At 73.8% G+C, this 54,289-nt stretch carries 57 protein-coding genes, 1 tRNA gene and 2 pseudogenes (2 of these 60 cut by a window edge); 27 read left to right on the top strand and 33 right to left on the bottom strand.

Annotated features, from left to right (window positions below; translation table 11 throughout):
* Together ACLQ2W_RS24240 and ACLQ2W_RS24235 are read right to left on the bottom strand one after the other, a co-directional pair.
* Positions 1-786 carry the 5' portion of an ABC transporter permease gene (locus ACLQ2W_RS24240; protein WP_425788873.1) on the bottom strand. Its footprint begins 99 nt before the window's first position, so 786 of the gene's 885 nt are visible here — the first part of the coding sequence; it begins with the start codon at positions 784-786; its stop codon lies off the left edge, out of view.
* Positions 786-3,650, bottom strand: coding sequence for an alpha/beta fold hydrolase (locus ACLQ2W_RS24235; RefSeq protein WP_425788871.1), 2,865 nt, complete (start codon positions 3,648-3,650; stop codon positions 786-788). The genes ACLQ2W_RS24240 and ACLQ2W_RS24235 overlap by 1 nt, the downstream gene beginning before the upstream one ends.
* Positions 3,651-4,024: 374 nt before the next feature.
* Between ACLQ2W_RS24235 and ACLQ2W_RS24230 the strand changes: the two genes are divergently transcribed.
* The 8 genes and pseudogenes from ACLQ2W_RS24230 to ACLQ2W_RS24195 form a co-directional block, all read left to right on the top strand.
* Positions 4,025-5,176, top strand: a complete 1,152-nt coding sequence (locus ACLQ2W_RS24230) for a hypothetical protein (RefSeq protein ID WP_425788869.1) — start codon at positions 4,025-4,027, stop codon at positions 5,174-5,176.
* Positions 5,163-8,096: a nitrate- and nitrite sensing domain-containing protein gene (locus ACLQ2W_RS24225; protein ID WP_425788867.1), complete on the top strand. Its 2,934-nt coding sequence runs from the start codon at positions 5,163-5,165 to the stop codon at positions 8,094-8,096. Before ACLQ2W_RS24230 ends, ACLQ2W_RS24225 begins: the two co-directional genes overlap by 14 nt.
* The gene (locus ACLQ2W_RS24220) at positions 8,093-8,557 is read left to right on the top strand and encodes a roadblock/LC7 domain-containing protein (protein WP_107161362.1); all 465 of its coding nucleotides are present in this window, start codon (positions 8,093-8,095) and stop codon (positions 8,555-8,557) included. The genes ACLQ2W_RS24225 and ACLQ2W_RS24220 overlap by 4 nt, the downstream gene beginning before the upstream one ends.
* Positions 8,554-9,006, top strand: coding sequence for a DUF742 domain-containing protein (locus ACLQ2W_RS24215; RefSeq protein WP_425788866.1), 453 nt, complete (start codon positions 8,554-8,556; stop codon positions 9,004-9,006). The genes ACLQ2W_RS24220 and ACLQ2W_RS24215 overlap by 4 nt, the downstream gene beginning before the upstream one ends.
* The gene (locus ACLQ2W_RS24210; protein ID WP_405091431.1) at positions 8,984-9,745 is read left to right on the top strand and encodes a GTP-binding protein; all 762 of its coding nucleotides are present in this window, start codon (positions 8,984-8,986) and stop codon (positions 9,743-9,745) included. The genes ACLQ2W_RS24215 and ACLQ2W_RS24210 overlap by 23 nt, the downstream gene beginning before the upstream one ends.
* 44 nt (positions 9,746-9,789) lie before the next feature.
* Positions 9,790-10,359, top strand: coding sequence for a hypothetical protein (locus ACLQ2W_RS24205; protein ID WP_425788864.1), 570 nt, complete (start codon positions 9,790-9,792; stop codon positions 10,357-10,359).
* A gap of 38 nt (positions 10,360-10,397) precedes the next feature.
* Positions 10,398-10,991: pseudogene (locus ACLQ2W_RS24200) on the top strand (AAA family ATPase); the annotation flags it as partial.
* A gap of 210 nt (positions 10,992-11,201) precedes the next feature.
* Positions 11,202-12,761 (top strand): annotated as a pseudogene (locus ACLQ2W_RS24195) (AAA family ATPase); the annotation flags it as partial.
* A 2-nt stretch (positions 12,762-12,763) separates the two neighbouring features.
* On the opposite strand, the gene ACLQ2W_RS24190 reads toward ACLQ2W_RS24195, so the two are convergent.
* Entirely contained in the window at positions 12,764-13,057 is a 294-nt protein-coding gene (locus tag ACLQ2W_RS24190; protein ID WP_425788862.1) for a hypothetical protein, read from the bottom strand.
* 88 nt (positions 13,058-13,145) lie between these two features.
* Between ACLQ2W_RS24190 and ACLQ2W_RS24185 the strand changes: the two genes are divergently transcribed.
* Entirely contained in the window at positions 13,146-13,337 is a 192-nt protein-coding gene (locus ACLQ2W_RS24185) for a hypothetical protein (RefSeq protein WP_405091435.1), read from the top strand.
* 240 nt (positions 13,338-13,577) lie between these two features.
* Here the strand turns inward: ACLQ2W_RS24185 and ACLQ2W_RS24180 are convergent, their stop codons facing one another.
* From ACLQ2W_RS24180 to ACLQ2W_RS24125, 12 genes are all read right to left on the bottom strand, one after another.
* Positions 13,578-13,931: a gas vesicle protein K gene (locus ACLQ2W_RS24180; RefSeq protein ID WP_396857121.1), complete on the bottom strand. Its 354-nt coding sequence runs from the start codon at positions 13,929-13,931 to the stop codon at positions 13,578-13,580.
* A gap of 31 nt (positions 13,932-13,962) precedes the next feature.
* Positions 13,963-14,202, bottom strand: coding sequence for a gas vesicle protein (locus ACLQ2W_RS24175; protein ID WP_425788860.1), 240 nt, complete (start codon positions 14,200-14,202; stop codon positions 13,963-13,965).
* Positions 14,193-14,978: a GvpL/GvpF family gas vesicle protein gene (locus ACLQ2W_RS24170; protein ID WP_425788858.1), complete on the bottom strand. Its 786-nt coding sequence runs from the start codon at positions 14,976-14,978 to the stop codon at positions 14,193-14,195. The genes ACLQ2W_RS24175 and ACLQ2W_RS24170 overlap by 10 nt, the downstream gene beginning before the upstream one ends.
* Positions 14,971-15,330 carry a gas vesicle protein GvpJ gene (gvpJ, locus tag ACLQ2W_RS24165; protein WP_425788856.1) on the bottom strand — a complete coding sequence of 120 codons (360 nt, stop codon included), beginning with the start codon at positions 15,328-15,330 and terminating at the stop codon, positions 14,971-14,973. Before gvpJ (ACLQ2W_RS24165) ends, ACLQ2W_RS24170 begins: the two co-directional genes overlap by 8 nt.
* A 1-nt stretch (position 15,331) precedes the next feature.
* On the bottom strand, positions 15,332-15,649 hold the full coding sequence (locus ACLQ2W_RS24160) for a gas vesicle protein (protein ID WP_425788854.1): 318 nt from the start codon (positions 15,647-15,649) through the stop codon (positions 15,332-15,334).
* On the bottom strand, positions 15,646-15,984 hold the full coding sequence (locus tag ACLQ2W_RS24155; RefSeq protein WP_425788852.1) for a gas vesicle protein GvpG: 339 nt from the start codon (positions 15,982-15,984) through the stop codon (positions 15,646-15,648). The genes ACLQ2W_RS24160 and ACLQ2W_RS24155 overlap by 4 nt, the downstream gene beginning before the upstream one ends.
* Positions 15,985-15,987: 3 nt before the next feature.
* Entirely contained in the window at positions 15,988-16,743 is a 756-nt protein-coding gene (locus tag ACLQ2W_RS24150) for a GvpL/GvpF family gas vesicle protein (protein ID WP_425788850.1), read from the bottom strand.
* 1 nt (position 16,744) lies between these two features.
* Complete coding sequence (gene gvpJ, locus ACLQ2W_RS24145; protein ID WP_425788848.1) at positions 16,745-17,158, bottom strand: gas vesicle protein GvpJ; 414 nt, start codon at positions 17,156-17,158, stop codon at positions 16,745-16,747.
* On the bottom strand, positions 17,155-18,294 hold the full coding sequence (locus ACLQ2W_RS24140; RefSeq protein WP_425788846.1) for an SRPBCC family protein: 1,140 nt from the start codon (positions 18,292-18,294) through the stop codon (positions 17,155-17,157). Before ACLQ2W_RS24140 ends, gvpJ (ACLQ2W_RS24145) begins: the two co-directional genes overlap by 4 nt.
* Before the next feature lie 2 nt (positions 18,295-18,296).
* Entirely contained in the window at positions 18,297-18,746 is a 450-nt protein-coding gene (locus tag ACLQ2W_RS24135; RefSeq protein ID WP_425788844.1) for a hypothetical protein, read from the bottom strand.
* Between the two features lie 257 nt (positions 18,747-19,003).
* Positions 19,004-19,513 (bottom strand): GNAT family N-acetyltransferase, encoded by a 510-nt coding sequence (locus ACLQ2W_RS24130; RefSeq protein WP_107161370.1) that lies wholly within the window; start codon positions 19,511-19,513, stop codon positions 19,004-19,006.
* 149 nt (positions 19,514-19,662) lie between these two features.
* The gene (locus ACLQ2W_RS24125) at positions 19,663-20,565 is read right to left on the bottom strand and encodes a hypothetical protein (RefSeq protein WP_425788842.1); all 903 of its coding nucleotides are present in this window, start codon (positions 20,563-20,565) and stop codon (positions 19,663-19,665) included.
* Between the two features lie 143 nt (positions 20,566-20,708).
* On the opposite strand from ACLQ2W_RS24125, the gene ACLQ2W_RS24120 reads away from it, so the two are divergent.
* The gene (locus tag ACLQ2W_RS24120) at positions 20,709-20,921 is read left to right on the top strand and encodes a hypothetical protein (RefSeq protein WP_405091446.1); all 213 of its coding nucleotides are present in this window, start codon (positions 20,709-20,711) and stop codon (positions 20,919-20,921) included.
* A gap of 6 nt (positions 20,922-20,927) precedes the next feature.
* On the opposite strand, the gene ACLQ2W_RS24115 is transcribed toward ACLQ2W_RS24120, so the two are convergent.
* The 4 genes from ACLQ2W_RS24115 to ACLQ2W_RS24100 all read right to left on the bottom strand — a co-directional run bounded on the left by ACLQ2W_RS24115 (position 20,928) and on the right by ACLQ2W_RS24100 (position 24,388).
* Positions 20,928-21,362 (bottom strand): DUF3263 domain-containing protein, encoded by a 435-nt coding sequence (locus tag ACLQ2W_RS24115; RefSeq protein WP_425788840.1) that lies wholly within the window; start codon positions 21,360-21,362, stop codon positions 20,928-20,930.
* A gap of 137 nt (positions 21,363-21,499) precedes the next feature.
* Positions 21,500-22,513: an ABC transporter permease subunit gene (locus tag ACLQ2W_RS24110; protein ID WP_425788838.1), complete on the bottom strand. Its 1,014-nt coding sequence runs from the start codon at positions 22,511-22,513 to the stop codon at positions 21,500-21,502.
* Complete coding sequence (locus tag ACLQ2W_RS24105; protein WP_425788836.1) at positions 22,510-23,508, bottom strand: ATP-binding cassette domain-containing protein; 999 nt, start codon at positions 23,506-23,508, stop codon at positions 22,510-22,512. The genes ACLQ2W_RS24110 and ACLQ2W_RS24105 overlap by 4 nt, the downstream gene beginning before the upstream one ends.
* A 94-nt stretch (positions 23,509-23,602) precedes the next feature.
* Complete coding sequence (locus ACLQ2W_RS24100; protein ID WP_107161380.1) at positions 23,603-24,388, bottom strand: DeoR/GlpR family DNA-binding transcription regulator; 786 nt, start codon at positions 24,386-24,388, stop codon at positions 23,603-23,605.
* Between the two features lie 199 nt (positions 24,389-24,587).
* Between ACLQ2W_RS24100 and ACLQ2W_RS24095 the strand changes: the two genes are divergently transcribed.
* From ACLQ2W_RS24095 to ACLQ2W_RS24075, 5 genes are all read left to right on the top strand, one after another.
* Positions 24,588-25,517, top strand: a complete 930-nt coding sequence (locus ACLQ2W_RS24095; protein WP_425788833.1) for an SIS domain-containing protein — start codon at positions 24,588-24,590, stop codon at positions 25,515-25,517.
* A complete protein-coding gene (locus ACLQ2W_RS24090) occupies positions 25,514-26,446 on the top strand; it encodes an ROK family protein (protein ID WP_425788831.1) in 933 nt (310 codons plus the stop codon). Before ACLQ2W_RS24095 ends, ACLQ2W_RS24090 begins: the two co-directional genes overlap by 4 nt.
* Positions 26,443-27,552, top strand: coding sequence for an N-acetylglucosamine-6-phosphate deacetylase (gene nagA / locus ACLQ2W_RS24085; RefSeq protein ID WP_425788829.1), 1,110 nt, complete (start codon positions 26,443-26,445; stop codon positions 27,550-27,552). Before ACLQ2W_RS24090 ends, nagA begins: the two co-directional genes overlap by 4 nt.
* A gap of 98 nt (positions 27,553-27,650) precedes the next feature.
* Positions 27,651-28,304, top strand: a complete 654-nt coding sequence (locus ACLQ2W_RS24080; RefSeq protein WP_425788827.1) for a hypothetical protein — start codon at positions 27,651-27,653, stop codon at positions 28,302-28,304.
* Positions 28,301-29,545, top strand: coding sequence for a DUF6357 family protein (locus ACLQ2W_RS24075; RefSeq protein WP_425788825.1), 1,245 nt, complete (start codon positions 28,301-28,303; stop codon positions 29,543-29,545). The genes ACLQ2W_RS24080 and ACLQ2W_RS24075 overlap by 4 nt, the downstream gene beginning before the upstream one ends.
* Here the strand turns inward: ACLQ2W_RS24075 and ACLQ2W_RS24070 are convergent, their stop codons facing one another.
* On the bottom strand, positions 29,546-30,814 hold the full coding sequence (locus ACLQ2W_RS24070; protein WP_374709163.1) for a DUF4032 domain-containing protein: 1,269 nt from the start codon (positions 30,812-30,814) through the stop codon (positions 29,546-29,548).
* Between the two features lie 100 nt (positions 30,815-30,914).
* Here ACLQ2W_RS24070 and ACLQ2W_RS24065 point away from each other — a divergent pair, with 100 nt between their 5' ends.
* The 3 genes from ACLQ2W_RS24065 (at position 30,915) to ACLQ2W_RS24055 (ending at position 35,615) form a co-directional block, all read left to right on the top strand.
* Entirely contained in the window at positions 30,915-31,652 is a 738-nt protein-coding gene (locus ACLQ2W_RS24065; protein WP_425789033.1) for a phosphatase PAP2 family protein, read from the top strand.
* A gap of 85 nt (positions 31,653-31,737) precedes the next feature.
* The gene (locus ACLQ2W_RS24060) at positions 31,738-34,302 is read left to right on the top strand and encodes a chitinase C-terminal domain-containing protein (protein ID WP_425788823.1); all 2,565 of its coding nucleotides are present in this window, start codon (positions 31,738-31,740) and stop codon (positions 34,300-34,302) included.
* 74 nt (positions 34,303-34,376) lie between these two features.
* Positions 34,377-35,615, top strand: coding sequence for an APC family permease (locus ACLQ2W_RS24055; protein WP_425788821.1), 1,239 nt, complete (start codon positions 34,377-34,379; stop codon positions 35,613-35,615).
* A 7-nt stretch (positions 35,616-35,622) separates the two neighbouring features.
* On the opposite strand, the gene ACLQ2W_RS24050 is transcribed toward ACLQ2W_RS24055, so the two are convergent.
* Genes ACLQ2W_RS24050 through ACLQ2W_RS24040 form a run of 3 tightly spaced genes read right to left on the bottom strand, consistent with a single transcriptional unit; the run spans position 35,623 to position 38,243 of the window.
* Positions 35,623-35,976: a hypothetical protein gene (locus ACLQ2W_RS24050; protein ID WP_425788819.1), complete on the bottom strand. Its 354-nt coding sequence runs from the start codon at positions 35,974-35,976 to the stop codon at positions 35,623-35,625.
* Positions 35,973-36,446 carry a hypothetical protein gene (locus tag ACLQ2W_RS24045; protein WP_425788817.1) on the bottom strand — a complete coding sequence of 158 codons (474 nt, stop codon included), beginning with the start codon at positions 36,444-36,446 and terminating at the stop codon, positions 35,973-35,975. The genes ACLQ2W_RS24050 and ACLQ2W_RS24045 overlap by 4 nt, the downstream gene beginning before the upstream one ends.
* A gap of 36 nt (positions 36,447-36,482) precedes the next feature.
* Positions 36,483-38,243, bottom strand: a complete 1,761-nt coding sequence (locus ACLQ2W_RS24040; protein WP_425788815.1) for an NAD-binding protein — start codon at positions 38,241-38,243, stop codon at positions 36,483-36,485.
* Between the two features lie 88 nt (positions 38,244-38,331).
* Between ACLQ2W_RS24040 and ACLQ2W_RS24035 the strand changes: the two genes are divergently transcribed.
* The 5 genes from ACLQ2W_RS24035 to ACLQ2W_RS24015 all read left to right on the top strand — a co-directional run bounded on the left by ACLQ2W_RS24035 (position 38,332) and on the right by ACLQ2W_RS24015 (position 42,244).
* Positions 38,332-38,817, top strand: a complete 486-nt coding sequence (locus ACLQ2W_RS24035; RefSeq protein WP_425788813.1) for an MSMEG_6728 family protein — start codon at positions 38,332-38,334, stop codon at positions 38,815-38,817.
* 24 nt (positions 38,818-38,841) lie between these two features.
* The gene (locus ACLQ2W_RS24030) at positions 38,842-39,312 is read left to right on the top strand and encodes a hypothetical protein (protein ID WP_425788811.1); all 471 of its coding nucleotides are present in this window, start codon (positions 38,842-38,844) and stop codon (positions 39,310-39,312) included.
* 115 nt (positions 39,313-39,427) lie between these two features.
* Positions 39,428-40,960: an FAD-dependent oxidoreductase gene (locus ACLQ2W_RS24025; protein WP_425789029.1), complete on the top strand. Its 1,533-nt coding sequence runs from the start codon at positions 39,428-39,430 to the stop codon at positions 40,958-40,960.
* A 299-nt stretch (positions 40,961-41,259) separates the two neighbouring features.
* Positions 41,260-41,592: a hypothetical protein gene (locus ACLQ2W_RS24020; protein WP_425788810.1), complete on the top strand. Its 333-nt coding sequence runs from the start codon at positions 41,260-41,262 to the stop codon at positions 41,590-41,592.
* 211 nt (positions 41,593-41,803) lie between these two features.
* Positions 41,804-42,244 carry an HNH endonuclease gene (locus tag ACLQ2W_RS24015; protein ID WP_425788808.1) on the top strand — a complete coding sequence of 147 codons (441 nt, stop codon included), beginning with the start codon at positions 41,804-41,806 and terminating at the stop codon, positions 42,242-42,244.
* A gap of 128 nt (positions 42,245-42,372) precedes the next feature.
* On the opposite strand, the gene ACLQ2W_RS24010 is transcribed toward ACLQ2W_RS24015, so the two are convergent.
* The 4 genes from ACLQ2W_RS24010 to ACLQ2W_RS23995 form a co-directional block, all read right to left on the bottom strand.
* Positions 42,373-42,684: a hypothetical protein gene (locus tag ACLQ2W_RS24010; RefSeq protein WP_425788806.1), complete on the bottom strand. Its 312-nt coding sequence runs from the start codon at positions 42,682-42,684 to the stop codon at positions 42,373-42,375.
* 170 nt (positions 42,685-42,854) lie between these two features.
* Positions 42,855-43,460 (bottom strand): hypothetical protein, encoded by a 606-nt coding sequence (locus ACLQ2W_RS24005; RefSeq protein ID WP_425788804.1) that lies wholly within the window; start codon positions 43,458-43,460, stop codon positions 42,855-42,857.
* A gap of 55 nt (positions 43,461-43,515) precedes the next feature.
* A complete protein-coding gene (locus tag ACLQ2W_RS24000; protein ID WP_425788802.1) occupies positions 43,516-44,274 on the bottom strand; it encodes an enoyl-CoA hydratase/isomerase family protein in 759 nt (252 codons plus the stop codon).
* Positions 44,275-44,350: 76 nt separating this feature from the next.
* Positions 44,351-46,744: a M4 family metallopeptidase gene (locus tag ACLQ2W_RS23995; RefSeq protein WP_425788800.1), complete on the bottom strand. Its 2,394-nt coding sequence runs from the start codon at positions 46,742-46,744 to the stop codon at positions 44,351-44,353.
* A 169-nt stretch (positions 46,745-46,913) separates the two neighbouring features.
* Between ACLQ2W_RS23995 and ACLQ2W_RS23990 the strand changes: the two genes are divergently transcribed.
* Positions 46,914-47,369, top strand: a complete 456-nt coding sequence (locus ACLQ2W_RS23990; RefSeq protein ID WP_425788798.1) for a hypothetical protein — start codon at positions 46,914-46,916, stop codon at positions 47,367-47,369.
* A gap of 10 nt (positions 47,370-47,379) precedes the next feature.
* Here ACLQ2W_RS23990 and ACLQ2W_RS23985 read toward each other — a convergent pair whose 3' ends face one another.
* Positions 47,380-48,264: a LysR family transcriptional regulator gene (locus ACLQ2W_RS23985; RefSeq protein ID WP_425788796.1), complete on the bottom strand. Its 885-nt coding sequence runs from the start codon at positions 48,262-48,264 to the stop codon at positions 47,380-47,382.
* Positions 48,265-48,336: 72 nt separating this feature from the next.
* Here ACLQ2W_RS23985 and ACLQ2W_RS23980 point away from each other — a divergent pair, with 72 nt between their 5' ends.
* Entirely contained in the window at positions 48,337-48,993 is a 657-nt protein-coding gene (locus tag ACLQ2W_RS23980; protein WP_425788794.1) for a type 1 glutamine amidotransferase domain-containing protein, read from the top strand.
* 139 nt (positions 48,994-49,132) lie between these two features.
* Here the strand turns inward: ACLQ2W_RS23980 and ACLQ2W_RS23975 are convergent, their stop codons facing one another.
* From ACLQ2W_RS23975 to ACLQ2W_RS23965, 3 genes are all read right to left on the bottom strand, one after another.
* Positions 49,133-49,747, bottom strand: a complete 615-nt coding sequence (locus ACLQ2W_RS23975) for a histidine phosphatase family protein (RefSeq protein ID WP_425788792.1) — start codon at positions 49,745-49,747, stop codon at positions 49,133-49,135.
* Positions 49,748-49,813: 66 nt separating this feature from the next.
* Positions 49,814-50,248, bottom strand: a complete 435-nt coding sequence (locus ACLQ2W_RS23970; protein ID WP_425788790.1) for a VOC family protein — start codon at positions 50,246-50,248, stop codon at positions 49,814-49,816.
* Between the two features lie 10 nt (positions 50,249-50,258).
* On the bottom strand, positions 50,259-50,714 hold the full coding sequence (locus tag ACLQ2W_RS23965; protein WP_425788788.1) for a helix-turn-helix domain-containing protein: 456 nt from the start codon (positions 50,712-50,714) through the stop codon (positions 50,259-50,261).
* 197 nt (positions 50,715-50,911) lie between these two features.
* Here ACLQ2W_RS23965 and ACLQ2W_RS23960 point away from each other — a divergent pair, with 197 nt between their 5' ends.
* The gene (locus ACLQ2W_RS23960) at positions 50,912-51,592 is read left to right on the top strand and encodes a DUF4386 domain-containing protein (RefSeq protein ID WP_425788786.1); all 681 of its coding nucleotides are present in this window, start codon (positions 50,912-50,914) and stop codon (positions 51,590-51,592) included.
* 42 nt (positions 51,593-51,634) lie between these two features.
* Here ACLQ2W_RS23960 and ACLQ2W_RS23955 read toward each other — a convergent pair.
* Positions 51,635-51,711 (bottom strand) — tRNA-Thr (locus ACLQ2W_RS23955).
* A gap of 364 nt (positions 51,712-52,075) precedes the next feature.
* Between ACLQ2W_RS23955 and ACLQ2W_RS23950 the strand changes: the two genes are divergently transcribed.
* The gene (locus ACLQ2W_RS23950; protein ID WP_281934499.1) at positions 52,076-53,167 is read left to right on the top strand and encodes an ABC transporter ATP-binding protein; all 1,092 of its coding nucleotides are present in this window, start codon (positions 52,076-52,078) and stop codon (positions 53,165-53,167) included.
* A gap of 61 nt (positions 53,168-53,228) precedes the next feature.
* On the opposite strand, the gene rlmB is transcribed toward ACLQ2W_RS23950, so the two are convergent.
* Positions 53,229-54,289: the 3' portion of a 23S rRNA (guanosine(2251)-2'-O)-methyltransferase RlmB gene (gene rlmB, locus ACLQ2W_RS23945; RefSeq protein WP_425788784.1), read on the bottom strand. The gene runs 64 nt beyond the window's last position; 1,061 of the gene's 1,125 nt are visible here — the last part of the coding sequence; its start codon lies beyond the right edge, outside the window — the gene reads right to left on this strand; its stop codon occupies positions 53,229-53,231.

The raw sequence follows: 54,289 nt of genomic DNA, 5'->3' as shown, positions 1-54,289 counted from the left end.
GGTCTGCATCGGCGACGACAGCAGCCCCAGCCAGGCGCTGCTGTAGTGGGTCGGCAGCAGGTTGCGCAGCCCGCCCAGCGCGGTGATCTGGTCGAGGATGCTGGACAGGATCCAGAGCAGCACCGCCCCGCCGACCGCGCCGAGCGCCGCGTCCGTGGTCACCGAGAGCAGGAACGCCAGGCCGGCCACCACCAGCAGCACCACCGCCAGGTAGCCGAGCACGCCGACCAGCCGCAGCAGCCCGTCGGCCGGGGCCAGCTCCGCGGAGACCTGGCTGCTCAGCGGCTTCCAGCCGTAGCGCAGCGTGCCGGCGAGCAGCGCGGTGCCGGCCAACAACACCAACGCCAACCCGGAGTACGCGAGCGCGACCACCAGCTTCACCGCCAGCAGCCGGGCCCGGGGCACCGGCACGGCCAGCAGGTAGCGCAGGCTCCCCCAGCTCGCCTCGCTGGCCACCGTGTCCCCGCAGAACAGCGCCACCACCACGACCAGCAGGAACGACGCCGACACCAGGATCGAGAACAGGGTGAAGTTGAGCCCGCCCGAGGTGGCCAGGTCGGCCAGGCTGGCGAACTCGCCGCGCCCGCCGCCGTCGTCGTTCCCGGAGTCGAACTGGAACGCCACCAGGATGATCAGCGGCAGCAGCACCATGAACCCCAGCGCCAACTGGGTACGCCGCCGCGACGCCTGCCGCCGGAACTCCGCCCCGAACGGCATCGTGGCCGACGGCCGGTAGCCGCCCGCCGCGCCGCCACTGCCCTTCGACGCCACCGAAGAGTCCACCATCACCGGTCACCGCTTCCCCGAGAGTTCTCGCCGACCAGGGCGAGGAACGCGTCCTCCAGGCGGCGCCGGGGCACCACCCGGTCCACCCCGATGCCGGCCCGGACCAGTTCGGCCACCACCTCGCGGCGGGCGGTGCCGTTGGTGTCCACCACCAGCCCGCCGTCGTCGTCCGGCAGCACCCGTACGCCGTCCAGCCGCTCCAGCACGGTCCGCGCCGCGTCCGGGTCGCTCACCTCGAACAGCACGCTCGGCGACTCGCCGACGATGTCCTCGACCGGGCCGGACGCCACGATCCGGCCCTTGTTCACCACCACCGCGTGCGTGCAGGTCTGCTCCACCTCGGCCAGCAGGTGACTGGAGACCAGCACCGCCCGGCCGTCGGTGGCGTAGCGCTGGAGCACCCGGCGCATCTCGGCGATCTGCGGCGGGTCCAGCCCGTCCGTCGGCTCGTCGAGCACCAGCAGTTCGGGCAGGCCGAGCATGGCCTGCGCGATGGCGAGCCGCTGCCGCATGCCGTGGCTGTACTTCTTCGTCCGCCGGTGCACCGACGCGCCCAGGCCGGCGATCTCCAACGCCTCGTCGAAGTGCGCGTCCGCCCAGGGCCGTCCGGTGGCCCGCCAGTACGCCTTGAGGTTGTCCAGCCCGGACAGGTGCGGCAGGAAGCCCGGCCCCTCGACCAGCGCGCCGATCCGGGAGAGCACCGGCGAGCCTGGCACCAGCCGGTGCCCGAACACGTAGATCTCGCCGGCGGTGGGCTGGGTCAGCCCCATCAGCACCCGCAGCGTGGTGGTCTTGCCGGCGCCGTTCGGCCCGAGCAGGCCGACCACCTGCCCGGGGTGCACCTCGAAGTCCACGTCGGAGACGGCGACGAAGCCGTCCGCGTACTCCTTGCGCAGGTTGCGCACGGCGAGCGGGACGCCCGCGTACTCCGGGTGGATGGAGCGGTCCTGGCGGCGGTGCCGGCGGCGGGCGAGCAGCACGACCACGACGAGCCCGACCGCGATCGCGGCGAGCAGGCCGGCCAACACCCAGCGCCAGATCGCGGCCGAGGTGGGGATCGGCGTGGCGTCGACGGTGGGCAGCACCAGCGGGCCGTCGCCGAGCGCCACGGTGTGCACCGCCGGCTCGGCCGGCGTGGCGTACGCCTGGTCCGACGTCGCCACCACGAGCCGCAGCCGGTGCCCGGCCTCGATCCGCCGGACGATCGCCGGCAGCGTGACGGTGACCGGCGCGGCGGCGTCGAGCGTGGCCGGCAGGCCGGTCAGCCGCACCGGCGCGACCAAGCCGTCCGGCAGCGTCGACGCGCCCTGCGGGTCGACGTCGTAGAGCTTGACGAAGAGCACCGCCTCGCCGGTCCGCGAGGCGACCCGGATCCGCACGTTCGGCGCGCCCACCACGTCGACCGGGTCGTCCAGCGGCGCGGACTCGAAGCGGGCATGCTGGCCGGGGATGTCGCCGGCCACGCCGTCCAGCAGCGAGCCGAGCGCGCCGGCGAACGGCACCGCGGAGATCGCCGCCGGGTTGCCGTTCGGCGGTACGGCGACCGGCTGGGCCGGCCCGGTCAGCGTCACCTCGCGACGCTCCTGCCCTCTCACGCCCGGGTAGTCGTCGGTGCGGTAGCCGGTGGCCACCAGGCCCCGGTCCAGCGCGTCGAAGCCGGCGATCCGGGAGAACGTGAACGTGTCGCCGGGTGCCGCCCCCTCGCCCTTGACGTAGTGGTCGAGCCACTGCGCGGTCAGGAACTTCACCCGGTCGGAGTCGGACGTCGGGCCGGCGCCGCCGTCGTGGCCGCCGGTGAACCAGGCGACCCGCACCGGCGTGCCGGCGGCGGCGATGCCGCGCGCGTTGGCGTCCGCCTCGGTGAGCGGGAACAACGTGTCCGCCTCGCCCTGCACCAGCAGCGTGGGCGCCTTGATCCGGTCCAGCACGCCGGCCGGCGAGGAGCGGCGCAGCAGTTCCACCGCGGCGTCGTCGGCCCGGCCGGTGGTGGCGATCCGCAGGTACGCGGCGCAGACGTCCTCGGCGAACCGGCCGCAGGACGGGTCGGCCGCGCCGCCCGGCGCCCGGCCGGAACCGCTGCCCGGCCCCGCGCCCGGCTGGGGACTCGCCGGCCCGGCCGAGGCGGGCGCGCCCTCCGGCACGGCGGCGGTCGCGCCGGACAGCCCGGCCGGCCCGGAGCCGGCGTTGCCGCCGCCGCCGAAGAAGATGCCGGCCCAGCCCTTCTTGAACACGCCCTCGGTGGGCGGCTTGCCGGTGCTCTCCGGCAGGAACGCCCGGGACAGGTCGTTCCAGGTGATCATCGGGACGATCGCGTCGACCCGCTTGTCCTGCGCGGCCAGCAGCAGCGCCAGGCCGCCGCCGTACGAGCCGCCGACCACGCCGACGCGCGGGTCACCGGCCGCGTCGAGGCGGACCTCGGGGCGGCCGGCGAGCCAGTTCAGCAGGCGCTGCGCGTCGCGTATCTCGTAGTCGGGGCTGTCCAGGTGGATCTGGCCGCCGGAGCGGCCGAAGCCGCGGGCGGTCCAGGTGAGCACCGCGTAGCCCCGGGCGACCAGGTCCTCCGCGTCCGGGCGGACCGACTCCTTGGTGCCGCCGAAGCCGTGCGCCAGCAGCACCGCCGGCACCCGGTTGGCGTCGGAGGCGTCGTCCGGCAGGTAGAGCGTGGTGTCCAGGTCGACCGGCTCGGTCCCGTCCGGCCCGGACCGCACGGTCAGCAGCGCCGACTCGGTCCGGAAGTCCGTACCCTGCGGGCGGACCGCCCAGACCAGCGCGGCGGCGACCAGGGCGACCACCAGCACGGCGGCGACGATCCGGCGCGGACGGCCGGCCAGAGCGCGCCGGACCCGCGCGACGGGTGATCTCATGCGGCACACGGTACGGCCCGCCGGCTGAGCGTTCCCTGAGATCCGCCGTACGTTCGTCCGGTTGCGCCGTTCGGCGCGTGCCGCCCGTCGTCCGCAGAAGGTCCAGAGCATCCCAGCGGGATGTATTCGGATCACGTGAATTTACATCTACAGCCGCAAATCAGTGCTCAAGTCGCGACTCGACGACCCGATCGGACGCTGCGTGGCGAACAACTCGACGTTCGGTCACCCCGGACGAACTGACGTGAAACCGACTGCGCGCCCCCGGTTCGCACCGCGCCCGGTTCGACTAATTTTCCGGTCCGGTGCACGGGACTGCTTGCGGCGACCTCCCGGGGCATCGACCGCCCCGCCGTCGCCGGAGGAGACAGACCATGACAGTTCCCGCGCCGCGGGTGCGTCGGCGGCCCTCCATGTCGGGCCGTGTCCTGCCCCTGCTGCTGGCGCTGGCGCTGGTCGCCCCGCTCGGGCTGCTCTTCGCGCTCGTCGACGGCACCACCACGGACGACCACGACCTGGCGTCCCGGGAACGGCTGGGGGTCCGTTACCTGCGCGCCCTCGGGCCGGTCACCGACGCGCTGGTGGAGGCCCAGTCCACCGCCGTGGCCGGCGCGCCGGTCTCCCGTGCCTCGCTCAACGCCGCGATCGAGCAGGTGGCCGCCGTGGACACCGCCGTCGGCGACGAGCTGCGCAGCCACGAACGCTGGGCCGGGCTGCGGGCGAAGCTCGAAGGGCTGCCGGACCGGGGGCTCGCCGACCCCGAGGCCGCCTACCAGGCGTACGGCGAAGCCAACGACCTGCTGCTCGCGCTCTACCGGAAGGTACGGGAAAGCTCCGGCCTGATCCGCGACCCCCGGTCCGACACGTTCTTCCTCCAGGACGGCATCGGCGGCGACCTGCCCACCGCGACGGTGTTGGCCGGCCGGCTCGCCGACCTGGTCCGGCTGGCCGCCGCGCGTCCCGCCGCCGAACGCGCGAAGACCGGCATCGAGCTGGCCGAACTGCGGTCGTCCGCGTTCGGTCCGGCCAACGACCTGGTCGCCGACCTGCGCGCGGCGGTGGACAGCTCGGAGAGCACCGACCTGGGCGCCAACGTGCTCACCCCGCTGGACGCCTACCAGCGGTCGCTGGAGGCGTTCACCGCCGCGGGCGGCGGCCGGGCCGCGCCGAACCCCGCCCAGCTCACCGCCGCCGGGATCGCCGCCCAGTCCGCCGCCAAGCAGCTCCGCACCGTCATCCTCGACCAGCTCGACACGTTGCTGGAGGAACGGGTGGACGCGCTCGACCGGGACCGGCTGCTGGCCCGGATCGCGGCCGGCGTGACGGTGGCGTTGCTGGTCGGGCTGGCCGTGACGCTGCTCCGGCGGCCCGCCGCCGAGGCACGCCCGACGCCCGCCGACGCCGCGCTGCCCCCGGCGGTCCGACCCGACCCGACGGCCGCCGGCCGGAGCGCCGACCGCCAGCCCGTCGCGGTGGGTCGGGGCGTCGAGGCCGAGCGGTGGAGGCCGTTCGATGCTGCTCGCTAGGTTGCGGATCCGGGGCAAGCTCGCCCTGCTGGTGATCATCCCGCTGCTCAGCATGGTCGGGCTGGCCGTGCCGGTGGTCATCGACCGGGTGGCCGCCGCGGCCCGCGCCGCCGACACCGTGGAGACCGTCCGCGTCGCCAGCCGGATCGGCAGCCTGGTGCAGGACCTCCAGCAGGAACGTCTGCTCTCGATCGGGTTGCTGCTCGGCCGGGTGACCCGCACCGAGCTGATCCAGAAGTCGGCCACCGTCGACGACCGGGTCGCCGACCTGCGCGCCGAGTCGCTGCCGACGCCGGTCCACGAGTCCCTCGACGGGGTACGCCGGCTGGAGGACGTCCGGACCGCGACGCTCGGCGGCCGGGCCACGCCGGAACAGATCCTGAACACCTTCGCCCGGGTCGACCTGGCGCTGATCGAGGCGCTGCGGCTGCCGTTCCGGGTGGACACCGACACCTCGGCCGGGCGGCAGGTGCTCGCGCTGGACGCGCTGCTGCGTACCGACGAGGCGCTGAGTTCGTGCGCCACCCAGATCGTGCTGGTCCGCGCGTCAGGTGATCCGCGGGTGGCCGCCTCGTACATCGCCTGCATGGCGGCGCTCGACGTGGACAACGACCGGTTCCGCAGGCTGATCACGCCGGAGCAGTTGAAGCTGGCGCTGCTGGACGACGCGGCGGTGGCGGCCCGAACCAGCCAGACGTTCCTGCGCGACAGCGTCCGGGACCCGGTCGCGGCGATCGCCCCGCTGCCGCTGGAAGCGCTCTTCCCCTCGGTCCGCTCGATGATCACGCTGGGCCAGTTCGTGGAGAAGAAGGTCGTCGCGGACGTCATCGCGGAGACGCGTACCGAGGAGCGGAACGCGCTGACCACGGCCTGGCTGGTCGCCGTGGCGGCGGCCACCATCCTGCTCCTGGTGGTGCTGCTGAGCATGACGGTGGCCCGTACGGTGTCCCGGCCGCTGAGCCGGCTCACCAGGTCGGCCGAACGCGTCGCCCGGGTCGCCGAGGCGGAGCTGACCCGGGTGGCCGACGACGAGACCGAGTCGGTGCCGCCGGTACGCCTCGACCCGGTCGACGTCCGCGCCCGGGACGAACTCGGCGACCTGGCCCGCGCGTTCGAGCGGGTGCAGCACACCGCCGCCCGGCTGGTCGAGCGGCAGGTGGCCGGCCGGCGCAACGTGGCGCAGATGTTCGGCCACGTCGGCCGCCGTACGCAGAACCTGGTCGGCCGCCAGATCGCGCTCATCGACCGGCTGGAACGGCAGGAGGTCGACCCGGGCCGGCTGGAGCATCTCTACCGGCTGGACCACATCTCCAGCCGGCTGCGCCGCAACGCCGGCAGCCTGGTGGTGCTCTCCGGGGCCACCGGCTCGGACGGCCACGTGGCCCCGGTCCCGCTGGCCGACGTGGTCCGGCTCGCGCTCGGCGAGATCGAGGACTACACCCGGGTCGACGTGCAGGTCCCGCCCGGCGTCTCGGCGGCGCCCGCGATCGCCGGCGACCTGGTGCTGGCGCTGGCCGAGCTGATGGAGAACGCGACCGCCTTCTCGCCGCCGCACACCCGGGTCGTGGTGGCCGGCGAGCTGACCGACGGGGGCGCCCGGCTCACCGTGGTGGACCACGGCATCGGCCTCACCGAGGAGCGGCTCGCCGAGGAGAACGCCCGGCTCACCCGCCGGGAGCGGCTCGACCTCGCGCCGACCGAGGTGCTCGGGCTCTTCGTGGTGGGCCGGCTGGCCCGCCGGCACGGCTGGGCGGTACGGCTGGTGGCGACCGCGGGCGGCGGGATCACCGCCGGCCTGGAGATCCCGGCCGCCTCGCTGGTGATCCGCCGGCCGGAGCCGGCCGGAACCGCCGTGGCGCGGGCCGCCGCGCCGACCGTGGAACGGCCTCCGGACCCCACGCCGGTGAGCCGCCCGACCCGGCCGGCCGCCGGCGAGCCGGCCGGCTTCGACGCGGCGCTGCTGAGCCGGGCCACCCGCAGCATCTCCAGCGGCGACTCCTGGAACGCCTTCGGCCACCTGGGCGACGACGCCGAGGTGCCCGACGCGCCGGCCCCGACCGCTCCGACCGTCCCGACGGCACCGGCCGCCCGCCGGGAGGCCCCGGACCCGGCCCTGGACCGCCCGGCAGCCGTCGACGGGACGACGGACCGGGACCGCGCGGCGAACGCCGGGAGGCCGGTCGCGACGTCGGCCGTCACCGGGCCGCCGGTCGAGGACTTCCGCTTCCCCACCGGCGGTCCGCCGCCCGCCTGGCCGCCGGCCACCGCACGGTCCACCACGCGGCCCACCGGCCCGGCGACACACCCCGCCGGCACCACCCCGCCGACACCGGTCGTCGGCCCGGCACCGGCCGCTCCCCCGGCCGCCGGACCGACGACCGGCCCCACCCGCACCCCGCCGCCGCGCGGGCCACTGCCCGCCGCGCCAGGTCCGGTCGGACCGACGACCGGCCCCGCCTACACCCCGCCGCCGCGCGGGCCACTGCCCGCCGCACCAGGTCCGGTCGGCCGGCCGGCCGGACCGCCCGGGAACCGGCCGATCCGGAAACGGGTGCCCGGCGCCAACCTGCCGCCCGGTCCGATCACCGGACCGGCCGGACCGGTGATCGGGCCGCCGATCGGTGTTCCGGACGACCCGGCCGCCGTCCGCGCCCTGGTGGAGGCGTTCCAGGACGGGGTACGCCGGGCCGAGGACGACGTCAACCCGGCCGACCCGGCACCCGCGCGGCCCCGGCTCAGCCGACGCGTCCCGGGGGCGAACCTGGCCGTCTCCGCGGTGCCGCCCGCGCCCCCGGCCAGCTCCGACCCCGGCGACCCGGTCGAGGTCCGCGACCGCATCACGGAATTCGAGGCGGGCGTCGCCCGTGCTCTGCGCGAAGTCAGTACCGACCACCGCTATGAAGAGGATCCCTCACGGTGACCAGCCCGTACCTGCACGACAACGTCGAACAGAGCGCGACCGGCGACCTCAGCCCCGAGGCGCGCACCTTCAACTGGCTGCTCGACTCGTTCACCTCCAGCACGGCCGGGGTGATGGAGGCGATCGCGGTCTCCTCGGACGGGCTGCTGATGGCCATGTCCGCGATCAAGGACCGGTCCAACGCGGAACGGCTCGCCGCCGTGGTCTCCGGCATGACCAGCCTGGCCGGTGGCGCCGCGAGCTGGTACGCGCTGGGCGGGCTCAACCGGGTCATCGTCGACATGGCCGAGGGCTACCTGCTGATCAGCGCGATCAGCAGCGGCTCGGTCCTCGGCGTGGTCGCCGACCGCTCGGCCAACCTGGGCACCGTGGCGTACGAGATGACGCTCTTCGCCGGCCGCGCCGGCGGCGCCCTGAGCCCCCGCCTGATCGCCGAGCTGAAGAACGCCGTCCAGCAATGATCCCGGGGGTCGGCGGCGAGGACCCGGAGCCGGAACCCGGCGTCCGGATCCGCCCCTTCCTGCGCGCGTCCGCCCCGGGTCCGGGACCGGACGCGGGCGACGGGGAGCAGCCGACCGGCCCGCGTCCGTTCGTGCTCACCTCGGGACGGGTGGACGGCGACCCGGCGATCAGCCTGGAGACCCAGGTGACCGCGCGGCCGGGCAGCGGCTCGTGGGCGGTGACCGCCCGGCTGGCCCCGGAACTCGCGGCGATCGTCGCGATCTGTGTCGAGCCGGTGTCGGTCGCCGAGATCTCCGCCCGGACCCGGATGCAGTTCGGCGTGACCCGGGTGCTGGTCGGCGACCTGCGCGCCGCCGGTCACCTCGACGTGCACGTCGCGGACGTCGACGACGCCCTCGATCCCGATCTCATCCTGCGAGTGATTGATGGACTTCGTGCGATCTCCTGAATGGCGGGCGTCCGCCCCGGGCGGGCCGGCCGCGAACAGCGTCCCCACCCGCTACGGCAACCCGGCCCCGCTGATCGGCCGCGCCACCCCACCGCCACCGACCGGGCCGCCGCTGCCGTACCGACCGCCCGGCGCACCCGGCGAGCCGGCCCCGATCGTCAGCCGGGTGCCCGCGCCACGCCCGCCGATCCCGGTGAAGATCCTGATCGCCGGCGGCTTCGGCGTCGGCAAGACCACCACGGTGGGTGCGATCTCCGAGATCGCGCCACTGACCACCGAGGCGGAGATGACCACCGCCGGGATCGGCGTCGACGACCCCGACGGGGTGCCCGGGAAGACCACCACCACGGTGGCGATGGACTTCGGCTGCGTGACCATCGACCGCAGCCTGAAGCTCTACCTCTTCGGTACGCCCGGCCAGGCCCGGTTCGGCTTCATGTGGGACGACCTGGCCCGGGGCGCGCTCGGCGCGCTTGTGGTGGTGGACAGCGCCCGGCTCGACGACTGCTACCCGGCGATCGACTTCTTCGAGCGGGCCGGGCTGCCGTTCGCCGTGGGCGTCAACGCCTTCGACGGGCGGCTGGCGCTGGACCTGCCGTCGATCCGCTGGGCGCTGGCGATCGCCGAGCACGTGCCGCTGGTGCAGTTCGACGCCCGGGACCGGCTCTCCGTACGGGACGCCCTGCTCGTCGTCCTGGACCGGGCGCTGGATCGGGCGACCCGGTCCCGGGAACGCTGAACCGCCAGCCGGTTCGGCCCGTGCGCTGCTAAGGGGTGGACGCGATGAGGGGTGATCTGGACGAGACACTGGCCCGGCTGGCGCGACGCGAGGAGGCGCAGCGCCGACGCGTGCCGCTGCCCGGCGAGCCGGTCGAGCACGCCGACACGGGCACGCCCGCCGAGCCCGCCGACGCGGACAGGCCCGCCAAGCACGCCGACACGGGCAGGCCCGCCAAGCACGCCGAGCCGGGCGCACCCGCCCGGGTCGAGCCGCTGGAGGACCGGGCGGGGCACGGCGCGTACCGGCTGCGGGGCGGCCACGCGTCGCCGCGGCGGGACCCGGTGGAGGAGGTCGCCGAGGCGGTCCGGCGGGTGGTCGCCGCGCATCGCGGGCTCGCCGTGACGCTGCGGGTGGAGCTGGGCGATCAGGCGTACCCGATGCGGGTCTCCTGGGCCGGGCCGGAGGTGACGGTGGGCCCGGCGTCCACACCGGCGCCACCGCCGACCTGGCCCATGTCGGTGAAGACGGTGGCCGCCCCGGGCCACGACCCGCGCGCGACCGATCCGGCGGCCCGGCTCGCCGAGCTGATCCGCCGCGACCCCTCGCTCCTGGACCGCCCGGGCCCGCACTGACCCCGGCGGGCCGTGGTGCCGGCGGCTACTGTCGGCGGGTGGCGGAACCCGACCTGACCCTGACCGCGAGCCTGCGGCCGGCCGCGCTGGACGCCCGTCGTGGCGTCGTGCGCCTCCACCCCGAGGTGCTGACCGCGTTGGCGCTGCGGCCCGGCGACCCGGTGCGGCTGACCGGCCGCCGGGTGACCGCCGGCATCGCCGCCGCCGCCGACCCGGGCACCAGCAGCGCCCTGCTGTACGCCGACGACCTGCTGCTGGGCAACCTCGGCCTGCGGGCCGGCGGCCAGGTCACGGTGAGTCCGCTGCCCTGCGCACGGGCGAGCCGGGTCACGCTGGCCGGCCCGGTCGCGGTGACGGCCGCGGTCCCACCGGAGATGCTGCGGCTCGCGTTGCTGGGCAAGATGGTCACCGCCGGCGACGACGTCTCGCTGCTGCCCCAGGACGTGCTCCCGGACGCCGCCGTGCGCGGCCTGGTCGAGGCGGCACGGCACAGCCTCGCCAGCTCCGTCGGGTACGCCTGGACGAGCACGCTGCTCAACGTGGTGGCGGCCGAGCCGGCCACCGGCGCGCTGGTCACCATGGACACGGTGGTGGCCTGGGAACACGGCCCGGCCACCCACGGCCCCGCCGCGTCCGGCTTCACCGGCCCGACCGGCTCCACCGTTCCGGCCGGTCCGACCGGCTCCGGCGACCCGGCCGGTCCGCGCGTCCGGCCCGGTTCCGGCGGCTCGACCGGCTCCGGCGGCTCGACCGGTGCGGGTGGCTCGACCGGTGCGGGTGGCTTCACCGGCTCGGCCGGCTCGACGGCTCCGGGAGCTGACGGCCTGCTCGGGCCCGAGGACGCGCCCGACGTGGACGAGCTGCCCGGCCTGCGCGCCCAGGCCGAGGAGCTGACCGAGCTGCTGGACCTGGGCTTCCACCACCGCGAGGTGCTGGGCCGGCTGGGCACCACGGTCGCGCTCGGCGTGCTCGTCGAAGGCCCGGCCGGCTCGGGCAAGTCGTCGCTGGTCCGCGCCGTCGCCGCCCGGGTCGGCGCGCGGGTCCGCCCGGTCTGGGCCCCGGAACTGGCCGCGCTGTCGAACGACGCGGCGGCCCGCCGGCTGCGGGAGGCCGCCGAGGCGGTACGCGCGGGCGGGTCGGCCGTGCTGCTGGTCACCGACGTGGAGGCGCTCGCCCCGGCCGAGGATCCGGGCCCGCTGGCCACCGTGTTCCGCCAGGTGGTCGCCGAGACGGTACGCGCCGGGGCGGCGGTGGTCTGCACCACCGGACGCCCCGAGGCGGTGGACCCGGCGTTGCGCGGACCGGATCTGCTGGCGCTGCGGATCAGTGTGCCGCTGCCCGATCCGGCGCTGCGCCGGGAGCAGTTGACGGTGCTCACCCGGCAGGTGCCGCTGGCCGGTGACGTCCGGCTGGACGAGGTGGCGGCGCGTACCCCCGGTTTCGTCGCCGCGGACCTGGCCGCGCTGGTGCGGGAGGCCGGGGTGCGGGCGGCGCTGCGGCAGAAGACGGCCGAGACGCCGACCGTGGCGATGGCCGACTTCCTCGCCGCGCGGGAGGTGGTCCGGGCGACCACGATGGCCGCGTCCACGCTGGAGCTGGCCTCGGTGACGCTCGACGACGTCGGCGGCCTGCACGAGGTCAAGCAGACGTTGACCGAGTCGGTGCTCTGGCCGCTCACCTATCCGGACACCTTCGCCCGACTGGGCGTGACGCCGCCGCGCGGGGTGCTGCTCTACGGCCCGCCCGGCTGCGGCAAGACCTACCTGATCACCGCGCTGGCCGGCTCCGGGCGGGCGAACGTGCTGTCGGTGAAGGGCGCGGAGCTGCTCTCCAAGTGGGTCGGTGAGAGCGAACGCGCGGTCCGTGAGCTGTTCCGCCGGGCCCGCGAGGCGGCGCCCACGCTGGTCTTCCTGGACGAGGTGGACGCGCTGGCGCCGATCCGCGGCCAGGCCACCGACGGCGGTACGACCGATCGGGTGGTGGCCGCGTTGCTCACCGAACTGGACGGGGTGGAGGCGCTGCGCAACGTGGTGGTGGTCGGCGCGACGAACCGGCCGGAGCTGGTCGACCCGGCACTGCTGCGTCCGGGCCGGCTGGAGCGCCTGGTCTACGTGCCGCCGCCGGACGGGTCGGCCCGCGCGGAGATCCTCCGGGCCACCGCCCGGGACGTCCCGCTCGCGCCGGACGTGGACCTCGACGCGCTCGGCGCGGAGCTGGCCGGCTTCTCCGCCGCCGACTGCGCCGCGCTGGTCCGGGAGGCGGCCCTGGCCGCGATGCGCGAGTCCCTGACCGCCAGCACCGTGACGGCGTCACACGTGGAGTCGGCCCGCACCCGCGTCCGGCCTTCGCTGGACCCCGTCCAACTGGCCCACCTGGAGTCCTACGCCCAGACCCGCCACTGACCTCACCGCTCACGACTGGTCCACCCGAGGAAGCGGTCGAAGAGGTCCTTCGGGCTCGGCACTCCGTCGGGGTTGAGTTTCAGCAGGTCGGCGGTGGCGTCGAAGAGGCAGCCGGCCAGGTGGACCGACAGCGTGACCCGGTCACGCCGGAAGTCCATCAGCAGCAACAGGCGGGCCGGCGGGCACGGCCAAGGGGCCGCGCACACCCGGCAGAGCCAGAGCGGTCGGATCGGCACGTGCGGCCGCACGGCCCGGCGACTGCGATCGGGTACGGAGGAAGCACGCTGCGCGGTCATCCCCCGATCGTGCTCGCGTTGTTATCGATCGTCAACCCCGATCGCTGTTAACGATAGTCAGACAATCGGCGATACCTACCGTCAAGACGTGGTGGAGTTCGTGGGGATCGCTGAGATCCGAGACATGCTCGGTGGCGTCTCGCGTGCCCGCGCGTCGGTGATCGCCTCTCGGCGCGACTTTCCCGCCCCGTACCAGGTGCTCAAGATGGGCCAGATCTGGCGTAAGACAGACGTCGAGAAGTGGGTCAAGGAGCACCGCCCGGACCTGTCGTCCGACTGACCGCGGTCCGAGATCTTGGTAGAAATCGGCCCCCATAGGGGCCCTTTCGCACCAAGATCTCCCCTGCTCCCATCATGCAAGACGGCTCGCCCACCTCGTGCAGGCAGCCGCCCCGCGACCGGCCAGGGCACGCGCGCGTGGAACACCACTCGATCATGAAGTTAGCGGCGATGTGGATCCTCGTGGACACCGTCAACTTCATGATCGACGCGAGCGGGGCGGAGTGGGGGCGGGGAGGGGTCAGTCGGTGGGGAGGAGCGGGCCCAGGGGGCCCAGGTCCAGGTTGAGGTCCTCGGGGGACAGGCCGAAGTACGCGCGGAGCTGGGTCATCTGCTCCTCCAGCGCCATCAGGGTGGTGCCGATCCGCTCGATCTGCTCGTCGGTGAGGTCGCCGAGGTCGACCCGGCGCAGCGCCTGCCGTTCCATGAGCTGACGGAGCAGTTCGACGACGGTGAGCACCAGGCTGGCCAGGCCGCGCTCGACCGAGTCCTGGTCGACGGCGAGCCGGCGGTCCAGCGGCTGGACCCGGGGCGCCCGCCACTGCGGCTCGCCGAGCGCCGCCGCCAGCTCGGCCGCCTCGTCCCGGCCGGTCACGACGCCCCACCGCCGTCACCGCGACGGCTGGTCACGACGCCTCCACCGGTGTCGCCGACGCCAGCGGGTCGGTCGGCGGGGCGAGCGCGCCGACGGATGCGATCAGCGCGCGCAACGAGATCCGGACCAGGTCGACGTCGGCGACGGCCAGCGTGATGTCGCCGCTGACCACCACGCCGGCGGCGAGCACCCGGTCGAGCAGGTCGACCAGGGCCACCGTCCGGTAGCCGGGGTCGTCGGCCGCGCTGGGCGCGAGCGTGGTCACGCCCATGCCGGCGCCGCCTCCGGTTCCGCCACGAAGGAGTACGGCGGCCACGGGCCGGTCAGCTCCAGGCGTACCGCGGGGTGCTCGTCGGCCAACCGGCGGGCGGACGCGGCGAAGTCGGGCCACCGGTCCCGGTCGATCAGGTACGCGCCGTTGAGCACCATCGCGGTGGCCGCGCCGGAGAGCCGCCGGTCCTGCGGGGCGTGCCGATGCGCGGCCACCGCCAACCCGGCCAGCGCGGCGTGCACGGCGGCGGCCGCGTCGGCGGCGGCCTGCTGCCCCAGCTCCCGCGCGTCGAGCTGGGCCCGGCGCCGGCGCAGGTACGCCGCCCCGGCGCCGCCACCACCGGCGGACTCCTCGGCGCTCGGCAGGGCGCCGGGTACCACGTACCCCTTGACGCCCCACTCGGTGCGGTCGGCGAGCCGGGCCAGCGTGCCGGCCAGTTCGTCGCGCCGCTCGGCCAGCACGCCGGTCACCCGGGCGTCGTCGCGGTGCACGGTGGCGAGCCGCGCCGGCACCACCGCCCCGGCGCGGGCCAGCGCGTCCACCACCGCGTGGTGCGCCCGGGCGGCCCGTTCCAGCCAGGCCAGGTCCTCCAGGTTGCGGCGCAGCGCGGTCTCGCCGTACTCGTGCAGTGGCACGTCACTGACCACGGCGGCCAGGCCGGCCCCGGGCACCGCGCGCACCGGCGTCCCGGCGATGCCCGGCAGGTCGGTCGGGCCGGTGCCGCCCGCGACCACGCCGTGCAGCCAGACCGCGGTCCCGGCGTCCGGCTCACTCATCACGGTCCCTCCTCACGGCCCGGGCGGCGACGCGCGGCCGGCGGGACGCCTCGACCTCCTCCGGGTCGCGCGGACCCGGCTCGACCGGCGGGCGGGCCCGGGAGCTGAGCCACGGATCGTGCTCCCACCAGTCGATGCCGATCTGCCGGGCGGTGTCCACCGAGGCGATGACCAGCCGCAGTTTCAACGTCAGCAGCTCGATGTCGAGCAGGCTGACCCGGATGTCACCGGCGATGACGATGCCCCGGTCGAGAACCCGCTCCAGGATGTCGCCGAGGTTCGCCGGCTCGTGGCCGGCCGGCAGCACCTGGCCGGAGTTCTGCACCACCGAGGGCTCCCGTGCCGTGCTCATGTCAGCCCCCGTCGCCCTTGCCGCGCTGGTAGCGGCGCGTCCGCCGGTAGCCGAGCAGGCTGCCGGTCATGTCCAGCTCGACCTCGTAGAGCCCGAGCAGATCGGTCGACGCCGGGATGCGATGGTCCTCGACCACCTCCACCCCGACCAGCCAGCCGTAGTCGGCGGGCTGGATCGAGGTGATCCCGAGCGCGTCCTTCCCGGTCAGCGCCACCACCTGACGCAGCCCTTCGCGGGCGGCATCGGCGGTGTCGAGCACGTCCTCGTCGTCCTCGTCGAGGTACCGCTCCCGGTCGTCCCGGGCCCGCGCCGACGTCATCGTGGTCCCCCTCGTGGCCGGCGCGACCCACCGCCGCGATCGGTGGCCGGCCGCCGCTCGGGCCCGGGCCGCCGTGGCGGGCCGCCGCGCCGCGAGGGGGTACGGCCGGCGGCCGGCCCGGTCAGCCGCTCCAGCACCTGCTGCTGCCCCCGGTCCCGTTCCTCGGGAGTGATCTCACCGGCGGCGGCGGCCCGGTCCAGCTCCTCCAGCTCCCGCCGGACGGTGACCGGGCTGTGCTGCTGCGACTCCGCCTCCCGGGCAACCACCTTGACGATCGCGGTGAGCCCGCGCACCGGCGCGTACGGGAGCGTGAGAAGCGTCCACAGGATGTCCACGGTTCACTCCGCCAGTTGGTGCGCGCTCACGAAGTCGTACGGCGCCAGCGGGCCGATCAGGCGCATCCGGATCAGCTCCCGGCGCTGCTCGGCGAAGTCCTCCACGGCCCGGATGAACTCGTCCTCGTGGTCACCGGCGACCAGGAAGGCGACGCGTACGGCGTCCATCTCGTGGCTCGGCGGCCGGACCGCGTCCGCCTCCGCGTACCGGCCCACCGCGTCGAGCAGGTCGCGGTTCTGGGACTCCCGGTTCAGCTCGACCGCCTGGCTGATGATCTCGCCGAGCCGGATCCGCTGCTCCCGGCTCTGCGCCTCCGGCCGGCCGCGCACCTGGTCGGCGAGCGCGGCGGCGTCCGGGTTGCCGGTCAGCATCCCGCCGATGAACTCCGGCTCGTCGAAGCGGCCGTGCACGGTGTACTGCACCCGGTCCTCGAACTCGTCGAGCGCCGCGGCGAACCGGTCGTGGTGCGCGTCGAGCAGGTCCGCGACCGCGTCCTCGCCGGTCACCACCGTGCCGAACCGCACCGGCAGCACCGGCGCGACCTCCGCCGTGCCGTCCAGCAGCCGCTCGTACGCGGTCAGGTCGGCCGGCCGGCCCAGCGGCTCGTCCAGCCCCACCGCGCTGACCAGCGCGGCCAGTTCGCCGTGCCGGACCGCGCTCACCTCGCCGGGCGGGGAGCCGACCCCCTCGGCGTCGGGGGTCGGCTCCACGTCGGACGGCACGATGCCGTAGATGAACAGCCCGTTGTCCTGGCTCATCTCAGTTCTCCCCGTCCCGCCGACGCGGCCGGCCCTGCCCGACCTCGCGGTCGCGCGGCGCGTCCACCACCGCGCCGCCGACCCCGCCGACCGCCTGACTGACGTCGCCGGCCGCCCGGCCGACCGCGCCGGCGACGCCGTCGATCAGGTCGGGCAGCGTCTGCTGGTCCTTCGGCACGATGTTCATCCGGTCGACCGTGTCGGCGAACCGCAGGTACGTCTCGATGCTGGAGATCGCCACCCGGGCGTTGATCTCCAGGAGCTGGATCCCGACCACGGCGATCGACACCTGGGCGTCGATCACCACGCCCTTGTCCAGCACGGTCTCGACCACGTCGGCGAGCGCGCCCCCCGCGCCGCCGCCTGCGGTGCGTTCCAGCGCGCTGCCCGGCTGGTCAACCGTCGCCACGCTCATTCGCCACGCTCCTCACGGCGACGCCGGACAACCGGCCGGCGGGGTGCCTCGGGAGCACGCCGGGCCCGTTCCTCGCGCGGTTCCCGCTCCTCGCGCTGCGGGCGGCGGGCCCGCTCCGGCTGACGGCGGCGCGGCGGCGGCTGCTCCTCCACCGGCTCCTCGTCGTACTCCTCGTCGTCGAAGTCGTCGCCGGCGTCGTAGTCGTCGTACTCCTCCTCCTCGACCGGGCGGCGGCGCTGCGGCGGACGGCGGCGGCCACGCTCGGCGGGCTCCTCGTCACGGCCCGGCTCCGGCTGCGCGCCGCCCTCCTGCTCCTCGCGGAGCGCGGTCTCGTGATCCTTGACCACCTGGGAGTCCTGGATCTCGCCGCGCCAGCCCTCGACGGAGTCCGGGTCGAGCACGGTCTCGGTCATCACGTGCCGGACGAAGTGCTTCAGCTCCAGCCGGACCCGGCGGCCCTGCGCCCGCCACAGGTTGCCGGTGTGCTCGAAGAGGCCCTGCGGGTGGTACTCCAGCACCACCAGGATGCGGGTCAGTTCCGGGGCGACCTCGTGGAAGCTGACCGTGCCGTCGACCGAGCCCTTCTCGCCCTTGGACCGCCAGTGGATGAGCCGGTCCGGGATCTGCCGGACGATCGTCGACTCCCAGGTGCGGTGCGACCAGAGGACCTGTGCCTTCCAGGTCATCTTCTCGTCTTCGTCGTTGTCGGCCTGCTCGACCTTCTTCATGAAGCTCGGGAAGTCGCCGAAGGTGGTCCACTGGTTGTACGCGACCCGGACCGGCACGCCGACCTCGATGGTCTCGACGATGTTGGTGACCTTGAGCTTCTTGCCGCCGCCCTTGCCACCCTTGCCGCCGCCGAACGCCGACATCAGCTTCTCCTTACCGCCGGCCAGGCCGGCATGGAACATGGCCTTCAGCGGGGAGTGGCCGTCGGCGAGCTTCTGCGCGCCGGTGGCCGCGGCGACCAGGCCGGGGCCGCCGCCCTGCTTCGCGTACTCGCTGAGTCGTCCGGTGGCGCCGGTGACCCGTTCGGTCACCACCTGCACGGCGCGCTCGCCGATCGCGGAGGCGAGGTTGCGCAGCTCGCCGCCGATCTGGTCGCGGGCCCGGTCGTTGAGTCCGGTGGGGGGCATGGTCACCGCCCCCGTCGCCGGCGCACGGGGGCCGGTTGCTCGTCGTAGTCGGCCTCGTCGTCGGCCCCGGGCTGCTCGTCCAGCTCCGGCTCCTCGTCGGGCGCCGACCGCCGACCGTCAGCGGGCTGCTCGCCGGACCCGGCGGAACGACGGCGCAACGAGTCGGCGCTGCCACGCAGCCGGCCGCTGACCGCGTCGATGCCGCTGCCGGCGGCGGCGGTCGCGGCGGCCCGGCCGGCGGTGACCAGCGGCGCGCCGAGCCGGGAGAGGTTGGCCAGTTGCGGGTTCGACCCGAGCAGGCCGGTGGCCATCTGCTTGAGGCCGCCGGGATTCTGGCTGGCCCGGCCGGCGGCCACGGCGGCGGCCAGGGTGAGGGCCGTCCGCAGCTTCCTGCGCCGGCCGAGGACATATCCGAAACCGACCGCCAGGGCGATCCGAGCTCCGCTCTTCATCAGTTCTCCTTCGCTCCCCGGCGGAAGGGACACCTCATGCGTGGAGCAGGCCCGGAAAAAGCCGCCGAGGATCAGCGAAAAGGGGGCCTGCGGCCGGTGTCCCGCATCAGCGGACCCGGCGGGCAGTACCCGCCATGCCATTCACAAAACATTTCTTCGGCGAACTGGAAGCGCTGCTCAGGATGGCCGAAACCCCGCATTGAAGCGCGAAGGAGCAGGGAGTACGCGCGAAGGTTGTCGCGCGGCAAGCAACGGCCTCAGTGGGTCGGGAGGGCCGAATCCAGACACATCCGGGCGAGCAGCTTTCCACCTTCTTCGTGCAATTCCGCGCCGCATTTACGAAGGACGGAAATGGCCCCGGCATTGTCCGGCGTCGTATCGGCGACGACCGTGCGCATGCCGGCCGCCGCGGCGGCGTGCAGCAGTTCCCGCAGCGCGGCGGCACCGAGCCCGCGCCCGCGCGCCGACCGGCCCAGCCACATCCCGGTCTCCACCGTTCCCGGCTCGTCCCGACGGGTCATCCGCACCATGCCGACCACCTCGCCGCCGGACACGATCGCGTACATCAGCGTGCGGGTCGGGCCGTCCAGGCCGCCGAAGCTGGCGCGGTGGAACTCGCGGAACGCGTCCCGACGGGCCAGCGACCAGCCGGCCGGGGCGTCCACCGGAGGCATGACGTCCTCCGGTTCCGCCTCCGCCGCCGCTACGGAGAGCAACGGTTCCAGGTTCCGCTCGTCCACCGGCTCCAGCCGTACCGCACCCGTCACCAGCCGGAGTCTGCCGGCCGTTCCGGCGCACGTCCACCCCTTTGCCGACTCATTGCCGGTACGGCGGAGCGGGTCGACCGGTCGTACCCCCGGGGTGTTCCGCCTCACGCTCCGTTGTCATCCGACCGGTTCTTCCGGCGTGAGCGTGCTCACCTCAGGGGCGCGAACTCACAGAGCGCCACCGTGGCGTCGTCGGTCCGCTTCCGGCGGCGCAACCGGTCCGGGTGGTCCCGCTCGGCCGCCCGGACCCGGTCGACCAGCCCTTCCGGCCCCTCCACGGTCACCACCTCCAGGAGTCCGGCCCAGTCGAAGAGGCCGAACTGCTCGACCGCGCACGACGCGCCGTCAGTGAGCAGCACGGCCCGCCGCAACGCGTTCGGCCCGCGCAGCGGCACCGTCCCGGTCACCGCGTGGTACGCCGCGTCCGGGTCGCCGGCCGCCGCCCAGTAGCCGTGACTGCGGTTCATCCGGGTGCGCTGCACCGTCACCGCGCGCCGGAACCGGGTCGCCGGGTCGACCCCGCCGTCGGGCAGCGCGGCGGCGGTCCGACGCAGGTCCGCCAGCGCGTCCGCCAGCCGGTCGTCGGAGACCACGTCGACGCCGACGCCGGTGTCGAGCACCAGCGGACTGTCGCAGAGCACCAGGTAGTCGACCTGGTCACCACCGCAGCGCAGCAGGCAGACGGTGGACGACGGGGTGCCGGGATGGTCGAGGTCGCAGGTGTCGCCATGATCCGCCCGCACCGCCAGGATCGCCGCCGCCAGGCTGCTCATCAGCGTGGCCGCGGGGCGGGCCGCGACCGCCAGGCCGATCCGGGCGGCCAGGTGCCGGACGTACCACGCCGGGCCGTGCACGCAACCGGTGTCGAAGCCGTCCGGCACGGTGGCCCCGTCGAGGACGCCGACGAGCGGACCGAACCGGAAGACCACGTCCTCGTTCTCGAGCCGCCCCGGGGCCGGATCGGACGCGGAACGCACCCGCATCATCGGCGCCTCACCGACCGGCCGGGCCGTCCCGCTGCCGGTCGCGTACCGGCGGTCCGGTGCTCCCATCGCCCCACTCCCTCCGTCGCCGCCCGCCGCCTTACCCGGCCGCCGCACGACCATGCGACGCATCCCGGCAACTCTCCGTCACCAGAGCGGGACTGGCGGTAGCGTCGGGAGTGACCGATCGGACCGGGGACAGGGGGATCGCCATGTTGGAGCGGTTGCACGAGTCGGGAATCCGGGCGGAACACGCCTACATCGCCGGATTCGTCAGCATCGGACTCTCATTCACGAGCTGGTTCCTGTCCAAGAGCCTGGAACGCGCCGGCGTGGACCGGGCGGACCGCTGGGGCATCTTCATCGGCGAGTGGGCGCCGACGTTCTTCGCCATCGGCAACGGGCTGCGCTCGTACGAGAAGTGAGGCCGGTCAACGCCGCCGGTTGCGGGCCCGCGACGAGCGGAGCCTGCGCAGCCGGCCGATCAGCACCGGCTCGGCCGCCAGCGCGGCGGGATGATCCAGCAGCCCGTTGAGGAGCTGGTAGTAGCGGGTCGCGGAGAGACCGAACGTGTCCCGGATGGCCTGCTCCTTGGCGCCGGCGTGCTTCCACCACCGCGACTCGAAGGCGAGGATCCGCAGCTCCCGCTCGGTGAGCCCCACGCTCTCCACCGAGGGCGCGGGCTCGGGCTCCACCGACGGCGCGGGCCCGGTCGGCGGCAGGGACTCGGTCGGCGGTACCGACTCGGCGGGGGGCGCGGTGCGGGGCGGGGGGACGGCGGCACCGGGCGCCGCCCGCGTACCCCCGACGGGTGGTGGTGGGTCGGACCGCCCGGCGGCGGTCCGGTCCGTGGCGTCGGCGGACATGGTGCTCCTCTCCGACGGCGACTGACCGGCGCGAAGACGCGCCGGCCGGGGAGACCCCAGCGTAGCCAGGGCCGTCCCCGGCCGCATCGTCCCGCGCGGTCCGCGCCGCCGGCGTCCGGCCGGCGGCGCGGAGAACGTCAGGCGACGTCCCGCCGACGCATCGTCCAGAACGCGGCGACCAGGGCCGCCACCACGCCGATGCCGAACACCACCGCCGACTGCTGCCAGGTGACCACGTACTTCGCCGGCTCGCAGGCGCCCCGGGCGAACTCGCAGGTGTCGTAGTCGAACAGCTCCGCCTGCTTCATGAACCACGACTGGGCGTACGTGGAGAGCACGTAGCGGTCGCCGAACGGCACCGACAACACGCCGACCGCGATCCGGATGCCGACCTCGCTGACCGCGAACAGCGCCACCGCCGCGCCCAACGCCATCGCGGTGTGCCGGCCGAGCGAGGCGAGCGCGAACGCGACCGCGCCGACGACCAGGATCAGCGCCACGGCGCGCAGCCCGTCCAGCCCGATCGAGCGCCACACCCCGGCGGTCATCTTCGCGGTGGTGCCCCGTTGGGTGCCGATCAGCCAGAACACGGCCGTCCACAACGCGCCGAGCACGACGCTGAGCCCGAGCACGGTGGTGAGCAGCGCGGCCAGCTTGGTGCCCAGCACGGCGAGCCGTTTCGGCCGCCAGAGCAGCAGGTTCATCATCCCGCCGGTGTTCCACTCGGCGCCCACGAAGGAGGCGCCGACGATGAACGCGAAGAGCGCCACCGCGAAGGCGAACACGGCGATGAACGTGGGGAACTCGGCCCGGAAGTCGAACTGGTACGGCAGGTTCCACTTCGGGTCGAACATCTCCGGCTGCGGCTGGAAGTCCTTGCCGCAGTTCGGGCCGTAGCGCTCCTCGGTCTGCTCGCCACGGGCCTGGGCGGCCTCGCACTCGGTGACGCTGCGCTTCCACTCCTCCACCGACTTGCGGTACTGCGCGTCGGAGTCGGCCTGCGCGGCGGCCACCACCTCGGGCGAGAGCTTGTGGCTGGAGAAGCTGAACGCGGTGGCCACGGTGGCGAGCCCGACCACCAGCAGGACGAGCAGCAGGCGGGTGACCCGGCGCTTGGTGAGCCGCCGCAGCTCGGTGACGAACAGGCTCATGCGCCCCAACCTCCTGCGGTGCCGGTCTGGTCGACCTTGGCGGACTGATCGACCTGACGGTTCTGGCCGGGGACCGGCGCGGTGGCGGTCAGTTCGAGGAAGACGCTCTCCAGGTCGACCGCGACCGGGGTGAGCTCGCTGACGTACAGGTCCTGCTCGGCGAGGAGCCGGCTGACCGCGGCCGGCTTGTCCACGCCGGACAGCATCAGGTGGTCGGCCTCGGCGGCGACGCGGATCCCGGACCGGGTCAGCGTCTCCTCGGCCCGGGGCAGGTCGGCGACCGCCTCCAGGCGTACCCGCACGGCGCCCTGGGAGTGCGCGGCGAGCACCTGCTCGACCGGCCCGAAGGCGACCCGCCGGCCGAGCGAGATGATGGTGACCGAGTCGCAGATGAGCTGGATCTCGCCGAGGATGTGGCTGGAGAGCACCACGGTCATGCCGGATTCGGCCAGCTCCCGCATGAGCCGGCGCATCTCCCGGATGCCGCCCGGGTCCAGACCGTTGGCCGGCTCGTCCAGGATGAGCAGCTTCGGGTCCTTGAGCAGCGCGGACGCCACGGCGAGCCGCTGCTTCATGCCGAGCGAGTAGGTCTTCACCCGCTCGCCGGCCCGGTCGCGCAGGCCGACCAGCTCCAGCACCTCGTCGACCCGCCGCTTCGGCAGCTCGCCGGCCTGGGCGAGCAGGCTCAGCGTGTCCCGCGCGGAGAAGTGCGGGAAGAACTGCGGGCTCTCCACGATGGCGCCGACCTGGCCGGCGACCGCCGGCAGCGACCGCGGCAGCTCCTGGCCGAGGATGGCCATCCGGCCGCCGTTGGGCCGGATCAACCCGAGCAGCGTACGCAGCGTGGTGGTCTTGCCGGAACCGTTCGGGCCGAGGAAGCCGTGCACCTGGCCGGCCTCGACCCGCATGTCGAAGCCGTCGAGCGCGTGGCGGACCCCGCGTTTCCGGCTCCGGTACGTCTTACGGAGACCCTCGATCTCCAGGACAGCCGACACAGCTGACCTCCCCCGATGTAGGTGACAGCGACACCATACGCGGTATGCACCGGAAGGCAATACCCGGTATGCATGGGTGGTCGGCGTGTCACTCTCAGGCGCAGACGACGTGCACGCCGGCGTCGCGGAACGCCTGCACCACGTCCGGGGCCGCGCCGGAGTCGGTCACCAGCGTCTCCACCCGGTCCACCGGGCAGATCCGGGCGAACGCGTGCCCGCCCAGCTTCGACGAGTCGGCGATCACCACGACCCGCTTGGCCCGGGCCACCATCAGGCTGTTCATGGCCGCCTCGCCCTCGTGGTGTGCGGCGGCGCCGAGCTGCGGGTCGATCGCGTCCACGCCGAGCAGCGCGACGTCGAGCGTGACCTCGCGCAGCAGCGCCCCGCCCAGCGGGCCGACCAGCTCGAACGACTTCGGCCGGACCACGCCGCCGGCCACCACCACCTTCATCCGCGAGCGCACCAGCAGCTCGTTGGCGATGTTCAGCGCGTTGGTGACCACGGTGAGCTGGGCGCCCTCGGCGCTGGTGTTCAGATCCGGGCGGACGGCCAGCGCGCGGGCCACCTCGGTGCTGGTGGTGCCGCCGTTCAGGCCGACCACCGTGCCCGGGGAGACCAGCGCGGCGGCGGCGGCCCCGATCCGCTGCTTCTCCGCCGAGTGCTTGGCGGTCTTGTAGCGCAGCGGCAGGTCGTACGAGACGCCGTTGGCGACCGCGCCACCCCGGGTCCGGGTGATCATTTGCTGCTGGGCGAGCTGGTCGAAGTCCCGCCGGATGGTGGCCTGGGAGACCGCCAGCCGCTCGGCCGCCTCCTCGACGCTGACCCGGCCGCTGTCGGTCAACATCTCGAGCAGTGCGTTCCAACGCGCGTAGCGGTCCACCGCGGGGCCCTCCCCTGACTGTGCACGTACGGTGATTGGTTGCGTGCACAGTAGTGCGCGAAACTACGTCTGCGCAAAACCCTGGCCTGCGCGAATGAGGAGACGGTTGCCACGCCCGCCCCACTTCGCGCAGAATGACGCGCGAAAGAAGGCCCTATCGCGCCGTATTGCGCAAGGTCTCCCCCGGCGAGGAGTTGTCATGCCGTACGTGCACGCGGAGATCGCGAGCCAACCCGACTGCTGGCGCGAGGCGGCCCGGCTCGCGCCGACAGTCGCCGACCACCTGCCGCGCTCCGGCGAGCGGGTCGCCGTGGTCGGCTGCGGCACGTCGTGGTTCATGGCCGCGGCGTACGCGGGCCTGCGCGAGCAGGCCGGCCAGGGCGAGACCGACGCGTTCCAGGCCAGCGAGTTCCCCACCGGCCGGCGCTACGACCGGCTCATCGCGATCACCCGCTCCGGCACCACCACCGAGGTGCTCGACCTGCTCGCCGCGCTGCGCGGGCGGATCCCCACCACGGTCCTGGTGGGCGACCCGGACTCACCGGCCGTGTCGCTCGCCGACGCCACCGTCGCGCTGCCCTTCGCCGACGAACGTTCGGTGGTGCAGACCCGCTTCGCCACCACCGCGCTCGCGCTGCTCCGCGCCCACCTCGGCGAGGACCTCGGCCGGCTGGCCGCCGACGCCGAGGTGGCCGTCCGGGCGCCGCTGCCGATCGACCCGGCCCGCATCGAACAGGTCACGTTCCTCGGTCGCGGCTGGACGGTCGGGCTGGCCCAGGAGGCCGCGCTGAAGTGCCGCGAGGCGGCCACGTTCTGGGCCGAGGCGTACCCGGCCATGGACTACCGCCACGGCCCCATCTCGATCGGCGCCCCGGGCCGGCTGGTCTGGGCGTTCGGCGACATCCCGGACGGGCTGGCCGAGGACGTGGCGGCCACCGGCGCGGCGTTCGTGCACAGCCGTACGCACGGCTGCCGCACGGTGCTGACGAGCTGGGCGGCCGGCCGCAACCCGGTCGACCCGATGGCCGACCTGATCCTGGCCCAACGGTTCGCCGTGGCGCTGGCCACCAGCCGCGGCCTCGACCCGGACGCGCCCCGCCACCTCACCCGCTCCGTCGTTCTCGCGTGAGGGCGCGCGACGAGGTCGTCGTCGCGCTGGACGTGGGCGGCACCGGGATGAAGTGCGCCCTGGTCCGGCCGGACGGCGCGACCGTGCACACCGAACGGCACGCCACCGCCGCGCAGCGCGGGCCGGACGCCGTGGTCGGCACCATCCTCGACGTGGCCGAAGGACTGGCCGACAAGGCCCGCGCCGACGGGCTCACGCCGGTGGCCTGCGGCATCGCCGTGCCGGGGGTGGTCGACGAGGCCCGTGGCGTGGCGGTCTGGTCGGCGAACGTGGGCTTCCGGGACGTACCGCTGCGGGACCTGGCGGCCACGCGCCTGCGCCTGCCCGCGGCGCTCGGCCACGACGTGCGGGTGGGCGGCCTGGCCGAGGCCCGAGTCGGCGCCGGCCGGGACGCCGGCCACGTGCTCTTCGTGGCGATCGGCACCGGCATCGCCGCCGCGCACGTGGTCGACGGGTCGGCCGCCGTCGGCGCGCACGGCGCCGCCGGGGAGATCGGCCACATCCTGGTACGCCCCGACGGCCCGCGCTGCGGCTGCGGTCGCGTCGGCTGCCTGGAGGCGGTGGCCTCGGCCTCGGCGATCGGCCGCCGCTACACCGAGTTGGCCGGCGCGCCGGCGACCGCCGCCGAGGTGGTCGACCGGGCGGCGTCCGGTGACCCGCTCGCCGGCACGGTCTGGCGGGAGGCGGTCGAGGCGCTCGCCGACGGCCTCGCCACCGGGCAGGCGTTGTACGACGTGGCGACCGTGGTGATCGGTGGTGGACTGGCCCAGGCCGGTCCCCGGCTGTTCGATCCGCTGCGCGACGCGCTGCGCGAGCGGTTGACGTTCCACCGCGAGCCGCGCCTGGTCGCGGCCGCGCTCGGCGACGAGGCCGGTTGCCTCGGCGCCGCCCTGCTGGCCCTGGACACCCTGGCGAAGGAGAGTCGATGACCCGGCGTGTGACCGGCAAGGTGGTGACCCCGACCGGTGTCATCCGGCAGGGCTGCGTGGAGGTCCGGGACGACCGGATCACCGCGGTCGCCGACTACCCCTCGGTACGCGACGGGCACTGGATCGTGCCCGGCTTCGTGGACATGCACACCCACGGCGGCGGCGGGCACACGTTCACCACCGGCGACCCGGAGTCGGCCCGGCAGGCCGCCGCGTTCCACCTCGACCACGGCACGACCACGCTGCTGGCCAGCCTGGTCAGCTCCCCGTTCGCGCTGATGCGCGACGCCACCGCCGCGTTCCGGCCGCTGGTCGAGGCGGGCGTGCTCGCCGGCCTGCACTTCGAGGGCCCCTACCTGTCGGCGGACCGCTGCGGCGCGCAGAACCCGGAGTTCCTCCGCGACCCGTCCACCGCCGAGCTGACCGAGCTGATCGAGCTGGGCGGCGGCACGGTGCGGATGGTCACGATCGCGCCGGAGCGGGACGGTGCCACCGAGGCGATCGAGCTGCTGGTGGCGAACGGCGTGGTGGCGGCCGTCGGGCACACGGACGCCACCTGGGCGCAGACCCGCGCGGCGGTGGCCGCCGGCGCGAGTGTCGGCACCCACCTGTTCAACGGGATGCGCCCGGTGCACCACCGTGAGCCCGGCCCGGTGGTGGCGCTGCTGGAGGCCCCGAACGTGGTCTGCGAGCTGGTCGCCGACGGCGTGCACCTGCACGACGGCATGCTCGGCTTCGCCAGCTCGGTGGCCGGCCCGGACCGGGCCGCCCTGATCACCGACGCGATGGCCGCCGCCGGCATGCCCGACGGCGAGTACGAGTTGGGCGGCCAGGCGGTCACCGTCACCGGCGGTGAGGCCCGGCTCAGCCGGGACGGTGCCATCGCCGGCAGCACGCTCACCATGGACGCCGCGCTGCGGCACGCGGTGGGCGCGGGCGTCACGCTGCCCGACGCGGTCCGGATGGCGGCCACCACCCCGGCCCGCGCGCTCGGGCTGGGCGACCGGGTGGGCGCGCTCCGGGCCGGGCTGCGCGCCGACCTGGTGGTGCTGGACGACGACCTGAACGTGGTGCGGGTGATGCGCGCCGGCGAGTGGGTGCGGTAGGCGGCCGGTCGCCCGGCGGGCCGGCATGCGCCGCACGCCTATGCTCGGGCTCTGTTCCGCCACGCCGGTGGAGCTGTCCCGAGTGAGCGAGGACGCACATGGCCCGCCCGTACCATCCCGGACCGAAGCAGTTCGTCTTCTCTGCCGGCGACGGCGACGACCAACCCGTCTCGGTGGGTGACCCGCAGGAGGCGTACGAGGCGTTCTCCGTGTTCTTCCGGGGTCGGGAGTCGGACACCTACACGATCAGGGACGAAGCGGCGGGGCAGCGGCTGGTGCTCATGCCCCGTCGGGGGGCGATCTCCCGGTTCGCGGACGCGGACCCGCCCCGGTCGGAGCATCTCCTGGTGGACCGGGGCAACCGCTACCTGCCGGGCGCGATGCTGTTCTTCGAGAACGGATACGCCGGCCTCGACTACTTCGGGCAGTGGCTCCCCGACCTCGCCGACCTCGACGCGTCACCGGAGACCCGCGGCGCCGCCCGCGCCGCCATGTTCACCACGGAGGCGGCGGCGATCGGCGAGGTCGGCCGGATCTGGGCGGATTCCGGCATCGTCGACCCGACCGGCAGGTACCACGTCTTCTTCGAGTCGCAGGACGTCGACGACGACCGGGCCGAGCGGGCCGAGCTGCTCCAGTTGATCGCGTTCCTCGGTCTCGAACGCGTCGACGCCCCGGCCGGGGCCCGCGGGGGCGAGGTCTGGGTGCGTACCGAGCCGCGCCTGGACGCCGAATGTGCCCGGTGGGCGTGAACGAATCCAGGCGAGACGTCGTCTTCGCGCGTGGCGGCTGGATCCCGAGCGTGGTCCGCGAGGACGGCGGGCTGAAGCTCATGCTCGGCGCCGGGGCCGACGCCAACCACGAGCCCCGCACGTTCACGTTCCCGATCTCCGAGGCCCATCTCGCGGTGATCCGGGACGACCTGGCCCGGCACCTGCTGCTGTGGAGCGCGGTCCTTCCGTTGTGCGACGCCGCCGGGACCCGGGGCCGGCTCGACGAGGACGCCGCCGTCGCGCTGCTGGACCCGGTCCTGCTCGACCCGCCCGGGGACGTCGACGCGCTGTTCCGGCGCATCTCATGGGAACGGAGCCGGCTCGTCGCCCATGGCGCCGACCTGGGTCTCCTGGAGCGCGGTCGGGTCTGCGAGGCGATGCGCGCGGCGACGGAGGCGCCGAACGAGAAGCGCGCCCAGGAGCATCACGCGAACCGGCGTCGCGCCGAACGCGGAGTGGTCCTCGGGCCGCTCGACGCGGGGGTCCTGACGTTCACCGGCCAGTATCTGCACGGCGCGACGATTCCCCGGCGGCTGCCCGAGGCCGTCGACCCGGCGCTGCTGCCGCAGGTCATGCACGTGATCGCGACCGCCGAGCAGGCGTGCGCGGGGATGCGGATCGGCCTGGACCCGCGGCGGGGGAACCGGGGCACGGACAAGCGCGACTGGGATGCGATGGCGGCGACGGTCGAGGCCGCGGTGCGCCGAGCACATCCCGGGCTCGCCGATGACGCGGTGCGTACGGTCAGCTTCCTGATGTGTTCGGAGGCTGCGGCCCGGTCGCGGAACGCGCCGGTGGAGGACGACGACGCCGCGCCCGACGCGGGCGCGGGAAAGACGGTCCTGTCGTTCACCGACGACAAGGGTGGCGAGAAGACGTGGCGACGGGACGGTACGCGTACCGCCTCCGCCGAGTTCTGGCAGTTCGTCGCCGACCGCTCCGCCGGGGACAACGACGTGTTCACCATCGAGGACGAGGAGCTGGGCGAGGGGATCCAGTTGCACTTCTACGCGGACTCCATCGCCCGGATCACCACCGTGCGGCCCGGGGAGGGCGGCTCGGATCCGCAGTACCGGGTCGAGTACCGCCTGGTCGACGGCATCGGCGGGTACCGGGAGCTGGTGAGCGCCTTCGTCCGTGGCGGTTACGCCGCACTCGACCGGCACGGCCCGTGGGTGTCGGACGTCGCCGAGTTCGAGCGCTCGCGTCGTCGACGGTAGTCACACCGTCGGGGTGGGAACCTCGACGCCCAGCACGGCCTGCTCGTCCGGGCGGTGCACCAGCACGTCGGCCAGGTAGGAGTGGACGGCCCGGCGCATGCCGACGTCCCGGCCGGCCTGTTCGGAGAGCAGCCACTTGTGCTCGATGATCTGGGCGAACAGCTCCTGCGGCTCCAGCTTGCGCCGCAGGTGCGCCGGCACCGCCCGGACCACCGGCTCGAAGACCTCGGTGAGCCAGCGGTGCGCCGCCTGCTGTTCGTCGGTCAGATCGCTCTCCACCCGGTAGGCGTCCAGGTCGTTGAGGAGCTTGCGGGCCTGGTTCTCCTCGGCGTCCAGGCCGGTGAGCCGCAGCAGCCGGCGGGTGTGGTAGCCGGCGTCGACCACCTTGGGCCGCACCAGGTAGCGCCCGTTGTCGACGGTCGACAGCGCCACCTCGGCCACGTCGAAGCCCAGCTCGTTGAGGCGGCGGATGCGGCCCTCGATGTCGTGCCGGGCGGCGCGCTCGACCTGCTGCTCGTAGGTGATCTCGTGCCAGAGCCGCTCGTAGCGCCGGACGACCTCCTCGCAGACCACCTCCGGGTCGATCGACTCGTGCAGCAGGCCGGCGGCCTGGAGGTCGAGCGCCTCACCGAAGATGTTGACCCGGGCGATCTCCAGGTCCTCGCCGCGCTGGCCGTTGGAGAGCGACGGGTGCAGCGCCCCGGTCTCGGCGTCGACCAGGTAGGCGGCGAACGCGCCCGCGTCCCGGCGGAACAGCGTGTTCGACAGCGAGCAGTCGCCCCAGAAGAACCCGGTCAGGTGCATCCGCACGATCAGCGCGGCGAGCGCGTCGAGCAGCCGGTTCATCGTCTCCGGGCGCAGCGTGTTGGAGAACAGCGCGCGGTAGGGCAGCGAGAACTGGAGGTGCCGGGTGATCAGCACCGGGTCGAGCGGCTCGCCGTCGTCGGTCTGCCGGTCGGCCACGATCGCGATCGCCTCGACCGACGGGAAGTCGATCCGCTCCAGCGCCCGCAGCAGGTCGTACTCGCGTTCGGCGACCCGCTCGCCGGTCTCCTTCACCGCGTAGACGAAGCCGCCGAGCCGGACGAACCGCACGATGTGCCGGGAGATGCCCTGCGGCAGCGCCACCAGGTGCTCGGCAGGCCACTGCTCCAGCGGGGTCGACCAGGGGAGGTCGAGCAGCGCCGGGTCGACGAGGGCCGAGGTGATCCGCACGGCAACCAGTGTGACCGCTGACCCGGCGGAGCGCTTCCCTTCGTGGTTCGGCACACAACCGCCTCGTGGTCCGGCACACAACCGCCGATGCCCGGCCGCCGTCGCCGGCCGGTAGCGTGGTCGCGTGCGCCAGACCTCAGGGGTACGCCGCGACCTGCGGCTGCGGCCCGTCCGACCGGCCGGTTGGTGGTGCGACGGGCTGCTGCTCGCCGCGCTGGTGGCGCTGACCGTGGCGCTCGCCGCCGGGCACCTGTTCGGGCTCGACCGGGCGGTCGCCGACTGGTCGGCCGCGCACCGGCCGACCGCTGCCCGGTGGGTGGCGATGGCGTTCAACCTGCTCGGCCAGGGCACCCCGCTGACGCTGCTGGCGGCCGGGCTGGGCGTGCTGCTGGCGTGGCGGGTGCGCTCGGTGCGGGCGGTGCTGCCGCCGGTGACCGCGTTCGTGCTGACGTTCTTCACCATCGGCCCGCTGAAGGTGTGGACGGCCCGCCCGGCGCCGAGCGCCAGCGTCAAGGAGCCGTTCCTGCCGCCCGAGCAGACGCTGCCGCTGTTCCAGCACGAGTTGCCGGTGCGCTTCGCCCAGTCGTACCCGTCGGGGCACGTGGCGAACGCGATCGTCTGGTACGGCGTACTCGCCCTGCTGTTGGTGCCGCTGCTGCGCACGGTGGGCCGCACCGTGCCGGCCGGGCTGGTCACCGTGGTCCGGGTGGTGCCCCCGACGGTGGTCTTCTGCACCACCGTCTACCTGGGCTGGCACTGGCTCACCGACTCGGTCGCCGGGCTGCTGCTCGGGCTGCTGCTGGACCGGCTGCTGCGCCGGGTGCCCTGGAACGGCCTGCCGCTGCCGGCGCGGCTCGGTGGCTGGGCCCGGCCGGTCGACCAGCTCGACTGAAAATCCGCCTCTTGTCCCGGCGCATCGACGCCGGTATACATTTAGCAACCTTAACAGTTAAGTTTGTTAAATGTAGGAGGTGCACGTGCTGGCGAGACGAATCAGCCGCTGGCTGTCGGCCGGCGCCGCCGGTCTGCTGACCGCGGCCATGGCGGTGGTGGTGGCCGCCCCGGACGCCCGGTCGGCCGTCGCCGACGACGAGGCGTGCCGGCCCGACGGGCTCTACCGCACGCCCGGGGTGTCGGTGCCCTACTGCACCGTCTACGACACCGCCGGCCGGGAGAAGATGGGCGCGGACCACACCCGCCGGATCATCGGCTACTTCACCAGTTGGCGGACCGGCCGCAACGGCGCCCCCGCCTACCTGGTCAACCAGATCCCGTGGCAGAAGGTCACCCACATCAACTACGCGTTCGCGCACGTCGACGGCAGCAACAAGATCTCCGTCGGCAACCCGGCCGCCGCGAACAACCCGGCCACGAACATGACCTGGCCCGGGGTGGCCGGCGCCGAGATGGACCCGGCCCTGCCCTACACCGGGCACTTCAACCTGCTCAACAAGTACAAGAAGCAGCACCCGAACGTCCGCACGCTGATCAGCGTCGGCGGCTGGGCCGAGACCGGCGGCTTCATCGACGACAGCGGCAACCGGCTCGACTCCGGCGGCTTCTACCGGATGACCACCACCGGCACCAACACGGTCAACACCGCCGGCATCAACACGTTCGCCGACTCGGTGGTGACGTTCCTGCGCACGTACGGCTTCGACGGGGTGGACATCGACTACGAGTACCCCACCTCCAACAACAAGGCCGGCAACCCGCTCGACTTCGCCCAGGCCGACGCCAAGCGGGCCGGCCTCAACGCCTCGTACCAGGTGCTGATGCGCACGCTGCGGGAGAAGCTCGACCGGGCCGCCGCCACCGACGGCCGGCACTACCTGCTCACCGTGGCCGCGCCCGCGTCCGGCTGGCTGCTGCGCGGCATGGAGTCCTACCAGGCGTTGCAGTACCTCGACTACGTCAACGCGATGTCCTACGACCTGCACGGCGCGTGGAACCACTTCGTCGGGCCGAACGCGGCGCTCTACGACAACGGCGACGACGCCGAGCTGGCCGCCGGCGGCGTGTACGGCGCGTACTCCGGCATCGGCTACCTCAACACCGACTGGGCGTACCACTACTTCCGGGGCGCGCTGCCCAGCGGCCGGGTGAACATCGGCGTGCCCTACTACACCCGGGGCTGGCAGGGCGTCACCGGCGGCACCAACGGGCTGTGGGGGCGCGCGGCGCTGCCCGACCAGACGAAGTGCCCGGCCGGCACCGGCGGCTCGATCGGCTCCACCACCCCCTGCGGCAACGGCGCGGTCGGCATCGACAACCTCTGGCACGACCTCGACGCCGCCGGCAACGAGGTGCCCGGCGGCGCCAACCCGATGTGGCACGCGAAGAACCTCCAGGCCGGCATCACCGGCGACTACCTGACCGGGTACGGCCTCACCCCGGCCACCGACCCGGCCGACCGGATCAGCGGCAGCTACGCCCGCAACTACTCGGCGGCGCTGGCCGCGCCCTGGCTGTGGAACGCCGACAAGAAGGTTTTCCTCTCCACCGAGGACGACCAGTCGCTCGCCGCCAAGGCCGACTACGTGGCCGCCAAGGGCATCGGCGGCGTGATGATCTGGGAACTGGCCGGCGACTACGGCTACGACGCCGCCAAGGGCCGGTACGGCATGGGCGGCACGCTCACCACGCTGCTCTACGACAAGCTGAAGACCGCACCGGCGTACGGCGCCCGCAAGGCGGGCATCACCATGCCCACCCGGACGCTGGACGTGGCGGTCGACATGGGCGGCTTCGCGCTCGGCGACAACAACTACCCGATCAACCCCGAGCTGCGGCTGACCAACAACACCGGCGCGCCGATCCCGGCCGGCGCGCAACTGGAGTTCGACTACCCGACCACCACCCCGGCCACGCTCAGCCAGCAGTCCGGCTGGGCGCTCACCACGGTCTCCACCGGCCACACCGGCAGCAACGTGGGCGGCCTGAAAGGCGACCACAACCGGGTACGCCTCACCGTGCCGGCCGCCATCGCGCCCGGCGCGTACGCCGAGGTGACGCTCAACTACCAGCTCCCGATCTCCGGCCCGGCCAACCTCACGCTCGCGTTCGGCGGCCAGACGTACGCGCTGGCCGCGGACCGGGCGCGCGGCGGCGAGGTGGTCAGCCCGTCGCCGAGCCCGACCGGCTCCACCCCGCCCGGCGGGGGCACCTGCACCGCGCCGGCCTGGTCGGCGGCCACCGCGTACTCCGGTGGGGCGACCGTGTCGTACGCCGGGCGCACCTGGACCGCGAAGTGGTGGACCCAGGGCGAGACGCCTGGTAGCGCGGCGGTCTGGGCCGACCAGGGCGCCTGCGCCGGCTCCCCCACGCCCACGCCCACCGCCTCCCCGACGCCCACCGGCACGCCCTCGCCGACGCCCACCGGCGGGACCTGCACCGCGCCGGTGTGGACCGCCGGCACGGCGTACTCCGGTGGCGCGGTGGTGTCCTACGGCGGGCACCGGTGGACCGCGCGGTGGTGGACCCAGGGCGACGTCCCGGGGACCAACAGCCAGGGCGTCTGGACCGACAACGGCCCCTGCTGACCTCGATCCCGGTGCCGCCGGCGGAATCCCGTCGGCGGCACCGGCCGTTCACGTCCGGCCCCTAGGCTGCCGGTGTGGAACAACTGGCACGCCGGCTCGGCGTACCCGACGCGGTCGTCATCGGTCTGGGGGCGATGCTCGGCGCGGGCGTCTTCGTGGTCTTCGCGCCGGCCGCGTCGGCGGCCGGCGGCACCGGGCTCCTGGTCGCGCTCGCGCTGGCCGGCTTCGTCGCGTTCTGCAACGCCACCAGTTCGGCGCGGCTCGCCGCCCGCTACCCGGAGTCCGGCGGCACGTACGTGTACGGCCGGGAACGCCTGCACCCGTTCGCCGGCTTCCTCGCCGGCTGGGGGTTCGTGGTCGGCAAGACGGCGAGCTGCGCGGCCATGGCGCTGACCGTCGGGGCCTACCTGTGGCCGGGGCGGGCGCGGCTCGTCGCGGTCCTCGCGGTGGTGGCGGTGACCGCGGTGAACCTGCGCGGCATCGGCAAGACCGCGACCGCCACCCGGATCCTGGTCGCGGTGGTGCTCACCGTGCTGGCCGTGGTGGCGGTGACCGGCGTGCCGCAGGTGACGGCCGACCGGCTCACCGCCCCCGCCGATGTCGGGGCGCACGGCGTGCTCACCGCCGCCGGCCTGCTCTTCTTCGCGTTCGCCGGGTACGCGCGGATCGCCACGCTGGGCGAGGAGGTCCGCGACCCGGAGCGCACCATCCCCCGCGCGGTGCCGCTGGCGCTCGGCGCGGTGCTGGCGGTCTACCTGACGTTGGCCGTGGTCGCGCTCGGCGTGCTGGGCACCGACCGGCTGGCCGCTTCCCCGGCGCCACTGGTCGACGTGGTGACCGCCGCCGGCCACCCCGGACTGGCCTGGCTGGTCCGGGCCGGGGCCACCGTCGCGGTGACCGGGGTGCTGCTCTCGCTGCTGGCCGGCGTCGGGCGCACCACGCTGGCGATGGCCCGCCGACGCGACCTGCCGGCCGCGTTGGCCGCCGTGCACCCCCGCCACCGGGTGCCACGCCGGGCCGAGCTGGCCGTGGCCGCCGTGGTGATCGTGGTGGTGGCGCTCGCCGACGTCCGGGGCGCGATCGGCTTCTCCAGCTGCACCGTGCTCGTCTACTACGCGATCACGAACGCCGCCGCGCTGACGCTCGACCGTGACCCGGCCCGGAAGCTGCCGGTGCGGGCGCTCGCGGCCCTGGGGCTGGCGGGCTGCCTACTGCTCGCGGTCAACCTGCCGCTGCCCAGCGTGCTCGGCGGCTTCGGCGTGCTCGCCCTCGGCGCCGTCGGGTACGCCCTCCGCCGCGTCCGCACGACCTGAACCCGGGTCACTCGGTGGCGCGTGGATGGCCGGCACCCGCGTAGGTCAGCCACAGCGTGCGGCGCTCGTCGTCAATCAGGTACCAGATCCGGCCGCCGCCGGTCACCTCGTACTGCCAGCGTTCCAGGTCCTGGCCCTTCCAGTGGCTGGTCGCCAACGAGCCCTTGAGGCGATGGTGACGGTCGGGGTTCGCGGTGGATCGCGGGCTCGCCCGAAGCGATTCGAACGCCCGGCGCAGGTTCGTCGGCACCTGGCGGGCCAGTTGCTCCCAGCCCTCGGCGGCAGCCGAGTCGGCGAAGCGCAGTTCGTACTCCCCGCCGACGGATGGTGGGGCCGCCCGGTCGCCCCGCTTGGGGCTCACGGCTGGGCGCCCGGCTCGGGCACCGGGCCGAAATCGCCGCTGGGCTCCCGACCGACGTGTTCGAGCAGGGTGGGATCGGCGTGCACCTCGGCGGTGTGTCGCCACTGGGTGAGCAGGACCGCGACCGGCGACAGGTTCTCCAGCGAGGCGGCACCCTGCGCGGTCGTGGTCAGCTCGGCGAGCAACTGATCGACGTCCTCGTCGGGCAGGAAGGCCACCCAGGGCAGCGCTTCGCCCAACACGCGGCGGACGACCACCGACGGCTCGGCCCGCACCATGCCGGCCAGCAACCGGGCGGTGAAGTCGACGACGACGGCGTCCCGTTCCAGCTGGTCGGCACGAGTCAGCGCCAGATCACCGGCACCCCGGCGGCGTAGCCGCAGGGCGCGAACCTTCTCCAGCCGGTCCGCGGTGGCGGCCGGATGGTGGAGGAATTCACTGAACGGAAGCTCTTCGTAGACCGCACCCACGAGTTCCACACTACCGTGGAAGTCGACTCGACGGGGTCACTCGTCCGGGTGTCTGGGCGGCGGCACGGGCGTGGTCTCGCGCAGCAGGGCGGTCAGCCCGGCCCGCCGGGCCACCACCGTCAACCGGTCGCCGACGCGCAGCACCACGCGCGGATCGACCGACCAGTCGCCCTTCTGCCCGACCCGGGTGTGCGCGAGCAGGCGCACCTCGCCGGGGCGGGCCACCGCGCCGAGCGGACGCCCGTCCAGCGGCGAGCCGGCCACCACCGGCACCTCGGTGACCAGCAACGCGTGCCGGTCGACCGGAATGGTGGCGATCACCGCGCGGTCCAGCAGGGCCGCCGCGAACGACGGCGCGGCCAGGTAGGAGACGCTGCGTGAGATGCCGATGCCGAACGCCTGCTGGATCCGCTCGGCGAAGTCGCCGTCGAACAGCCGCAGCACCACCCGCAGGTCGGGGTCGAGGGAACGGGCGATCAGCGCGGCGCGCAGGTTCGCCCCGTCGTCGGTGGAGACCACCACCAGCGCCTGGCTGGTGTCGACCGAGGCGGAGCGGAGCGTCTCCTCCAGGCCGGCGTCACCGACGATCACCGGCACCCCGAGCCGGTGCGCCAGCGCCGCGCCGCGCGCGTCCGGGTTCTTGTCGATGGCCACCACCTCGACGCCGAAGTCGTGCAACTGGGCCATCACCCGGGTGCCGATGTTGCCCAGCCCGACCACCACCACGTGCCCGGAGCGGTCCGGCTGGATCCGGCCGGTGTGCAGGGCCAGCCGGGCGTTGACGATGCCGTCGACCACGGCGGCCGTGATCAGCGGGATCAACGCCAGCCCGGCCAGGTTCAGCACCACCTGCATGACCTGCGCGGCGACCGGCTTGTTGACGTCCGGGTCCTGGCCGCTGAGCGTGGTGACCAGGGTGAGGTAGAGCGCCTCACCCCAGGTGACCGCCGCCGCGCGGGCGTTCAGCCAGCCCAGCACCGCGATCACCCCGAGCAGCACCAGCACCGCGATGCCGATCTTGCGGGTGGCGAAACTGCGGATCGCGCGGAGCAGCACCTCCACCGGCTGCCGGCGTCGCCGGGCCCGCACCAGCCGGCGCGCGGCCAGCTCGGTGCCGGGCGGCCGGCCGGTCGCCTCGGCCAGCACCACGTCGGCCGTGGCCTCGTCGGCGGGCAGCACCCGGACCAGCTCCGGGTCGGTCGTGACGGCCAGGCCGCAGACCACGTCCTGCGGGCGTACGTCGGCGCGGCGGGCCACGTAGAGCGTACGGCCGGCGTGCCGGAAGTGGGTCGGGGCCAGCTCGCCCAGCGCGGCGGCGACGAAGGCGGGCGCGGCCATCGACGCGTCGGAGAGCACCGCCGAGCCGGGGAAGAGCTGCCGCAGCCCGTCCGCGAGGTTGGTGTTGAACATCCGGGCCACCAGGCGCAGCCGGGGCTCGACCTCCTGGGCGCAGAGCGCGGCGTGCATGTTGCCCACGTCGTCCTGGTGCAGCAGGGCCAGGCCGTCCGCGTCGGCCAGCCCGGCCCGGCGGAACGTGGCCTCGTCGAGCCGGTCCGCCGCGACCACGCGTACCCCGGGCACGTCCCGCCCGTCCGGGCCGTCGGAGCGGCGGCGCTCCGGCACCACGAGCGTGACCCGCACCTGACCGGCGGTCGGGCCGGCGCCCAGCAACGCCCGGACCACCCAGTAGGCCAGCGGGTCGGAGCCGCAGACCACGAAGTGGGGGCGCTCGTCGCCGTTCGAGCGGAGCCGCCACCCGGTCGCGCGGCGCGCACGGTCGCGCAGGGGCTCGGCCATGCCCGGATCGTAGTCAGCCGCTCGCGGCACGCACAGCCCCCTGCGATCTTGAAGGCATGGTGCCGCCGGGTACGGGTAGAGCACCGCCATGCAGACGTTCCTGCCGTATCCGGACTTCCTGGCCAGCGCCCGGGCCCTGGACCAGAAGCGGCTGGGCAAGCAGCGCGTGGAGGCCATCCAGGTGCTGCGCGGGCTGACCCGCCCGGACTACGGCTGGCGCAACCACCCGGCGGTGAAGATGTGGGCCGGATACGAGGAGGCGCTCACCCGATACGGGCTGGACATGTGCGCGGTGTGGTGCGAGCCCGGCCGGGCGGACACCTGCGCCGCCACGCTCGTCACCGACCTCGCCACCGCCTGCGGCCTCACCACGATCCGGACCCAGGACGCGCTTGCCGCCACCGGTGACCTGCCGCCCTGGCTGGGCCGCGACGACCTGCACCGCAGCCATCGGTCGTCGCTGCTGCGCAAGGATCCCGCCCACTACGCGCCGCTCTTCCCCGCCGACACCCCGCCCGACCTGGACTACGTCTGGCCCGCCTCGGACCGCCCCCGCCGGTGTCTGCCGGGATAGGACGTCCCCGCCTAGGCTGTGCGGATGACGACCGCACCGCGGGAGGCGGAGACGCGCATCGGTCCGGTCGGCGCGCTGCTCTGCCGAGTGCTGTTCCTGGCGATCTGTCTGGCCGGGCCGGTCCTGTTGGTGCCCGTCGTGTGGCACAGCCGGAGCCTGTCCACGGTGGACTTCTGGGGCCTGCTCGGCGGGGACCTCCTGATGACGGTCGTCGGCGTCGGCTTCGGCGTCTGGGGCTTGCGCCTCGTCACCCGCTCGCGCCGCGACATGCGGCGGCTCGCCGCCACCGGCGTCGCCGCCACCGCGGAGGTTCTCACGGTGGCCAACAACCTGGGTGGCGAGGAACCCGGGTTGAGACTCCGCCTGCGGATCAGTGGCCCCGGGTTCGCCGCCTTCGAGGTCGAGGCGGTCCGCCCCGACGACCCGGCTCTCGTGCCGGGAGCGATTCTGGCCGTGGTCGTGGACCCGGCGGAACGCGTCTTCTCCTTCAGGTAGCTGTCGGGTCGCCACAACTGTTAAGCGGGGGCCCCGGCACATCCGTATGCGTTAAGCGGGGGCCCCTCCTTCGGCTCGGGCACACTGGGGAGCACTGTTGAGCGGAGGGTGGGGCGTGGGGCTGTCGCAGAAGGTTGGTCGGCTCATCGGCGTACGTGAGCACGTGGTGGACCCGGGCGGTGGTGGCGCGCCGCGCGTGCCGCGCCCGGCGTCGGCGCTGGTGGTGGGTGGTGGCATCGCCGGGATGTCGGCGGCGGTGGTGCTGGCCGAGCGCGGCGTGTCGGTGACCGTGCTGGAGGCCGCGCCGCACCTCGGCGGCCGGCTCGGCGCCTGGCCGGAGGCGCTGGCGGACGGCCCGCAGCAGAACGAGCACGGGTTCCACGCGTTCTTCCGGCAGTACTGGAACTGGCGCGCGATCCTGCGTCGCGTCGACCCGACGCTCGGTTTCCTCAAGCCGATCCCCGGCTATCCGATCCTGTCCGCGCAGTGGCCGACCGAGGAGTTCGGCAAGTTGCCGCCGGCCCCGCCGGCCAACCTGCTGGCGCTGCTGCTGCGCAGCCCGAGCCTGCGCCTGACGGACCTGCGGGCGATGGACCGGGACGCCGCGTTGCCGCTGCTCACCTACGACCCGGTGCGCACCTACGCGGAGTTCGACGAGCGCACCGCGGACGAGCTGCTCACGTCGCTGCGGTTGCCGGACCGCGCCCGCGCCATGCTGTTCGAGGTCTTCTCGCACTCGTTCTTCAACCACGAGGCCGAGATGTCAGCCGCCGAGATGATCGCCCAGTTCCACTTCTACCTGCTCGGCAACCCGGAAGGGCTGGCCTTCGACTGCCCGGACGAGGACTATGCGACGGCGATCTGGGAGCCGCTGACCCGGTACGTGGAGAAGCACGGCGGTCGGGTGCTGACCGGCACGCCGGCGGCCCGGCTGGACCCTACGCCTGAGGGTTGGCGGGTGACCGGCGCCGACGGCGACGGCTGGGAGGCCGGGCATGTGGTGCTCGCGGTCGACCCGCCGGCGCTGGCCGCGCTTGTCGACGCCTCCCCCGGCCTGGTCGCGACCGCGCCCGAACTGGTGGCGCGGATGCCCGCGTTCGGCCGGCCCGGCCCGCCGTACGCGGTGGCGCGCTACTGGATGGACGGCGACGTCCGCCGGGACCGGGCGGTGTTCAGCGGCGTCTCCCGCCAGCCCACGCTGGACTCGGTGACGCTGTACCACCGGCTGGAGGCCGAGCCGCGCCGCTGGGCGGAGCGCACCGGCGGTTCGGTGGTCGAGTTGCACGCGTACGCCTGCGAGCCGGACGTGCCCGCCGACGAGTTGGCCGCCCGCATGCTGCGGGAGCTGACCGCGCTCTGGCCGGAGGTGGCCGACCTGCGGGTGCGTGAGCTGCGTGCCCGGGTCGAGGCGCAGGCCCCGGCGTTCACCCCGGGCAGCCACGCCGGCCGGCCGGGGGTACGCACCGACGCCGAGGGGCTCTATCTGGCCGGGGACGGGATCCGGACCGAGTTCCCGAGCGCGTTGATGGAGCGTTCGGCGGCCACCGGGATCATCGCGGCGAACCACATCCTGCGGGCGGAGGGGGCGGCGGCCGAGCCGGTTCGGTCGATCCGTCCGCGCGGCCTGCTGGCGGGCCGGTCCCGATGATCCGTCGGTAAACGGTCAAATCACGCATTAAGGTCAAGCGGCGAGCACCGCGACCCGGACGGAGGAGCGGCGGGACGAACGTTCGGTCGTGGTCACCGCGCTGCGGCTCGGCTGGTCCATGGCGGACGCCTACCACCACGCGCAGACCGCCGACCTGACCGACGGCGGGGATCGACCGGCGACCGCCCCGGCGAAACTGTCCAACCTGACCGAGATGTCGGGCCGGCACCGGCTCGGCATGTACCTGGACGGCGTGGACGTGGCGCTGGCCCGGATCGCCGCGGGGCATCTTCTGGCCGGTGCTGGCGCCGCTGCTGGTGGTGCTGCTGGCGGTGGTCGGGGCCAGCGCCGCCGCGGCGGTCGGCTCCCCCACCACCCGGGCGGCGGTGGCGCTCGTCGGTCTCGGGGCCGGGCTCACCGCGATCTGGCGGTCGATCTCCACCCCGACGCTCTCGGTGGCCGCCGAGGTGAACCGGCCGCTGCTGGAGAGCGAGCTGGTGGCGCAGATGAGCGCCCGGATCGACCGCCCGCTCACCGCCGCCCGCCGGGCCGGACGGGCCGGCCGGCAGCGACCGCCCTCCGACGGGAGATCGAAATACGTTGCCCACGTCTCCGGCGTGGACCTACCGTGAACGCGCAAGGTCAACCACCGCTCCGGGAGCCGTCCATGTCGCTGCGATCCGCCACCACGAAGACGTCGTGGCTGCTCGACGACGGCTGCCCGGGGTCCGGACGGCCCGACTGACGCGCACGTCGCGCGCCCACGTCGTCGCCGCCCGGTCCCCGTGGACCGGGCGGCTTTTTCGTCGCCGCACCACCTACCGATCGTGAAGGGAGAGCCCGGTGGACGCCGTCCTCGTCATCAACGCCGACCTCGGCCCGCTGCACCGGGTCACCGTCCAGCACGCGATCCGGATGCTCTGCCGCCGGGTCGCGGAGATCCACGAGTCCGAGCCGGACCGGCTCATCGGCGTCTTCCCGATGCCCCGGGTGGTCCGCCTCGTCCGGTACGTGGTGACGCGCTGGCGGTTCAGCGCCGGCCCGGCCTGGTCCCGGGCCGGGGTGCTGGCCCGCGACCGCCGCCGGTGCGCCTACTGCGACGGCCCGGCCAGCACCGTCGACCACATCGTGCCCCGCTCGCGCGGCGGCCGTAACACCTGGGGGAACACCACCGCCGCCTGCTACGCGTGCAACCAGCGCAAGGGGGACCGGACCCCGGCCGAGGCGGGCATGCCGCTGCGGCGGGAGCCGGCGACGCCGAGCTGGGTCGCGCTGGCGCGGTGACGGACGGCCGGCGGGCACAGGGGGCGGCGCCGGGGGTACGCCTCCGGCGCGGCGCCCGCCGGCCCCGTCCGCCCCGCTGAGATCTTGGTACAGGTCGGCCCCCCGGAGGGGCGGTTCCGTACCAAGATCTAGGCATTTCCGGGACTCCCCGGTGTGGCGCGCGGTCGCGGTGGGCCTTCGCGTTCCGTCGCCGGGTCGGCGGGATGCGCCCGCAGGAACGCCTCGGCCCGGCGCGCGTCGCGGAGAATCCACCAGCAGCCGATGCCGAACATGACGCCGGTGACGCCGATCAGGGCCAGCCAGATCGGGGCGAGACTGAGCAAGGCTTGGCCGATGTTCATCGTCAGCAGGCCACCGAACAACGGGACGAACCACCGCTGGCGGACCATCTGCGCCGCGGTCGTGCGCAGCCAGGGCAGATCCTCCGGGGACTCGACCACGTCGCGACGGACCGCCCGTGCAAGCTCACGGCGGCGACCCCAACTCACCGCCCACAGCCGGAACTCCCGACCGGCCCGGTAGCTGCCGGCCCCGTACCGTCCATCATGGCCCCCGATGTGAGAGATCTTGGAAGGAAATGGCCCTCGCAGGGGCCGAAATCTTCCAAGATCTAGTGCGGCACGCGGGTCGGCTCGGTCGAGTGGTGGCGTAGGAACGTCGCCGCGCGGCGGGCGTCCCGGTGGACCTGCCAGCCGGCCAGCGCGAACAGCACCGCCACCAGGCCGAAGATGCCCAGGGTCACGGGCGAGGTGATCTGCGCCAACGCCTGCCCGAGGTTGACCACCACGAGCCCGGCCGCGAGGATCGCCCACCAGCCGCCGTCCACCATCTGGCGGGCGACGACGGTGAGCGTCGCCAGGTCGGTGCCGGCATCGATGTCGCCATGTCGCACCTGCTTGACCAGCCGGGACCGTTCCCGCATCCCCATCGCCCACAGCGGGGACTGCCGACGCGACCGGAGTCGCCCGCGTCGGGCGGCCCACACCAACGCACCGACCTCGACCAACAGGCCGAGGACGGTGAGCGCGATCCCGGTGACCGGCGCCCACTCCGGCGGCTGCCCCCACGACCAGGACGGCAAATTGCCATCGCCCACCTGCCGGGCGATCAGCACGCCGAGCACGCCGCCCAGCAGCGGCACGCCGAGCATGATCCAGAAGAACCGGCGTCGGCCGCGCCGGATCAGGTGTGCCTGGTCGCTCCGACCGTCCATCATGGCCCCCGTTCGTCACTCGGGGCGTACCCAGCGGGGGCGGCCGGTCAAACGGCGGTCAGCGAGGGGCCCAGCCGAAGCGCGGCGGTCGGCGTTCGTTGGCCGCCGCCACCCCCTCGCGGGCCTCGCCGCTGTCCCGCACCTGCGCGTGCCACCAGGCGATCCGGTCGGCGTCGGCGCGCCCGTCGATGATCTCCTTGGCGGCGGTCACGGTGAGCCGCGAACGCCCGGCGACGGTGGCAGTCAGCGCCGCCACCCGGTCGGCGAGCGCGGCGGCCGGCAGCACCTCGTCGACCAGGCCGATCCGCAGCGCCCGCTCGGCGTCGACGAGGTCGCCGGTGAACAGCAGGTGCTTGGCTGCCGACGGCCCGACCAGGCCGGCCAGCCGGCGGGTGGTCGGCGCGGGATAGACCAGGCCGAGCCGCGCCGGCGGTACGCCGAACCGGGCGTCCGCCGCGGCCAGCCGCAGGTCGCAGGCGACGGCGAGCTGGCAGCCGCCGCCGACGCAGGCGCCCTCGATCGCGGCGACCGTGGGGCGGCCGAACGCGGCGAGCCGCTCCTCGGCGGCCACCGCGATGCTGTGGTCGCCGGCGGCCAGCAGCTCGTCCAGGTCACCGAGGTCGGCGCCGGCGCAGAACGTGCCGGCCGCGCCGGTGAGCACCAGCACCCGGACCGCCGGGTCCGCCTCCAGGCCGTCGAGCAGCACCGGAAGCTGCCGCCACATGGCCGGGGTCATGGCGTTGCGCCGGGCCGGGTTCCGGATCACCACGGTCGCCACCGGGCCGTCCACCGTGACGGTCAACTCCGCGTCGGACATGGTGCGACCGTAACGGGCGGGGCCCGGCGACCACCCGCGTGGGGTGGCCGCCGGGCCCCGGGGTCGGGCGGTCAGGTCAGGAGACGTCGACCGCGGTGTCGTCGATGACGAACGACGTCTGGAGGGACGCGTCCTCGGTGCCGGTGAACTTCAGCGTCACGGTCTGCCCGGCGTACGCGGCCAGGGAGAACGACTTCTGGCTGTAGCCGGTGGCCTTGTTCAGGTTCGAGTAGGTCGCCAGCGTCGCCAGCACGGTGCCGGACGAGTTGAGCACCTGCACGTTCAGCTTGTCGTACTGCACGCTGGTGGTGGACTCGGCCGAGTCGATGTGCAGCCAGAAGCTGAAGTTGTAGGTCGAGCAGCCGCTCGGCAGCGCCACCGACTGCGCGATGTTCTCGTTGCTGCTGTAGCCGTAGCCGTTCAGCCAGGCGAACCGGGTGCCGCCGTGCGCCGACTGGCCGCTGAAGGCGCCGATCGCGCCGGTGGTGCCGGTCCACGGGCTGGTGCCGCTCTCGAAGCCCGCGTTGCCGAGCTTCTGGCCGGCGCCGGTGCAGCCGCCGCCGGTGCCGGTGACGGTCAGCGAGTACGTGGCGGACTTCGCGCCCGACGTCGCGTTACCGGTGACCGTCACCGCGTAGGTGCCGGTCGGCGTGCTCGCGCTGGTGGCGATGGTGAGCGTGGACGAGCCGCCCGAGGTCACCGAGGCGGGGCTGAACGACGCGGTGGCGCCGGTCGGCAGGCCGGACGCGGAGAACGTCACGGTCTGCGCGGTCCCGCTGGTGGTGGCGGTGGCGACGGTGGCGGTGGCGGAACCGCCCTGGACGACCGAGCCGGCGGTCGGGGAGAGCGACACGGAGAAGTCGTTCCCGGTGGAGCTGCACGGCGCGTCGCTGCCGGCCACGTTCACCGCGGTCCACGCCGCCTGGACGGCCTTGTACTCGGTGGAGCAGTTGCCGTACAGGTCGGTCGCCGCCCGCAGGCTGTACGCGCGGGCCGTGTTCGACGGGGTGGTGGTGTTCACGTACGAGGTGTTCGAGGTGAAGTACACGTCGAGCGCCCGGTACCAGATCTTCTCCGCCTTGGCGCGACCGATGCCGGTCACCGCCGGGGCCGAGCCGCAGACCGGCGAGGTGCCGTACGCGGTGGCGCCGGTGCCCTCGGCCAGGTTGAAGTAGAAGTGGTTGCCGACGCCGGAGGAGTAGTGCACGTCCTTGTTCTTCGTGCTGGTGGACCAGCAGGAGTCGGACGAGCCGTCCAGCGACGGGTTGTACATGTAGCGCAGCGGCGTGCCGTTGCCGTTGATGTTGATCTTCTCGCCGACCTGGTAGTCACCCGGGTCGCTGGGCGCGGCGGCGTAGAACTCCATCATGTTGCCGAAGATGTCGCTGGTGGCCTCGTTGAGGCCGCCGGACTCACCGGAGTAGACCAGGCCGGACAGCGCCTCGGTGACGCCGTGGCTCATCTCGTGGCCGGCCACGTCCAGCGAGACCAGCGGGCGGGAGTTGCTCGACCCGTCGCCGTAGGTCATCTGGGACCCGTCCCAGAACGCGTTGACGTAGTTGTTGCCGTAGTGCACCCGGCTCGGCACTCCCTGGCCGTTGCCGAAGATGCCGTTGCGGCCGTGCACGTTGAGGAAGTAGTCGAACGTCTTGGCGGCGCCGAAGTGGGCGTCCACGGCGGCCGACTGCCGGTTGGAGTTGGCGCCGTTGCCCCACGCGTTGTCGGCGTCGGTGAACGTGGTGCAGGTCGAGGTGCCGTTGTTCATGTCGCAGGTACGGCCGTTGCCGTGCGACGGGTCGATCATCTGGTAGGTGCTGCCGGAGAGCGTGGTGTCGATGCTGACCGAACCGGTGTAGATGCCCTGGCCGCTGCCGACCACCGACTCGATCTCGTCGTACGAGCCGATCACCTTGCCGGTGGTGGCGTCCGTGACGACGTGCAGCTTCGACGGCGTCTGCTTGTCCGCCTTCCAGCCGGAGGCGACCGTCTCCCAGGCCAGCCGGCCCTTGCCGCTGCTGGCGTCCACGAACAGCTCGGGCGCGCCGACGGAGGTGAGGCTGCCGGAGAACGCCTTGCGCGCGCTGGCCTTGGCGGCGTCCGCGCCGACCTTGGCGCTGGTGCCGAGCGTCAGCGGGGCGGACAGGCCGACCGAGGTGCCGCTCATGGTGCCGTTCGGGGCGGTGTGCACGACGAAGTCGCCGCCGTAAACCCGCAGGCCCTGGTAGGTCCGGGTGTAGCGGGTGTGCGCCGCCCCGGAGGGGTCGACCTTGGTACGGACGGCCTGGTACGCCTCCCCGCCGGCACCCTGCACGGCGCCGGGGTTGGCGCGCAGCAGGCTGTCGGCGCGTGCCGCGGCGGCACGCTCGGGGCTGGGGGCGCTGGGCGCTGCCGCTTGCGCCGTGCTGGTGACGCAGGCCAGCACGCCGCTGGTGAGCAGCGCTGCGCTGACGGCGGCGACGGTTCTTTTCACATGCCCTCCTGAAAGGAAGTTGTGACGGGGGTAGTCACTCATGTAGATATAGCTGAGACATCGACAGACGTGAAAGAGGGCGACGGCTTCCCGCCTCAGACACTGACCGAACGGATGAGGGGGGCGCGGTGGTCCGGAACCGGGTGGCCCCGTCGTGCGTCCGATCGGTATGAGAGCAGCCCCCGCCGCGGCGATCGCCCTCGCCGCCGTCCTCACCCCGCTCGCCGGCTGCGCCCGGGCCGACACGCCGGCCCCGGTCGGACCGGCCGCCACCGGACTGCCCGGCGTCGAGGTGGTCCTCGTGCGTTCCGGCGGCATCGCCGGGCTGACCGACACCATCACCGTGCGGCCGGACGGTCACTGGACGAAGACCGACCGGGCCGGCGCCACCCGCGACGGCCGGCTCGCCGACGCCGACCTCGACCGGCTGCGGCAGCTCACCGTCGACCCCCGGCTGACCGCCGAGGCCGCCGTCACCGTGCCGGCGACCATGTGCGCCGACGCGTTCAGCTACCGGCTCACCATCGGCCCGACCACCAGCTCCTACGTGGACTGCCCGCCGCAGGCGACCCCGCCGGCCGCCACCGCCGAGGTGGTCGGCCTGCTCACCCGCGCCACCGGCTGACCCGGGCCGGTCACCAGCCGGCCGCCGCCGCGTGCAACGTCCGCCGCACGGCCTCCGTCTCGCGCCGCCCGGCCGCCGCCGGCCGGGCCGCGAGGAAGAGCGTGTTGAGTGGCGGCACCGGCGGCGCGAGCAGTGCCCGCACCGCGCCCGAGGCCAGCTCACCCCGGCAGAGGTACGCCGGCAGCACGCTCACCCCGGCGCCCGCCACCACGGCCGACCGGACCGCCCGCAGGTCGGCCACGACCAGGCTGGGAGTGCGGGTGAGCCGGGTGTCGAAGACAGTGCGCCAGTAACGGCGCAGGATCGGCGCCTCCTCGCCGTAGGCGACCAGCGGCACGTCGCGCAGCGCCGCCGGGGTCACCGGGCCGGCCAGCCGCTCCGCCCAGACCGGCGCCGCCACCAGCACGAACTCCTCGTCGTAGAGCGGCTCGACGACCACCCCGCGCCGGCGTGGCCGCACGCTCGTCACCGCCAGGTCGAGCCGGCCGGCGACCAGGTCGTCCAGCAGCCGCTCCGGCATCCCGGCGACCACCCGCAGCTCCAGGCCGTCGGCCACCAGGCCGGCAAGTGCCGGCAGCACCCGCTCACCGAGCAACTCGGCCGGCCCGCCGAGGAAGACCGTCCGGGCGTACGCCGCGTCCGGTTCCTCGATCAGCACGGCGGCGAGCCGGTCCAGTGGCTCGGCCACCCGGCGGGCCAGCTCGTCCCCGGCGGCGGTCGGGGTGACGCCCCGGGGCAGCCGGTCGAACAGCGGTCGCCCGACCGCCTCCTCCAACGCCCGGAGCTGCGCGGTCACCGTGGGCTGCGCCACACCGAGCAGTTCGGCCGCGCCGGTGACCGACCCGGCCCGGTGCACGGCGAGGAAGCTGCGGAGCAGGTCCAGCGACACCTTCACATCAGCAAACCTATCGCCAACGTGACTCTCGCCTATTGGTCAGCTATGGCTCGGCGCGTCAGCATGGTGGACATGACTCGTGCACTCATCGCGCTGACCAGCCATTCCGACCTCGGCACCACGGGCCGCAAGACCGGCTACTACGTGGGCGAGGCCGCCGAACCGTGGGAGGTCTTCCGGGCCGCCGGGTACGACGTCGACCTGGTGTCGGTGGCCGGCGGCGAGCCGCCGACCGACGGCCGGGACAGCGACGACAAGACCCAGAACGACTTCCTCGCCACCGCCGGCGTGACGGACACCCCGAAGGCGGCGGACGTCGACCCGTCCGGTTACGACGTGATCGTCTTCGCCGGCGGCCACGGCACGATGTGGGACTTCCCCGACGACCCGGACCTGGCCCGGATCGCCCGCTCGGTCTACGAGCGCGGCGGCGTGGTCGCCGCCGTCTGTCACGGCCCCTCCGCGCTGGTGAACCTCACCCTCTCCGACGGCGCGCGGCTGATCGCCGGCAAGCGGGTGGCCGGCTTCACCAACGACGAGGAGGCCGCCGTCGGCCTCACCGACGCGGTGCCGTTCCTGCTCGCCGACAAGCTCGCCGAGGCCGGCGCGCAGCACGTGCCGGCGCCGAACTTCACCGAGCACGTGGTGGTCGACGGCCGCCTGGTCACCGGCCAGAACCCGCAGTCCGCCCGTGCCCTGGCCGAGGCCGTGGTGAAGCTGCGCGGCTGAGCGGCGGCGCGGCGCCGGTCGCCCGTGCCCGGCCCGGCGCCGACGTGCGGGTGGCGGCGCGCAGGTGCCACTCCGGCTCCCCGCCGACCGGGTCGGGCCGGCCCGCCGGCTGCCCGGCGCGGACGGTGCGGTGCACGCCTCAGAAGCGGTAGTCGTCCGGCAGGCCGGTGGCGCGCAGTTCGGGCGGCAGGTGGGCGGCGTCGTTCAGCGCGACCACCGTCGGCGGGCCGGCCGAGCTGTAGCGGATCACGGTCAACGCGCAGTTGGCGTGGTTGAGCCCGATCCACCGGCGCTCCGGCGCCTCCAGGGCGTGCCGCACCAGCCAGGCGACCAGGAAGTTGTGGGTCACCACCAGCTCACGGACGTCGCCGGAGGCGGGGGCGGCGGCGAACCGGGCCACCGCCCCCGCCGTCACGCGCGGCCCGTCCCGCCGGTCCCGCTCGGAGAACTGGGCGAGGAACGCCGCGTACCGCTCCGGCAGGCCGGCCGGGTCGGTGTCGTGCGGCATGTGGTCACCGGCCCGGTCGTCGACGCGTACCGGAACACCCGGCAGCTCCGCCGCGACCAGCGCGGCGGTCTCCGCGGCCCGGGCCAGCGGCCCGTGGTGCACGGCGTCGAGACGCGCGCCGCGCAGCCGCTCGCCGAGCAGCGTCGCCTGGCGCCGACCCCGCGCGGAGAGGCCGATCTCCGGAGCCTCCGTCCCGGCATCCGCCTGCTCACCGTGCCGGGCCAAGAACAACAGTCGGCTCGACATCGGTCATCCTCCAAGATCGGAAGAGTCCGACCCTAGTCGGCCGCTCCCCGATCCCGCAGCCCGTGGTCAGCCGTTCGCCCACTGCTCCCGCGGGTGCATCTGGCCGATCCGGATCCGGTTGCCGAACGGGTCGCGGATGCCGAAGTCGATCCCGTACGGCCGGTCGGTCGGCTCGTCGGTGACCTCCACGCCCTTGGCCACGAGGTCCGCGTACGTCTGGTGCGCGTCGTCGGTGGTGAGGAACAGGAAACCGCCGGTGGCGCCCTTGGTGAGCAGCTCCCGGACCTGCTCCGCGGTCTTCGGGTCCAGCGCCGGCGGGCCGGGCTTCTCCAACAGGATCTCCCGGCCGGGGTCGCCCGGCACGTTGACCGTGAGCCACCGCATGAAGCCGAGATCCTGGTCGGTGTTCACCTCCATGCCCAGCTTGCCGACGTAGAAGTCGAGGGCCTCGTCCTGGTCGAGCACATAGATCTGAGAGCGGGAGATCGAAGTCATCGTCATGACGAGGACGCTAGAGCAGGCCCCCGGCCTGCTGCTTATCCAAAACTGCACGTTTCGCGTCGCGGCCCGCGGCGGCGCTCGGGCGCATCCATGCCCTGGTGAAGCAGCTCGGCACGTCGGCCGGGGCGGCCTTGCGACGCCGGTAGGCCGACGGGGACTCACCGACGATGTCGTGGAACGTCCGGCTGAACGTGCCGAGGCTGCCGAACCCGACCAGGTGGCAGATCTCGGTGACCGGTTCCGCGGTGCGCACCAGGAGGTACATGGCCCGCTCGATCCGGCGGCGTTGCAGGTAGCGGTGCGGCGTCTCGCCGAACGTGGCCCGGAACGTGCGGATGAAGTGCGCCTCGGAGACGTACGCGATCCGGGCCAACGCGGGAATGTCCAGCGGCTGCGCGTACGCCCGGTCCATCGCGTCCCGGGCGCGCAGCATCGCCCGGTTCGACTCCTCCACCGCCCGACTCATCCCACCTCCCGCTGTGCAAGGAAGGGCACCCTGTTAACGCATTCTGCAGAGGAGGGGCCCCCTGTTAACACCACTCATCGTTCCACCCGATGACGCGGCGAGGACTGCCCGAGCGGCCGATCCGCCGACGCGCCGATCCGCAGCAGGGTGAAAGCGTGACATCCGTCGATTGACCGATCGCGCCGGACGGAGCCGCCATGGACGCACTGCGGAAGACCTCACTCGTCGCGGGCGGGTGCTACGTGCTCACCTTCGCCTCGATCCCGACCCTCACCCTGTACGCCCCGGTGCGCGAGGCGGACTACCTCGTCGGCAGCACGTCGGAGACCCCGGTCGTGGCCGGCGGCGTCCTTGAGGTGATCGTCGCGCTCGCCTGCATCGGCACAGCCGTCGCGCTGTTCCCCGTGCTCCGGCGACAGGGCGAGGCGCGGGCGTTGGGTTTCGTCGCGGCCCGGGTCCTCGAAGCCGGCGGCATCTTCGTCGGCGTCGCCAGCCTGCTGACGGTCGTGGCCCTGCGCCGGGCCGGCGCCGGAGCTGACGCGCTGGTCACCGGCCAGGCGCTTGTCGCTCTCTACGACTCGATGTTCCTGCTCAGCCAGAGCCTCATGCCGGCCGTGAACGCGCTGTTACTGGGATCCCTGCTGTACCAGTCCCGCCTCGTCCCGCGTGTTCTGCCGCTGCTCGGGCTCGTCGGGGCGCCCCTGCTCGTCGCCGCCGACATCGGCGTGCTCTTCGACCTCTGGGACCGGCTGTCCCCGGTGACCGCGATCGCGGCCCTCCCGATCGCGGTGTGGGAGTTCTCGCTGGGCGTCTATCTGATCGTCAAAGGCTTCCGGCCCGCGCCGATCACCACCGGCACCCGGGACGCCACCGGCTGACCGTCGTGCGAGCGCTGTCGGCCGGGGAACGTCCTGTGGAATTGGAGCCCCCGGCCGGGATCGAACCGGCGACATCTCGCTTACAAGGCGAGTGCTCTGGCCAGCTGAGCTACAGGGGCGCGTGTGACGGGCTCAGCATAGCGACTGGGCTCGGGAAATCCCGCCTGGCAGGGCTCCCGAGCACGGAAAACGTCAGTTACCTCACCGGGTCGGCCGGCCGATCGTCCACTGATAGCGCTCACAGCGGGGAGATTGATGCCTCTCAGTGCTCGACTGACCGAAATGTGTATGCCGTCCGTCCCACCCGCTGCGTCTCGTCTTGGCACGAACGCGAAAGCCGTTTACGGTGCAGTGACACGGACGACACTCCGGCCGGCCTCGGCTGCCCGGGCGACGCTCCCGTTGGCCGGCACCCTGGGTGCCGGTCGCTCCTTCACTCGGATCGTCCGGCACGTTCCTGCCGGTGAAAGGAAGCGCTTCATCATGGCTACGGTCACCTACGCGAAGGCGTCCCGGATCTATCCGGGCACCGAGCGCCCCGCCGTCAACCAGCTCGACCTCCAGATCGGTGACGGGGAGTTCCTCGTCCTGGTCGGCCCGTCCGGCTGCGGCAAGTCCACCAGCCTGCGGATGCTCGCCGGCCTGGAGGACGTCGACGACGGCGCCATCTACATCGACGACCGGGACGTCACCCACCTCCCGCCGAAGGCCCGCGACATCGCGATGGTCTTCCAGAACTACGCGCTCTACCCGCACATGACGGTGTACGAGAACATGGCGTTCGCGCTCAAGCTGCGCAAGACCTCGAAGTCGGAGATCGACCGGCGGGTCAAGGAGGCGGCCGGGCTGCTCCAGCTCGAGGAGTTCCTCAGCCGCAAGCCGAAGGCGCTCTCCGGCGGTCAGCGCCAGCGGGTCGCCATGGGTCGCGCGATCGTCCGCGAGCCGCAGGTCTTCCTCATGGACGAGCCGCTGTCGAACCTCGACGCCAAGCTGCGTGTGCAGACCCGTACCCAGATCGCCTCGCTCCAGGCGAAGCTCGGCGTCACCACCGTCTACGTCACCCACGACCAGGTCGAGGCCATGACCATGGGTCACCGGGTGGCGGTCATGCTGGACGGTGTGCTCCAGCAGGTGGACACGCCGCGGGCGCTCTACGACACCCCGGCCAACGTCTTCGTCGCCGGCTTCATGGGCTCCCCGGCCATGAACATCAAGACGGTGAAGCTGACCGACCAGGGCGGCGTGTTCGCCGAGATGATCATGCCGCTGACCCGCGAGCAGATCGAGGCGGCCCGCGGCGAGGGCGGCGACGGCAAGGTCACCGTCGGCTTCCGCCCGGAGGACTGCGACCTGGTGAGCCCGTCCGAGGGCGGCATGCCGGTCGTGGTCGAGCTGGTCGAGGACCTGGGCTCCGACGCCAACATCTACGGCCACGCCGCGCTGGAGGGCCACAACGAGCGGTTCGTGGTCCGCACCGACCGGCGCAGCATGCCGAACATGGGCGACACCGTGTTCGTCAAGCCGCGCCCCGGCCGCAGCCACGCCTTCCACGCCACCACCGGCCAGCGGATCTGACGTACGCGAAGTAAAAGGGGCGGCCCGCCACGGCGGACCGCCCCTTTTTCGTGCTTGCGGGTCAGCCCTCGACCGCGCGGCGGCGGGCGACCTCGGCGAGCGTGACCGCGGCGGCGACGCTCGCGTTGAGCGACTCCACGTCGGAGATCATCGGAATGCTGACGGTCAGGTCGCAGGTCTCGCCGACCAGGCGGGACAGCCCGCGCCCCTCCGAGCCGACCACCACGACAAGCGGGCCGACCGCGGCCTCCAGGTCGTACAGGTCGGTCTGCCCGTCGGCGTCCAGGCCGACCACGATGAAGCCGGCCTCCTTGCACGCCTTCAGCGACCGGGTCAGGTTGGTGACCTGGGCGACCGGAACGCGCGCGGCCGCGCCGGCGCTGGTCCGCCAGGCGGTCGCGGTGATCCCGGCGGCCCGCCGCTCGGGCACGAAGACACCCTGCGCGCCGAACGCGGCGGCCGACCGGATCACCGCGCCGAGGTTACGCGGGTCGGTGACCCCGTCCAGCGCGACAAGCAGCGGGGCGGCCTGCTCCAGCGCGGCGGTGACCAGGTCGTCGAACGACTCGTAGGCGAACGGCGGCACCTGGAGGCCGACGCCCTGGTGCAGCACCCCGCCGGTCATCCGGTCCAGCTCGGCGCGGCTCACCTCGAGGATCGCGATGCCCCGGTCGGCGGCGGTGCGGACGATCTCCTTGACCCGGTCGTCCATGTCGATGCCCTGCGCGGTGTAGAGCGCGGTCGCCGGCACCTGGGCGCGCAGCGACTCCAGCACCGGGTTCCGGCCGACGAGCAGCTCGGGGCTGTCCTTCGCCGGGTTCGACTTGCGCCCCGGGGAGACCCGGGGCCCGCCGGACCGGCCGCCCGGCTTGCCGCCGCTGCGGCCCTTGGCGGTGGGTACGCCCCGACCGCCGCCCCTGCCCCAGGTGGTGTCCTTGCTGCCGGGCTGGCCGATCTTGGGCGCGCGGCCCTCCTCGGCCGCGGCGCGGCGCTCCTTGTCCTGCTTCCAGGCGGTGCGCTGGGGCAGCTTCTCGGTGCCCGAGTAGGCCTTGTGCCAGGGACGCTCGTCGGCCGGGAGGGTGCGCCCCCGGCCGGCCAGGGAGTCCTTGTTCTTGCCACCGG

The organism is Micromonospora sp. DT227 (assembly GCF_049841835.1).
In the GTDB taxonomy this organism is placed as follows: Bacteria; Actinomycetota; Actinomycetes; order Mycobacteriales; family Micromonosporaceae; genus Micromonospora.
This window is presented reverse-complemented; position numbering and strand designations above follow the sequence as displayed.

Bases quoted from the DNA above. Each gene is read 5' to 3' on its own strand.
- ACLQ2W_RS24125 (WP_425788842.1), bottom strand. From the start codon at position 20,565: ATGGGAGCACCGGACCGCCGGTACGCGACCGGCAGCGGGACGGCCCGG.
- ACLQ2W_RS24160 (WP_425788854.1), bottom strand. From the start codon at position 15,649: ATGACGTCGGCGCGGGCCCGGGACGACCGGGAGCGGTACCTCGACGAG.
- ACLQ2W_RS24030 (WP_425788811.1), top strand. From the start codon at position 38,842: ATGACGACCGCACCGCGGGAGGCGGAGACGCGCATCGGTCCGGTCGGC.
- ACLQ2W_RS24115 (WP_425788840.1), bottom strand. From the start codon at position 21,362: ATGTCCGCCGACGCCACGGACCGGACCGCCGCCGGGCGGTCCGACCCA.
- ACLQ2W_RS23990 (WP_425788798.1), top strand. From the start codon at position 46,914: ATGAGAGCAGCCCCCGCCGCGGCGATCGCCCTCGCCGCCGTCCTCACC.
- gvpJ (WP_425788848.1), bottom strand. From the start codon at position 17,158: ATGAGCGTGGCGACGGTTGACCAGCCGGGCAGCGCGCTGGAACGCACC.
- ACLQ2W_RS24000 (WP_425788802.1), bottom strand. From the start codon at position 44,274: ATGTCCGACGCGGAGTTGACCGTCACGGTGGACGGCCCGGTGGCGACC.
- ACLQ2W_RS23980 (WP_425788794.1), top strand. From the start codon at position 48,337: ATGACTCGTGCACTCATCGCGCTGACCAGCCATTCCGACCTCGGCACC.
- ACLQ2W_RS24110 (WP_425788838.1), bottom strand. From the start codon at position 22,513: ATGAGCCTGTTCGTCACCGAGCTGCGGCGGCTCACCAAGCGCCGGGTC.
- ACLQ2W_RS24225 (WP_425788867.1), top strand. From the start codon at position 5,163: ATGCTGCTCGCTAGGTTGCGGATCCGGGGCAAGCTCGCCCTGCTGGTG.
- ACLQ2W_RS24150 (WP_425788850.1), bottom strand. From the start codon at position 16,743: ATGAGCCAGGACAACGGGCTGTTCATCTACGGCATCGTGCCGTCCGAC.
- ACLQ2W_RS24210 (WP_405091431.1), top strand. From the start codon at position 8,984: ATGGACTTCGTGCGATCTCCTGAATGGCGGGCGTCCGCCCCGGGCGGG.
- ACLQ2W_RS24080 (WP_425788827.1), top strand. From the start codon at position 27,651: ATGGCCCGCCCGTACCATCCCGGACCGAAGCAGTTCGTCTTCTCTGCC.
- ACLQ2W_RS24095 (WP_425788833.1), top strand. From the start codon at position 24,588: ATGCCGTACGTGCACGCGGAGATCGCGAGCCAACCCGACTGCTGGCGC.
- ACLQ2W_RS24005 (WP_425788804.1), bottom strand. From the start codon at position 43,460: ATGATGGACGGTCGGAGCGACCAGGCACACCTGATCCGGCGCGGCCGA.
- ACLQ2W_RS24140 (WP_425788846.1), bottom strand. From the start codon at position 18,294: ATGCCCCCCACCGGACTCAACGACCGGGCCCGCGACCAGATCGGCGGC.
- ACLQ2W_RS24205 (WP_425788864.1), top strand. From the start codon at position 9,790: ATGAGGGGTGATCTGGACGAGACACTGGCCCGGCTGGCGCGACGCGAG.
- ACLQ2W_RS24230 (WP_425788869.1), top strand. From the start codon at position 4,025: ATGACAGTTCCCGCGCCGCGGGTGCGTCGGCGGCCCTCCATGTCGGGC.
- ACLQ2W_RS24035 (WP_425788813.1), top strand. From the start codon at position 38,332: ATGCAGACGTTCCTGCCGTATCCGGACTTCCTGGCCAGCGCCCGGGCC.
- ACLQ2W_RS23950 (WP_281934499.1), top strand. From the start codon at position 52,076: ATGGCTACGGTCACCTACGCGAAGGCGTCCCGGATCTATCCGGGCACC.
- ACLQ2W_RS24170 (WP_425788858.1), bottom strand. From the start codon at position 14,978: ATGAGTGAGCCGGACGCCGGGACCGCGGTCTGGCTGCACGGCGTGGTC.
- ACLQ2W_RS24120 (WP_405091446.1), top strand. From the start codon at position 20,709: ATGTTGGAGCGGTTGCACGAGTCGGGAATCCGGGCGGAACACGCCTAC.
- ACLQ2W_RS24215 (WP_425788866.1), top strand. From the start codon at position 8,554: ATGATCCCGGGGGTCGGCGGCGAGGACCCGGAGCCGGAACCCGGCGTC.
- ACLQ2W_RS24190 (WP_425788862.1), bottom strand. From the start codon at position 13,057: ATGACCGCGCAGCGTGCTTCCTCCGTACCCGATCGCAGTCGCCGGGCC.
- ACLQ2W_RS23975 (WP_425788792.1), bottom strand. From the start codon at position 49,747: ATGTCGAGCCGACTGTTGTTCTTGGCCCGGCACGGTGAGCAGGCGGAT.
- ACLQ2W_RS24135 (WP_425788844.1), bottom strand. From the start codon at position 18,746: ATGAAGAGCGGAGCTCGGATCGCCCTGGCGGTCGGTTTCGGATATGTC.
- ACLQ2W_RS24040 (WP_425788815.1), bottom strand. From the start codon at position 38,243: ATGGCCGAGCCCCTGCGCGACCGTGCGCGCCGCGCGACCGGGTGGCGG.
- nagA (WP_425788829.1), top strand. From the start codon at position 26,443: ATGACCCGGCGTGTGACCGGCAAGGTGGTGACCCCGACCGGTGTCATC.
- ACLQ2W_RS23960 (WP_425788786.1), top strand. From the start codon at position 50,912: ATGGACGCACTGCGGAAGACCTCACTCGTCGCGGGCGGGTGCTACGTG.
- ACLQ2W_RS23965 (WP_425788788.1), bottom strand. From the start codon at position 50,714: ATGAGTCGGGCGGTGGAGGAGTCGAACCGGGCGATGCTGCGCGCCCGG.
- gvpJ (WP_425788856.1), bottom strand. From the start codon at position 15,330: ATGAGCACGGCACGGGAGCCCTCGGTGGTGCAGAACTCCGGCCAGGTG.
- ACLQ2W_RS24235 (WP_425788871.1), bottom strand. From the start codon at position 3,650: ATGAGATCACCCGTCGCGCGGGTCCGGCGCGCTCTGGCCGGCCGTCCG.
- ACLQ2W_RS24175 (WP_425788860.1), bottom strand. From the start codon at position 14,202: ATGGGCGTGACCACGCTCGCGCCCAGCGCGGCCGACGACCCCGGCTAC.
- ACLQ2W_RS23970 (WP_425788790.1), bottom strand. From the start codon at position 50,248: ATGACGATGACTTCGATCTCCCGCTCTCAGATCTATGTGCTCGACCAG.